The sequence below is a fragment of the Cobetia crustatorum genome, assembly GCF_000591415.1.
Lineage (GTDB): Bacteria > Pseudomonadota > Gammaproteobacteria > Pseudomonadales > Halomonadaceae > Cobetia > Cobetia crustatorum.
In genome coordinates this window covers 1-49,263 of the sequence record NZ_JEMF01000020.1, presented here as the reverse complement: position 1 = coordinate 49,263, position 49,263 = coordinate 1, and the positions used below count along the sequence as shown (strand labels likewise).

The window sequence follows — 49,263 nt, the reverse complement described above, 5'->3', positions numbered from 1 at the left end:
GGGTTTCTGTGTCTATCAGGCTCGCAAGTCTGAGGCCTCTGAATCGCGCTGATGTCTTCTGACACTCTCTGATGCGACAGGTCATGTGGAAGCAGACGCACGTGACAGACAGGCACAAAAAACCCCGCCCAAAGGCGGGGTGGTCCTCCACACGCCCGGCATGGCTGAGGGGAGGGCACTCGGGACGCTCGACAGGGCGCAACGAGATGTCTAGAGCATAGCGTTGTGTGACCGCGATGGCTAACGGCAAAACCCGTATTGCACCGCAACAATCAATGACTTGGATCAATTTCGCGGTGATAAGATCAATTTTTCTCTTATAACGTGTTTGTTGGCTACTGATCAGAGGCTCGGGTCGAGCAATACGCGACCACTGATGGTGCCGTCGAGCATCGCTTCTGCACGTTCCGCCAGCGCATCCAGCCCGACCGTTTCCAGCTGCATCCGTGAATGCAGATTGGCCGGCAATGACGCCAGGCGCTGCCAGACTTGTTGGCGACGTTGGGCATTGATCATCACGCTATCTACTCCCAGCAACGACACACCGCGCAAGATGAACGGCATCACGCTGGTCGGCAGGTCTGCCCCTGCGGCGAGTCCAACGGCGGCGACCTTGCCGTCGTAATGCATCTGCGCCAGCAGATTGGCCAATACCTGACCGCCTGCGGTGTCGACAGCGCCCGCCCAGCGACTCTTCTCCAGTGGGCGACCCTTGGCTTCGAAGTCGCTGCGTAGGTGAACCTCATACGCACCGAGTGACATCAGCCAGTTGCGTTGCTCAGCCTTGCCGCTGACGGCGTGCACTTCAAAGCCTAGCTCGGCCAGCATCTGCACCGCCCAGCTGCCGACACCTCCAGTAGCGCCAGTAACGATCACCGGGCCTTGCTGTGGCGTCAGGCCTGCTTCTTCGAGACGCATCACGCACAGCATGGCGGTCAGGCCGGCAGTCCCGAAGGCCATGGCCTGTTCGGCACTCATGCCCTCAGGGCGTGCTACCAGCCACTCGGGCTTGACGCGCATGCGCTCGGACAGCCCGCCCCAATGGCGCTCACCCACGCCCCAGCCGGTCAAGATGACCTCGTCACCGACCTGATGATCTGGCGACTCGGAGCTCACCACGCGCCCCGTCAGATCAATGCCAGGCACGAAGGGCAGCTCTCGCACGATCTTGCCGCGCCCAGTGATGGCGAGTGCATCCTTGTAGTTGAGGCCGGAGCGCTCGATGTCCACCGTGACCGGCAGGTTGGGCAGCTGGTTATCCTCAAGCTCGACCACTCGGGCGCGGGGGGCGTCTTCGTGCAGCATCAGTGCGCGTGACATGGCGTTCTCCTGTTATTTGGCTGACCGCTTTCTATGGATACGTCTCGCTAGGTGTTTTTCGTAAAACACTGCACTTATTCCATGAGTCCAGGGTGAAAAAACCTCTGGAACAAAGCGCATTGCTTCACCTTGCCTGCAAGACGCAATACGGGGAAGACCTGCGATTCCGACATTGGGATGACATCGACGCAACACTATCGGTGACAAGCCAGCCTGCATCATTCAAATAAAGCTGCGTACCGTCATCAGCCCGACTAACGTCATGAGCACCGTATAGGGCAGTGCCATCCAGACCATGCGGCCATAGGAGAGCCTGACCAGCGGTGCGATGGCGGAGGTCAGCAGAAACAGGAAGGCCGCCTGACCGTTGGGCGTCGCAACACTGGGTAGATTGGTGCCGGTGTTGACCGCGACTGCCAGCGCATGGAAATGCTCACGAGTGATGTTGCCGGCCAGGTACTCATTCTTGACCTGGGTGATGTAGACGGTCGCCACGAAGACATTGTCGGAGATGGCTGACAGCAGACCATTGGCCAGAAAGAGTGCGCCGGCCTGCTCTTCGATTGGCAGGCTCAACACCCACTGAATGAAGGGCTGGAACAGATGCTGCTCGTGAATCACCGCCACGATGGTGAAAAAGACGATCAGCAGAGAGGTGAAGGGCAGCGCCTCCTGGAATGCTCGCCCGATCTGATGTTCATCAGTGATGCCGTTACCGGCGGTCAGCAGAATGATGACCGCCAGCCCGATCAGCCCGACCTCGGCCAGATGCAGCGCCAGCGCGAGTACCAGCAATACGGCGACGACCGCCTGCACGATCAACGCTGCGCGCTCGCGCGATGTGCGGCGGGTATCTTGATAGCGGTCATAATCCTCGAGTATGCGGCGTACGCTGGCCGGTAGACGTTGGCCATAGCCGAACCAGCGGCCGCGCTCGAGCAGGACGCAGAGCGCGAGGCCAGCGAAGAAGGTCGGGACGGTCACCGGTGCCATGGCGAGAAAGAAGTCGATGAAGTCCCAGTCAGCCGCCTTGGCGATGACCAGATTCTGCGGCTCACCGATCATGGTGCTGACACCCCCAAGCGCGGTACCGACCGCGCCGTGCATCAGCAGGGAGCGTAAAAAGCCGCGGAAGTCCTCGAGGTCTTCGTTATGGATAGCCTCGACGCTGACATCGTTGGCGTGATCATGCTGGGTATCGAAGTTCTTGCCCGAAGCGACCTTGTGGTAGACCGAGTAGAAGCCCACCGCGATGCCAATGATGACGGCGGTGACGGTCAATGCATCAAGAAAGGCCGACAGCAGGGCGCTGGCGAGGCAGAACATCAGTGAGAGCCAGATCTTGGAGCGCACGCCAAGAATGATCTTGGTGAAAGCGTAAAGCAGCAGCGGCTTCATGAAGTAAATGCCCGCGACCATGAACATCAGCAGCAGGATGACGGGCAGATTGCGCTCCATCTCCAGCATGATGGCGCCCGGTGATGCCATGCCAATGGCGACGGCTTCGAGGGCCAGCAGCCCGCCTGGCTGCAGGGGGTAGCACTTGAGCGCCATCGCCAACGTGAAGATGAACTCGGCCAGCAATAGCCAACCGACGATCACGCCACCCTGTGGTCCGCTGAACCACAGCAGCAGTGGATTGGTGATCAGAAACAGGCACATCAGTTGCTTGTACCAACGTGGCGACTGTCCGAGGAAGTTGCGGGCCAGTCCATAGCCGAGAGTCTGACGGTCTTCACGAGGCGTGGAATTCATGGGCGATTCCCGTTTCGATACATTGTTATTGTTGGAGTGGCATCGTGAATGATGCGGCGGATACCTTCTCGCGTCCGCTTTGGTATCATCGCCGCCATTATCGAGCGCTGTTCTGCATTAGAGCATGCTCGGCCATTTGGCTCCGGGTAGTCTTTGGTCTTGAAACGAGACCTTGAAAACTGACATCGAAACCGATTTTGAAACCGGCCCTGCGCAGTTTTTTCAGCTGCTTCTGCACGAGATATGAAGATGAAATCACGTCATACCGGCTTAACCCATCTCAGGTATTCCACGCGCTACTCGCTCAAGGGCCTCAAGGCTGCCTGGAGCAATGAAGAGGCTTTCCGGCAAGAAATAGTGCTATGCGCGTTGTTACTGCCGTTTGCCTGGTGGATTGGTGATTCACATGTCGAATGGCTGCTGCTGGTGGGCTCCAGCTTGAGTGTACTGATGGTCGAGTTGCTCAATTCGGCAGTGGAGTCTGCGATTGATCGTATCGGCCCCGAGTTTCATGAGCTGTCGGGACGCGCCAAGGATCTGGGCTCAGCGGCAGTGATGATCAGTCTTATCTTTGCGGGCCTGACGTGGGGCACGCTGCTATACGACAAGCTGTTCGGTTGACCCTTGTTCGACAGGCCCTCATCTGGCCGGAAAGATAACGTCGCACATGGCATGCAGCACATGTCATGTGCCGACGGCCTCCGTTATGCTGAGCACTGGATCGAAGGAGACGACCATGCCCCAGCCCGCCCCCGCGCTATCCGATCAGCTACTTCCTGCCGACTTCTTGCCGCTCTCGGCACTACTGGCTGAGCAGTCTGACGAGAGTCGCGCAACCCTTGAAAGCGCCGCCCATAGCGCGCTTGAACGCCTCAATGACAGTCTGGCGCAAGCGCTCAATCTCAGTGAGATGCGCGGTGATGAGACATCGCCGTTGGCGGCTTTCACGGCGTTGGATGAGGCACAACGCTTGCAGTTGGGGCGGCTGTTGACGCTGTCTGATTTTGCCCTCGATACCCTCTGTCGTCGTCCTGAGCTGCTGGCGGAGTTGATCGCCAGTGGCGAGCTGGAGCGCGCCTTGCCGACGGCTGAACTGGCGACACGGCTGGGTGAGGCATTGGCAGCGGCGGCTGACGAGAAGGCGATGCAGAGTGTACTGCGCCGCTTTCGGCAGCGTCGCATGCTGGGCATCGTATGGCGTGATTTGAATGGCGCCGGGATGTGGGATACCGCCGCCGCCGTCTCCCGACTGGCCGAGGTCACGCTCGAGGGAGCGCTTGGCTGGCTGGAGACCTCGCTGGCACCGCGTTATGGGCAGCCTGCCGTTGATCGTTTCGGTGAGCCACAGCGTCTGGTCGTGTTGGGCATGGGCAAGCTGGGAGCCGGTGAGCTAAATCTCTCCTCCGATATTGATCTCATCTTCGCTTTCCCGGACAAGGGTGAGACGGAAGGGGGGCGCAAGTCGCTGGATCATCAGGAGTACTTCACTCGCCTTGGCCAGAAGTTGATCGCTGCGCTGGATGCGATGACCGCCGACGGCTTCGTGTTTCGTGTCGATATGCGGCTGCGTCCGCTGGGAGATGGTGGCCCACTGGTCGGCAGCTTCTCGATGTTGGCCAGCTACTATCAGGACCAGGGGCGTGAGTGGGAACGCTACGCGATGCTCAAGGCACGTCCGGTCGCTGGCAGTGTGGCGGCAGGCGAGCGACTGATCGCGCATCTGCGGCCCTTCGTCTATCGCAAGTATCTCGATTTCGGCGCCATTGAATCTCTGCGCGAGATGAAGGCGATGATCAATCGTGAGGTCAAGCGTCGCGGGCTCTCTGACAACATCAAGCTCGGTTCTGGCGGCATTCGCGAAGTGGAGTTTGTCGCTCAGGCTTTCCAATTGATTCGGGGCGGTCGTGAGTCGGAGTTGCAGGTCACCTCGCTTAAGCAGGCCTTTGCGCGCCTGCCGGCACTGGGCTTGCTGCCTCAGGCCGTGGTCGATGAGCTGGTGCCGGCTTACGTCTTCCTGCGTGACCTTGAACATGCGCTGCAGGCGCAGGCCGATCGTCAGACTCAGACGCTACCGCTGGACCCTCTCGGACGTGAGCGTCTCGCGCTTGCGATGCATCTCACTGATTGGGACGCGCTGTGTGAGCGTCTCGAGGCTGTTCGCACACGCATTCGTCACCACTTCGATAATGTGATTGCCACACCGGAAGATGAAGAGGGTGAGCCGGCTGACGGTCAGCTGGCGCTGGATGAATGGCGTGCGCTGTGGCGCGGCGAATTGACGACGGAGGAGGGAGAGGCACTGTTGGCTGACAGCAGTTTCGAGGCACCTGCTGAAAGCCTGCGTCGACTCGATACACTGCGTCGCTCCCGCGCCGTGCAAGGCATGCAGCGTATAGGCTTTGATCGTCTGGATGCCTTGATGCCACCACTGCTTCAAGCGCTGGGAGCCGCGGCGGGCGACCCGGAAAAGCCTGGTGAGCATGATGCCAGTCGAGTACTGGAGCGTGTCTTGCCCTTGATCGAGGCCGTGCTGCGCCGTACCGCCTACCTGGCGCTACTGCGTGAGAATCCCGATGCCTTGGCTCAGCTGATGCGGCTGTGCGCCGCCAGCCCGTGGATCGCCGAGCAGTTGGCGCGCTATCCGGTGCTGCTGGATGAACTGCTGCACCCACATAATCTCTATTCGCCTGCCGACAAGGCGCGCCTCGCCGATGAGCTACGTACCGCACTGTCACGCATCCCCGAAGATGACGAAGAGGCGCTGCTGGAGGCATTGCGTGTGTTCCGCCATGCACAGGTCTTGCACGTGGCGGCCTCTGACATCGCGGGTGCACGACCGCTGATGAAGGTCAGCGACTATCTGACCTTCATTGCCGAGGTGGTGTTGGAACAGGTGTTGGCGATGGCGTGGAAGACGCTGACCCGCAAGCACGGCTTCCCGATGGGTCATGATGGTCAACCGATCAGCGGTGATGGTTTGAGTGGCTGCTTCGTGGTCGTCGGCTATGGCAAGCTGGGCGGTATCGAGCTGGGGTATGGGTCAGATCTTGATCTTGTCTTCCTGCATGATGCCGCTGGCAAGGGCCAGACAGATGGGCCGCGTCCGCTCGACAACCCGCTGTTCTTTACGCGTCTCGGCCAGCGCATCATCCATCTACTGACCGCCGTGACACCGGCCGGTGCGCTCTATGAAGTCGACATGCGCCTGCGTCCGTCTGGAAACTCGGGGCTGCTGGTGTCGAGCCTGACGGCCTTTCGCGATTACCAGCTCAACCAGGCGTGGACCTGGGAGCATCAAGCGTTGGTGCGCGCGCGCGCCGTGGCGGGTGATCCAGTGTTGGCGCTGGCCTTTGAGGAGGTGCGCCGCGAAGTGCTGGCGCGCAAGCGCAATGGGGACAGTCTGCGCGAGGAGGTCATCGCCATGCGGCACAAGATGCGCGATCACCTCGGTAGTTCTATCAAGGACCGCGAGGCTGGCCAGTTCCATCTCAAGCAGGATGCGGGGGGCATCGTCGATATCGAATTTCTCGCCCAGTACTGCGTCTTGTCGATGAGCCACCAAGTGACGGGGTTGCTGGAGTGGAGCGACAACATGCGCCTGCTCGAGACGTTGGAAGCCTGTGGGCGCCTGCCCGGCGAGCAGGCCAGTGAGCTGCGTGAGGCCTATCTTGCCTATCGTGATGCGAGTCATCGTTTGGCGTTGGAAAAGCGCAGCAGCCTGGTGCGATTGAATCAATATCCGCTGCTGGCCATGCATCGTGAGCGCGTCGTCGCCATCTGGCAGGCATTACTGTGTGAGTCGACTTCTGTCTGAATTGACTGCCTCTTTCATGGTCGGGCGGCATTGAACGACATATCAATGCTGGCAATTTTCTGCTTCCATCCCCAGTGAATAAGCTATCAGCCAATATCACTGGAGAAGTCAGAATGCTGGAATGGATCGGCAATAACGCGAAGAGCATCTCGGCAGCTGCCAGCATCGGCTCGTTTTTCATCTGGCTGGTCTATGCGCAACTGCTGTATCACAACTTTCGCCGCCAGCGCCGTCCGCGCGTGTTGATAAACCGCGGCAAGAGCAAGGGCATCGATAGTCTGTGCATCATCAGCAACATGAGCGCCGAGTCGATTTTTATCGAGCACATCATCGCGCGTCTTGAGACCAATTGCGGCAGCCTGCTGATGGATGTCACCGAGTTTGAGCGCAATTATCAGGAAGGAGATGAAGGCGGCAATATCGATGGTGATCGAGAGTGGCGCATCGCCGATACCACCCGCCAAGGGCCATTGGAATCCGGCAAGTTCTTGCACATTGGTACCTTCTCTGAGGTGATCGAGCGCATCGCGCGGCGCAGCGGGCTTGATCTTGAAGGCCATTGGCCCTGTCATGAACAGGTTGAGTTTCAGCGCCTGACACTACGCATCATCGGCATTTACGGCAGTGAAGATCACCCCGTTGGGGTTGAGCGCTCCTTCCTGCTCCGTAACGAAGATAACGTCTGTGTACTTGATCCCGAGCACTGGGATTCGCGCCGACTGTCCTCGCATTGGCAGCGTCACAAGCTCAAGCAGCTATTGCTGCGTATCAGTGGCGAGGACATCAGTGCTCAATCCACCTTCGTGTATCCCGAGAAAAGTGATGAGCATGAGCGGGCATGAGTCAGGGACTGTCATTGCCAGTACAAGGCGCAACGCTGTCAGGGCTGCGGGGATGGGGTAGGCTTTAGCAATTCCTGGAAAATGCCTGTATTCGTCGACTCTTCAGACAACGCCTCGGCAGCCCACCCACGGAGAATCACGGATGCAGGAACGCGTCACGCCCTTTCAGCTGTTTATTCTAGTGATATCGCTCTATGTCATTGGTGCGATGGTGGCGGATCTTGTCTTTGATCTCACCCCACAGGTTCAACAGCTGCTGCAGTACATGGATTACGTGGTTTGCCTGTTCTTCTTCATCGATTTCTGCAAGCGTTTCGTTAGCGCTCCCAGCAAGCTCGCGTACATGAAGTGGGGCTGGATTGACTTGCTGGCCTGCATTCCTGCTGGCTTGTTTCAGGGCGCGCGCTTGTTTCGCGTGGTGCAGGTGCTTCGCGTGCTGCGAGCCATCAAATCGATGGAGATGATCTGGCGTTTGCTGTTCCGTAATCGTGCTGAAGGTGTCTTCGCGTCAGCAGCGACGGCCACGGTCTTGTTGGTTGCTTTTGGCGCCATCACCATGCTGATGGTAGAAAGCCCCAACCCTGATAGCCCCATCAATACTGCGGAAGAGGCACTGTGGTGGGCAGTCGTTACCGTGACCACCGTGGGGTATGGCGATTTCTATCCGATTACCACGCTGGGACGAGTCGTTGCAGTATTGTTGATGGTCGGTGGAGTGGGGCTATTCGGTAGCTTCGCGGCTTACATCAGTTCAATATTCATTGCGGATGGCAGTGAGCAGGATGCACGCGCCGCGCGTGCACAGCGTGATATGACGCGCACCCTTTATCATCAGATCAGTGAGCTGACCGTCGAAGTACGTGAGCTGCGAGCACGGCTGGATGAAGTGGCCGAGACACAGGGTGAACCACTCGCGGAGCGAGAATTACGTCGTGAGGCGCTACGTCGTGAAGCGCACCATGAAATGGAACAGCGCTATGAGGAGACTCCTTCATCAGAGAAGGGGATGCCAGACGCCGACAAGTGATTGGCAGGCCGGCCTGTGCCAGCCATGAAAAAGCCCTCGGTACCGTAAAGGTACCGAGGGCTTTTTTGATACGACAGGACTACGAATCAGTCAAAGTTGCGCGAGTAGAAGATCTCGAGCATTTCGCGACGTAGACGACCTTCGATATTGGTGGCTTCCTCGAAGGTCAGCTCGCGACGCGAGGTGCCGAAGAGGTAGTTGTCCAGTTCGAAGTCCTTGAGCAGCATCTTGGTATGGAACATGTTTTCCTGATACACGTTCACATCGACCATCTGGTAGGCACGCTTGGTGTCTTCCGCCAGGTAATCCTGGATGGAGGTGATGTCGTGATCGATGAACAGTTTCTTGCCATCCACGTCCCGCGTGAAGCCACGGACACGATAGTCCATGGTCACGATGTCGGAATCGAAGCTGTGAATCAGGTAGTTCAGCGCCTTCAGCGGGCTGATCATGCCACAGGTCGAGACATCGATATCGAGGCGGAAGGTGCTGATGCCGTTGTCCGGATGAGATTCAGGATAGGTATGCACCGTGACGTGAGACTTGTCCAGGTGGCCGACGACCGTTTCCGGTAGCGGGCCCGGGCCCGGCTCGGTCTGGGTAGCATCCTGTTCTTCCAACTCGTGCTCAGCGATCAGAATGGTGACGCTGGCGCCGTGTGGCTCATAGTCCTGACGTGCGATGTTCAGCACGTGAGCACCAATGATGTTGGTCACGTCCTTGAGAATCTGGGTCAGGCGTTCGGCATTGTAGAGTTCATCGATATAATCGATATATGCCTTACGCTGTTCTTCGGTCTGCGCGTAGCAGATGTCGTAAATATTGAAGCTCAACGAACTGGTGAGGTTGTTGAACCCGTGAAGGCGGAGTTGATCGCTCACGTCCAAGCCTCCTTGAGATGGGAGGGTGGTATGACATCCGGTGCGTCTCTCAAAATGAAATAAGTGACGAGCATCGGGCCGAAGAGGTGGTTTTATCGCGCTCACAATGGGGTCACTGACCTGTGAACTGCCGAGAAGACTACCGGTTTGAGGGGCGTATTATGCACAGGCAGGGCTGACACGCCAGCGTCAATTCCTGCTGTTGGTCATCAGTGGCTCTTGCTATCCATGATGACAACCCGCTACCAGCACTGTCATGCGGTAGCGGGAGAGTACTCACTTATCAGGATGCGATGTCCACAACCTCGTAGGAGTGACTGATCTCGACACCACCCGCCGTCAGCATCAGTGAAGCACTGCAATATTTCTCGGCGGAGAGTTCAACGGCACGCTTGACCTGTGCATCCTTGAGATTACGACCGCTGACCACGAAGTTGACGTGGATCTTGGTAAATACGCTGGGCACGGTATCCGCACGTTCTGCGGTCAATTCAGCGTGGCAATCGGTGACTTGCTGGCGCGCCTTCTCGAGAATCTGGATGACATCAAAGCTGGTGCAACCGCCCAGCCCCATCAGCATCATCTCCATCGGACGTGGGCCGGTATTGCGACCGCCATTCTCTGGGTTGCCGTCCATCACAACGCTATGGCCACTGCCGGATTCGGCGAGGAACTGGCGACCGTCGGTCCATTTGATGCTGACGTTCATTGCCATTGCGCAATATCTCCTATTGATAGTCTCGTGACGTGGGCCGTCAGCGCACGGCCCACATGATCGCGGTACACAATAGCATCGTCATCGCTGCGCTCGGAGGAACGTCCGGCGATGAGCTTATGCTCTCGTGGCCTGCTTACATCCCGCTATTGAGCAGCGTATCCAGTTCTGCCAGTCGCTCAGGAGTGCCGACATCAATCCATTTTCCACGATGATGATAGCCCCTCACTTCACCGCGATGCATGGCGTCGCGCAGTAGTGGTGCCAGCTTGAAGACGGCATTGGTGTCGCACCATTCGTCGTTGTCAGCGATAGCGTGTCGAATCAGTGTCGGTGATAACCAGGAAAGGCCGGAGAACGTCAGGCGATTGCCTTCCTGATCCCTTGCCTCATCGCGCACCATTCCTGATGGCGTGAGCAGGAAGTCGCCTTTGGGATGATGAGGTGGGTTATCCACAAGTACTATCCCGGCAAGCGGTAGTGGATTGAGCTGTCGGCTCGCTATGGCCTCACTCATTAACTGGGGCAGGTCAGCATCACACCACACATCACCATTGATGAGCAGGAAGGGGGTGTCATCAGCATCATCGACTGTCAGCGCGTTGGGTAGTGACAGCGCGCGTGCAATGCCCCCGCCGGTTTCCAGCGGAACCTCTTCACGGGAAAAGGCCAGCGTCAGTGTGTGCTGATGGCCTTGCCAGCTGGCCTGCAAGAGTCCTTGTGGGCCTGACGTAGCGCCGAAGTGATTGAGAATCCGTTCGGCGAGATGGCCAACATTGATGACCACCTTTTCCACACCTGCTGCCTCAAGGCGTAGCAGGTGATGCTCCAGCAGTGGTAGTCCGGCGACCTCAAGCAGCGGCTTGGGTGTGTGATCGGTCAGCGGACGCATGCGTGTCCCGAAACCGGCAGCCAGAATCATTGCGCGCATCAGGTAAGCCCTTGCTCGGAGGCGGAGGTCTGGGGGGCTGCATCACGCATCAGGCGCGCAGCGCGGTCGGCGAGTGCCGCCAGCTCATCATAGTCATCGAGATTGATCTCGGGACGCTCACCATTGGCCAGACGTAGATCACGGACTTCACTTTCGTGCGCGAGGCGCAGGGAAAGTGCGGGTGTCAGTACTTCGTCCAGCCAATGTGTAAAGGGCGTCAGTTCCGGGCAGAAAGCCAGTCCTTCACGCAGGTGACCAAGGAAGCGCGGCATCAGTGTCAGGTAGCGCGGCTTGGCATCGCGTAGGGTCAGGCGGGCAAAGATGCCGAGAATCTTGAGGTTGCGCTGCACCCCCATGCGCTCGACGCTCTGGCGATATTCCAGCGGTGATGGTGCGGGCAAGCCAGTCACAGCATAGCGCGGCAGGGCAGCGAGGCGGGCCTGCTCGATCCAGCGTGCCATGGCGGATTCTGGCCAGCGCCAGTGACGATCTCGCAGTAATGAGACGAGATCGTAGTTTTCAGGGCCGGTAACGGCATCCTGAAAATCAATTATCCACAGGTGGTCCTGGGACTGACTGGCATCGGCATGCAGAAACAGATTTTGCGCATGGAAGTCACGGTGTACGGTCACGACCGGCTGAGCACGCGCGGCCTCTAGCAGTTGGCGGGAAAGTGACTCCCAGGCGGCGTAGCGACGGTCATGCGGCATGTCGAGTAGCTGACCGAGGCACCATTCCGGGAAGAGGTCCAGCTCAGTCTTAAGGTTCGCATCATCATAGGCAGGAAGGTCAGCGAGCGGCAGTTCATGCAGGCCCTCCAGCAGACCGATGGCTTCACCATAATAGTGATCAGCGGCATCGACGCTTGTCAGTGCGGTCATCAGCGGCGTGTCGCCAAGGTCTTCTAGCTCCAGAAAGCCCAGCGTTTCATCAAAAGCATGTACGGTCGGTAGCGGAAGGCCAGCTTCGCGCCATTGGCGAGCGATAGCGACGAAACCGTGGCTGTCCTCTTTTTCGGGCGGCGCATCCATCAAAATACGCGCGGGTATCGAAAGAGCGGTATCCTCGAGATGCAGGCGAAAATAGCGTCGGAAGCTGGCGTCGTCGGCCACTGCGCTCATGCGGACTACCTCGGGAGTGAGGTCGTGTCGGGCGGCGGCCCAGGCGTGAAGAGCCTGGCGGCGGGCGTCGGATGTCATGGGGCGGGGCTCCTGTCGTCGTATACGGGGGCCGGCTGTCAGTTGACGCCTGTGCCGCGGCCCCGCATGCTATCGGGTGGTGACCCACAAGGCAGGCGGAACCGGCAAGCAGGAAGGCCGGTTGCTGGGCCTGTATAATACCGATTCCCTCAGCCAAGGACACAGAGCAGCCATGGCCCAGCGCAGCCATTCATCACATCCGGGCAAGCCGGTGTCCGACCTCGGACGGCAGTCTCGTCGTCTCGTGAGCCCTTCGATGTCGACAGTTATGTTGAACGGCGAGCGGCCAACATGGCGGCTAAAGCCGCTGGTGTTTCGTCTGCTATGGACGCTAGCCCCCTTGGCTGCTGGCGCACCGTTGATGGCACAGGCGGCCCCGCCGGAGCCTCTGTCGGCCAGTCAGCTGGACTGGCAGCCGTACGATGACGCGCCTCGCGGGCAGCTATGTAGTGGCCGCTATGTGACGCCAGCCTATCGGATTGATGCCGGTGATACGCCTGAGCAGGTCACTACCTCCGCTGACAAGGCCAATTACGGTAATGATGGTGCGGCGACCCTGATGGGTGAAGTTGTGCTGCGTCGAGGCGATGCTCAGCTGGAATCGCCGGAAGTCAGCGTCAATGAGGCGCGTGATACCGCCACCGCCAAGGGGCCGACCACATATCGTCAGCCTGGTGTGCTGCTGCGCGGTGATGATGCCCGCGTATCGCTCAATAGCGATGCCGCCAGTGTTGATAATGGCCACTATGTCTTTCACAAGCAGCGTATCCGAGGGGATGCGGTGCAGTTGGCGCGTCTGGAAGATGGCCGCTATCGCCTGAAAGATGCCAGCTTCACCTCCTGCGAGCCGGGCAACAGCCTGTGGCGTCTGGTCGGTAGCGACATCACCATCGATCGCGAGTCCGGTTGGGGCGAGGCAACTCACGCGCGCATGGAAATGGGCGGCGTGCCGGTCTTTTACTGGCCCTATGTCCGCTTCCCGGTCGATGACCGCCGCCACACAGGTCTGCTGTGGCCGCAGATCGGTTACACCAGCTCCAGCGGCTTTGACTATGCCCAGCCGATCTATCTGAATCTGGCGCCCAACTACGATGCCACCATCACACCTCGCTACATCTCTGAGCGTGGAGAGATGCTGGAAGGCGAATTCCGTTACCTGCTGCCGAATGGCGACGAAGGTTCCCTTGAGGGTGCCTGGCTTGCCGATGATGACGGCGGCAGTGATCCTGACGATGACGAAGAAGATCTCATCGGGGAAAATCGCTGGTATATCAACTATCAGCAAAGCGGTCGCGTCAATGCGAATACCGGCTATCGTCTCAAGTATGGCGCCGCATCTGACGGTAACTACTTCGATGACTTCGGGCGTAATTTCGGTGAGACCGAAACGGATAGCCTGGAGCGTCTGGCAGAGATCAACTATCGCGACGATACCTGGAATCTCGAGTTCAAGGCGCAGGGTTACCAGCGCATGGACTATCCGCTGGATAATGACGACAAGCCATTCTATCGCCTTCCCAGCTTGACGGCCGATGGACGTTGGAACCAATCAAACGGTTTCTATGAAGAGTGGAATTCCAATGTCACCTACTTCTGGCGCGATGTGGATGAGACGGATAGCGATATTCCGGTAGACGAGGCCGCCAATGGGACACGCTTGCGTCTGGCGCCGGCGCTTGGCTGGCGTAGTGATCAGAGCTGGAGCTTCATTGAGCCACGCGCCCAGTTGGTGAGCCTTACCTACGGCCTCGACTATGGCGACCGTGAAACCGACCGTGATGCCAGTACCTCTGCCACCATCCCGGTGCTGTCGCTGGATAGTGGTCTGATCTTTGATCGTGAAACAGAGCTCTTTGGCGAAGGTTATAAGCAGACGCTGGAACCGCGCCTCTACTATGCCTATGTGCCGGAAGTCGACCAATCTGATTTCCCGGACTTCGATACTTCTGAGGATGCCTTCAGCTGGAATCAGCTATGGTCGCCGTATCGCTTCAGCGGCGGGGATCGTGTCGGGGATACCAACAAGGTGTCCTACGGTGTGTCGTCGCGCTTCATCAACGATGAGAGCGGCCGTGAGCGCCTCAAGTTGGGCGTGGGTCAGTCGAGCTATCTGTCGGATCGCAATATCGACATGGATGGAGATCCGGACAAGACGTCCCGCTCCGATTTCGATAGCTATTCCGATTACTACCGCGCGACGCGCGATCGCTCGCCGGTCGTCTTCCAGGCGGATCTGGTGCTCAATGATCAGTGGACGGCCACGCAGGCTGTATTCCAGGACTTTGATCGTGGCGTGACCGAAAGCGCTCAGACTTCACTGCGTTATCGGGGAAAGAAAGGCACGGTACTGAACTTTGGCTTCAATCGTGAGATCGAAGGCTTCGTGCCTTACGATGATGAGGATGAGGATGACGTGCTGGGTTACACCCGCAACGAATGGGACTTCTCCTTTGCGACGCCGGTAAGTGAGAGCTGGTCGTTACTGGGACGCTATCAGTACGACAGCACCAACTCTCGTGCGTTGGAGAAGGTGCTGGGCGTCCAGTACAACGACTGTTGCTACGGTGTGCAGGTGACTTGGCGCGAATGGCAGGATGATAACGACACTGCCAGCACTGTCTCTGATGATGAAGAGAAGAACGGTATCTTCCTGACCTTTGAGTTCAAGGGGTTGGGAGGCGTTGGCCGCGGAGCTGACAGCTATCTGGAGCAGGCTGTGCCGGGCTACCGTAACGCTGGTTTCTAATTCGCTGCGACGGTTCGTGCATGATTACGTCAGGGCGCTGCCGACAGGCGGCGCCATCAACACGCTTTTACGCCGAGAGATCAAGTGATGCGCAAGACCCTGATTGCCCCGCTGGGGCTGGCATTTGTGCTGGCAAGTCTGCCAGTCAGCGCCGCTGAGTTGCTTGACCGTGTGGTTGCCGTGGTCAACAAGGACGCCATCATGCACAGCGACATGGAGGAGCGCGTCACCCAGGCTAGCCAGCAGCTGAAAGGCCGCGGCATTAATCTGCCGCCACGTAATGTATTGGAGCGGCAGGTGCTCGACCGTATGGTCAATGAGCAGATTCAGCTGCAGATGGCTGAGCAGGCCAATCTGAGCATTGATGACACTCAGCTCAACACCACCTTGCGCGGTATCGCCAAGGATAATGGTATGAGCCTGGAAGCTTTCGCCGACAAGCTGGACAAAGAAGGCATGTCGTTGGCAGAAGTGCGCCAACAGGTGCGTCGTGAGCTGCTGGTTCAACAGGTTCAGCAGCGTCTTGTGGCCAGCAAGGTGCGTATCTCTGATCGCGAGATAGACCGTTATCTCAGTCAGCAGGACGTTGCCAGCGATGTCCAATATCATCTGGCACATCTGTTGATTGCCTTGCCGCAGGAACCGACACCCGAGCAGGTCAAGACGGCGCGGGCCAAGGCGGAAGCGCTGCGTCAGCAGATCGAGCAGGGGACTGATTTTGCCCAGATGGCCGCCGCCGAATCCGCGGGTAGCCAGGCACTGAGTGGCGGTGATCTTGGCTGGCGTGCCGGTGGAGAGCTACCGAGCGTCTTTGCTGATGTGGTACCGGACATGCAGGTCGGTCAGATCTCGGAGCCGCTGCGCAGTGCCAGTGGTTATCACCTGGTCAAGCTGATCGAGAAGCGGGGCGCTGGCAAGGCGCTGATCGCGCAAACGCGCGCACGCCATATCCTGATTCAGCCGAATCCGAACATGAGTGATGACCAGGCGCGCGCACGTGCCGAGTCTCTACGCAAGCGTCTGACCAATGGTGAGAGTTTTGCCGCATTGGCGCAGGAATTCAGTGATGACAAGGGGAGTTCGCTGAAAGGCGGAGAGCTGGGATGGGTCAGCCCGGGCCAGACGGTATCTTCCTTCGAGACTGCAATGAATGCTCTGAAAGCAGGTGAGATCAGTCAGCCGATCAAGACGCGCTTCGGTTATCACATCATCGAGGTCGAAGAGCGTCGCCAGCAGGACGTAACCAATTCCAGTCAGCGTGACAAGGTCAGAAAGACCCTGTTCCAGCGCAAGCTGAACGACGAGCTGGAAGCTTGGCAGCAGCAAATTCGTGCTGAGGCGTACGTCGATAATCGTCTCGACGAGAAGAGCTGATGTATCAAGGCTGGCTCATCATGGCTAACGCATCACAAGGTAGAGCTAACGCATGAATAGTCAGGTGATTGCGCTGACCGCCGGAGAGCCGGCAGGTATAGGGCCCGAGCTGCTAGTGATGCTGGCGGCGCAGGCAGAAACCTTTCCGGCACAGCTGGTGGCGGTGGCTGATCCTGAGCTGTTGGTGAGTCGTGCGCAGTTGTTGGGCCTGCCTCTCACGCTGCATGAGGTATCACCGGGTGATCCGTTGCCGCCAGTCCGAAATGGCCACCTGGCCGTCTGGCCGGTGGCCTCGGTAGTGCCAAGCGAGCCGGGCGTTATCGATGCGCGCAATGGTGATCATGTATTGGCCATGCTCGATGTGGCCATCGCTGCCTGCCAAGCAGGACATGCGAGTGCCATGGTCACGGCCCCATTGTCCAAGGCGGCGGTAATTGAGGCGGGGCACGTCGCTTTACGGGCCATACCGAATACTTGCGTGATGTGTGTGGCGTCGAGGAAGTGGTCATGATGCTGGCTTGTCCTGGCTTGCGTGTGGCGCTGGCGACAACGCACCTGCCACTGCGCGAGGTTGCTGATGCGATCACGCCTGAAGGACTCACGCGAGTGCTGGGTATTCTTGCGCACGATCTCACGCGCTATTTCGGGCGCGAGGCACCGCGTATTGCAGTGTGTGGACTCAATCCTCACGCGGGTGAGGGTGGGCATCTCGGGCATGAAGAGATCGACGTGATCATCCCGACGCTTGAAGCGTTACGTGCGAAAGGCATGCAGCTCGAGGGTCCACTTCCAGCGGATACTCTGTTCACGCCGCGTCATCTCGATGGTATTGATGCGGTGCTGGCCATGTATCACGATCAGGGGCTGCCGGTGCTCAAATATGCAGGCTTCGGTCAGGCGGCCAATATCACATTGGGCTTGCCCATCGTGCGCACCTCGGTTGATCACGGTACCGCGCTAGACCTTGCTGGCACCGGACGTGCCGATGTTGGCAGCCTTGTGCAAGCCGTGCATGTGGCCATCGAGATGGCAGCCGCCGCGCGAGACTGAGATAATCTCCCCATTCGGGCGCGACCGTTTCACGGTCCGTCAGGCGTCCGCCCGTTCGTGGCGATGATGCTACCCCAGTCATTCGACCATCACTGATGGTCTCATCGCCCTGTGCTGTCTATCGATAGGCCATGGGCGGTGTCTTGTTGTCGGGAATCTTCAAGGATTCCCCGGAGGAAAGTCAGTCCCATGTCCCAACATTTCCCGGCGCACCGCGCACGCAAGCGCTTTGGTCAGAATTTCCTGCAGGACCTCGGTGTCATCTCTCGCATCGTGAATGCCATTCGTCCGGACGAAGGTGAGCGTCTGGTCGAGATCGGTCCGGGGCAGGGCGCACTGACAGGCCCGCTGCTGGAGGCCGCCGGCAAGCTTGAAGTGATCGAGCTGGATCGTGATCTGATCCCGGGTCTACGCGTGCAGTTCTTCAACTATCCGGATTTCGTGATTCACGAAGGCGATGCCCTGCGCTTCGATTTCCACGACTTGGTGGGTGATGGCCCTGCCCTGCGCGTCGTCGGCAACCTTCCGTACAACATCTCTACGCCGTTGATCTTCCACCTGCTCGAAGCGCGCGGCGCCATCGCCGACATGCACTTCATGCTGCAAAAGGAAGTGGTCGAACGTCTGGCTGCTGAACCCGGTGGCACTGATTGGGGCCGTCTGTCGGTCATGACCCAGTACTACTGCGCGGTAGAAAATCTCTTCCTCGTACCGCCGACGGCCTTCTTTCCGGCACCCAAGGTTGAGTCCGCCATCGTCCGTCTGGTGCCACATCTGACATTGCCGCATCCGGCGACTGACGAGAAGCTGCTGGCCGTTATCGTGCGTGAAGCGTTCTCCCAGCGTCGCAAGACGCTACGCAACAACTTCAAGGGCCGTATTGATGCGGATCAGCTCACGGCGCTGGGTATTGACCCCTCGCGTCGCCCGCAGACCCTGTCGGTAGCGGAGCTGGTCATGATCAGCAATCACTTGAGCGATCAGGGTATGACAGTCGCCAAGACGGATTCTGCGCCGAAGAAGCGTCCGCGCAGTAATGTCGGTCATGGCGAGACTGTTGCCGATGACGACGGCAGCGACGCATGAGCGACGTGACGGCTATTCGCGTGGATACAGTGCCGGAGTACTGTGCCGACGATAGCCGCCCGGAAGAAAATCGCTTTGTGTTCCGCTATACCATCACAGTGCATAACGGCACGGGCGAGACGGTGCAGTTGCTGGCTCGCTATTGGAAGATCACCCAAGGCAGCGGCAATGAGCAGGAAGTGCGCGGTAAGGGGGTCATCGGCAAGCAGCCGCTGATCGCGCCCGGTGAGAGTTTCAGCTACACCTCACATGCCGTACTCGATATGCCAGTGGGCGTGATGCAGGGGGCTTATACCTTCTGCGACGCGACGCATACACGCACCTTCGACATAGCCATTGCGCCATTTCGTCTTGCTGGTCCGCATCAGGTCCACTAGGTCGTCATTACACGATTTCGCGCAAGCATTCACCAGAGTCAGGCCGTCATGACGGTCAGGGAGCAGGCATGACACAGTGGGCCATTGGCGATTTGCAGGGCTGTCATGAAGAATTCGTGCGGCTGCTGGAGCGGCTTGATTTCAAGCCGGAATGCGATGAGTTGTGGCTTGCGGGGGATTTGGTCAATCGTGGGCCAGGCTCGCTCGAGTGCTTGCGTCATGTGAAAGCGCTCGGCGATAGCGTTCGAGTGGTGCTGGGTAATCATGATCTGCATCTGCTCGCCGTGGCAGAAGGCTATGGCCGCCTCAAACGCTCCGATACGCTCATGCCCATTCTTGACGCGCCAGACCGCGATGAGTTGCTCGACTGGCTGCGCCGTCAGCCACTGATGGTGACAGCCATGATTGGGGCTCGTCGCACGGTGATGAGCCATGCCGGCGTGTTGCCGAGCTGGACGCTGGATCAGTCTGTCGCCTTTGCTCGTGAGGCCGAGACGGTATTGAGTGGTGATCATTATCGTGATTTTCTGGGCGATATGTACGGCAATACGCCGGACCTTTGGCAGGAAGATCTCAGCGGGATGGATCGCCTGCGCTGCATCGTCAATGTCTTCACGCGTATGCGTTTCATTGACCAGGATGGTCGGATGGACTTCGCGGCCAAGGAGGGCCTCGGTTCGGCGCCCGAAGGTTATCGTCCCTGGTTCCAATATCCGCGCCCGGAAGGTGCTTGGGATGACTCCCCGCGCCTGCTGTTCGGGCACTGGGCTGCGCTGGAGGGAAAGACGCCGGCTGCGCGGCAGGATGCCGAAGCGCTCGATACCGGGTGCGTGTGGGGCGGAGGGCTAACGGCCCTGAATCTTGAGACGGGCGAGCGCGTCTTTGAACCTGCCGTTAATGCCTGATTCGTTAGCCGTATCTTCTTCGTATTCAAGTTGCCCCTCATCTCCTTCTCGCACCTCTCCCCATTCCCTCTTTTGTTACCGGAGTTCGCATGAGTTTCGAACATCTCGATCTTGCTACCCTTAGCGACTGGCGTGAACGTGACCAGCCGCTCGCCTTGCTCGATATTCGCGATCCGCTGAGCTTCACTCAGGGACGTATCCCGGGTAGTCGTCATCTGGATAATGCTAGCGCAGGCGCTATTTTCGAAGACACGCCTCGAGACCGGCCACTAGTCGTGGTCTGCTATCACGGCCACTCAAGTCAGCAGGCTGCTGCTTGGTTGGCAGGTCAGGGCTTCGAGAACGTCTACTCCCTCGATGGCGGTTTTACCCAGTATCAGCTAACGCATGGCGATGACGTCGAGAGCGGTAGCTAGGCATTTTTCTTCATCCCGTCCCGCCATCATTCGTCACGCGAAAAGGAGAGCAGCATGACCCGTATAGCCACTCATCGGCTCACCACGTCGTCGGACCGTCTGTTGACCGGTCTTGAGGTCTATCGAGTTGGCGGCGCCGTGCGCGACGCCCGCCTTGGCTGGCCGTGGCATGAATGCGATTTCGTCGTGGTTGGCGCGACGGTTGAAGACATGCAGTCGCGTGGCTTCCGTCCCGTGGGGCGTGACTTTCCCGTCTTTCTGCATCCGAAGACACAGGAAGAGTATGCATTGGCGCGCACCGAGCGTAAGTCGGGGCACGGCTATGTCGGCTTCAGTGTGCATGCCAGCCCCGAAGTGACGCTGGAAGAAGACCTGATTCGCCGCGACCTGACCATCAATGCGATGGCGGAGCCGCTGGATAGTCAGCCTGGGCAGGGTGAGCTGGTTGACCCTTATGGAGGCCTCGCTGATCTCGAAGCACGGGTGTTGCGTCATGTCTCTGCTGCTTTCAGTGAGGACCCGCTACGCGTTTTGCGTGTCGCGCGTTTCCTGGCGCGTTATCAAGGCCTGGGGTTTACCGTGGCCGATGAGACGCGTCGGTTGATGGTGAGCATGGTCGAGAGTGGTGAAGTCTCACACCTGGTGGCTGAGCGTGTCTGGAAGGAAACCGAGAAAGCGCTTGGCGAAGCTAGCCCTGAAGCGTATTTCCAGCTGTTGGATGAGCTGGGGGCACTGGCGGTGCTGATGCCGGCGTTGGCACGTGATGCAGAAATGTTGCGTCAGGCCCTGGTTAAACTGGATCATTTGCCGCGTCGGTTGGCAGACGAGGCCGAGATGGTTTGCTGGCGTATGGCCCGGTTGGTGGAGCATCTGGATCGCGATGAGATTGAAGTGCTGGCGCAAGACCTACGCTTGCCCAGTGCTGTACGTGACGCCGCGCAACAGGCACGCCTGTGTCGTGAGTTGCGCGAGGCTGCGCAGCGTAAGGGAGGAGTGACCGCGACAGATCTCAAGGCATGGCTGGATGGCGTCGATGCGTGGCGACGTGGCGAGCGTCAGCAGGTGCTGGTCGCGCTGCTGGCGGTTGATGACACAGGGCTCGCGCGCCTCGGCAATGCGGTCTGGAAGGCGGCCACTGCGGTGTCTCCGCAATCGCTGGTGGCACAAGGGCTCAAGGGCGCTGAGATCGGCCGCGCGCTGAGCGAGCAGCGTGAGCAGGCCATCGATACGGCACTGAGTGAGTGGCATCTCATGCCGGAGGTCCATGCGCCGCAGTGTGGCTGTGGTCACGGCCACTGATGCTGTCGGGCTTACAGGCGCGGCTCGCTGCCGTCGCTCAGGCGGCGCAAGTTGAGGGCATGCCGGATCACGATTAGACTGGAAAAGACCAGGATCACGCCGCTCATCTCAGGCGCAAGCCATAGGCTGAACAGCGGTGCGGCCAGGCCTGCCACCAAAGAGGCGATGGCTGCCGTGCGCAGTCGCCACGCCAGTCCTATCCATAATGCTGCACAGCTCAGTGCTACACCGGGCGCCAGTATCAGCAGAACGCCAAACGCGGCAGCGACGGCCTTGCCGCCACGATGACCGCGATGCCACAGCGGCAGACTATGTCCCACCAGCACGGCCAGTCCGACCAATCCCAGTGCCCAGGGTGGCAGTGACAACTGAAGCGCGAGCCACAATGCCGGCATGCCCTTGGCGGCATCGAAGGCCAGCACCAACATGGCAGGAAGAGTGCCGTGCAGCCTGAGTACGTTGGAGAACCCCGGGTTGAATGATCCCGCAAGGCGTGGGTCTGACAGGCGCAATATCTGACATAACCACACGGCGCCGAGGATTGAGCCACAAGCATAGGCGGCGGCCAGCAGCAGGCTCAGCTGCTGCCAGCTCGTAAGCTCTGTCCCCCAATGGATCAAGGCATTCAGCATGTGTCACCTCGTCGTGATGTTCTGCATGACGCTTTAGGGCATGCAGGAGGTCGAGGGCAGCTTGGCCAAGCGGGGGCAGGGTGCAGTAGAATCTCTCGCATGATGGCGGGGCCCTGGGCGTCGTTTTTATTTGTACATCCGACAAGCATAGAGGTAACGCCGTGGATCGTGTGCTGATCGAGCTCTGGCCGTAGAGACCGTCATTGGAGTCTATGACTGGGAGCGTACCATTCGCCAGCGTCTGGTAATTGATCTGGAGATGGCCACTGATATTCGCGCAGCGGCAGCGGGGGATGACCTGGCGCATACATTGGACTACGCCGCCATCAGTGCACGTATACAGGCGTATGCTGATGAGAGTCGCTTCGAGCTGGTAGAGACCTTTGCTGAGCGGCTGGCGGTATTGTTGCGTACAGAATTCAGTATCCCCTGGCTGCGCATGACGCTGCGCAAACCGGGCGCCGTGCCTGAAGCGGCGGCGGTGGGCGTGCGCATTGAACGTGGCACGTTGGCACCGGCAATGGGCCAGCTCGCATGAGTCTGGTGCTGATGTCCATCGGTAGTAATATCGAGCGTGATCACCACGTCAGTCTCTGTCTGGATGCGCTCGAAGAGACTTTCGGTACGCTGACGCTGTCGTCGGTCTATGAGAGTGAGCCGGTTGGCTTCATCGATGGACGCAACTTCTACAATTTGGTGGCGGGATTTGACTGCGACTGGGAAGTGGGTGAATTGCAGGCGTGGTGCAAGCAATTGGAGTTTGCCAACGGTCGGCTCAAGGGTAGCCCCAAGTTCAGTCCGCGCACGCTGGATATTGATCTGCTCACTGTCGGCTCACTGACGGGTGAGGTCGATGGCGTGATGCTGCCGCGCGATGAAGTGGACTGTAATGCATTCGTGCTATTGCCGTTGGCTGAGGCGTTCGGTGACGAGCGGCATCCGCTCAGTGGTCGTGATTACGCCAGTTTATGGCATGATTTCATGGCCGAAGGGCATGCAGCGCAGCAGCGCTTGTGGACCGTCGATTTCAGTTGGCGTTGCCGCAGAATCTCTCAGGCCAGTGCTACAGCCTAGATGGGCAGTGTGGGGAAGAGGCTGATGGCAGTCTCTATCGATAGCCCTGTTGATCACACCCAGCGAAAAATGCCCTGCCGAGATCCGGCAGGGCATTTTTCTGTGTGTTTTACGGTATCTGGCGAGGGATCAAATGCCTGATGATTTTGGGGGGACGAGGCTATCGAGAGGCCAGCGCGGTACGGCGCGCATCGGGCCGGTGTCCTGTTCGCCAGCATTCAGGCGTTGAGCGCCGACATAAGCAATCATGGCGCCGTTATCGGTGCAGAAGCAGCCACGTGGATAGTAAGCGCGCGCATTGCGCTTGGTGAGCTCAAGGCTCAAGCGTTCACGCAGCCGAGTGTTGGCACTGACGCCACCGGCCACGACCAGACGCTTGAGGCCGGTTTTATCCAGTGCACGGCGGCATTTGATCACTAACGTATCGACGACGGCTTCCTCGAAGGCGCGCGCGATATCGGCACGATGCTGCTCATCCATTTCGCCGCTGGCCTTGGCCTTCTTGAGCGTAACCATGGTATGCGTCTTGAGACCAGAGAAGCTGAAGTCGAGGCCCGGTCGGTCGGTCATTGGGCGTGGGAAGCGATAGCGCTTCGGGTCACCTTCCTCGGCCAGTTTGGCGATCTGCGGGCCACCAGGGTAGGGCAGCTCCAGCATCTTGGCGGCCTTGTCGAAGGCTTCGCCGGCAGCGTCATCAACGGACTCGCCCAGCAACTCGTATTCGCCCAATCCGCGCACGGCGACCAGCTGCGTGTGTCCGCCAGACACCAGTAATGCGACGAAGGGGAATTCCGGTGCATCATCTTCCAGCATGGGTGCCAACAGATGGCCTTCCATGTGATGTACACCGAGTACAGGCACGCGCCATGCGCGTGCGAGGCCATGCGCGGTAGAGGCGCCGACCATCAGCGCACCGACCAGTCCCGGGCCTGCCGTATAGGTGATGGCATCGATGTCGCTGGCCGTCACGTTGGCGTCATCCATGACCTGCTGGATCAATGGCAGCAGCTTGCGAGTGTGATCGCGGGAGGCCAGTTCCGGTACCACGCCACCGAACTCGGCATGCATGGCAATCTGGCTGTAGAGGGCGTCCGCAAGCAGGCCCTCATCGGTGTCATAAAGGGCGACGCCGGTCTCGTCGCAGGAAGTCTCGATGCCGAGCACGCGCATGGCTGACTCTCAGAAAATATCAGAATAAGAGGACGACACATTCTGGGGCATGCAGTAATGCAAATGCCTGCACGTCAGTTGCGTCGTGGATGATCGCCATTCTACTGACTGCAGGGCCGAGTGTCGCGTGAGGCAGTCTTGGTCTAGTGCTCGTGGCAGTAGAAAAGAGCATCCCGGGAAACGGCCATGTGCGGTCTGTGAAGACAGGATTGCTCAGGCTGAGTTTGCAAAGACAGTGCCAGATGTCTAGAATATGGCACTCTGCAAGACTGGGTCGTACATCCGACCACCCCGCAAAAGCTCCCTAATTCATGAAATCTGCCCGTAATGGCTACCCTCACCGGTGGTGTTGCAGGTGAATGATTGATGCCGGATTAGCCTGCAGGTGGCGGTTTACCGTTGCTTGAAGGTAGCTCCTGGGGAGTGGCTGCAGCGGATGTGCGTTCAAACCGAACTCATGATCTCAAGGTAGGTGAGTGTTTAATGCCTTCAGTTAAAGTACGTGACAACGAGCCGTTCGACGTCGCCCTGCGCCGTTTCAAGCGCTCCTGCGAAAAAGCCGGTGTTCTATCCGAAGTGCGTCGTCGTGAGCACTACGAGAAGCCGACAGCTGTTCGCAAGCGTCAGCAGGCGGCCGCTGTAAAGCGCCACGCCAAGAAGGTTCAGCGTGAGCGCAAGCGTTTCGAGCGTCTCTACTGATCCGTACTTTTGGGGAGTGATAGTTGCTCTCTGGAAGGACACCAAGCGGCTGCCTCACGGTGGCCGCTTGTTTTTGTCTCTAGCGGTCCGTTTATTCTCGAGCCGTGTGCTTGCGCTTCTGCACACGTCGTTTTCTCGAGGAATGGCCTGACCCGAAGGTAGCGTCGATTGTGTTATGTCGACCAGGTGCTATCTTGCGGTCAGTCCGTTTTTCCACGACTTCTGGCGAACCATGGCTGGTCTCATCCCGCAAGGCTTCATCGATGATCTGCTAGCCCGTACCGATGTGGTCGAGGTGGTGGGTGAGCGCGTCCAGCTGAAAAAGGCCGGCAAAAGCTATGTTGGCCTGTGCCCTTTCCATCAGGAAAATTCACCGTCGTTCAATGTCATCCCTGACAAGCAGTTCTATCATTGCTTTGGATGTGGCGCGAGCGGCAGTGCACTCAAGTTTCTGATGGAGTTTGACCGTCTGCCTTTCCCTGATGCTGTCGAGCAGCTGGCTTCACGGTTGGCGTTGGAAGTGCCGCGTGAAGGAGGGAGTCAAAGCCCTCATGAACGCCGTGAGCGTCAGCGCCGCGAGCAGGCTCGAGAAGAAGGCGTCAACCTGCTTGAATCGGCAGCCGACTTCTATCGCCAGCGCCTTACTGAGCCGCTGGCGCAGCCCGCTCGTGATTATCTTGAAGGCCGCGGGCTGTCGCGTGAGGTCATGCGTGATTTCGGCATCGGCTTTGCCCCGGAAGGATGGGAGCACCTCAAGCATCACCTGACCAAGTTAGGGGTCAGCGAGGATGTACAGATCGAATATGGCCTGCTGATCCATCATGAGGAAAGCGGGCGGCGCTACGATCGCTTCCGTGATCGCGTGATGTTCCCGATTCGGGATTGGAAGGGGCGGACCATCGCTTTTGGCGGTCGTGTGATGGGCGATGCCAAGCCCAAGTACCTGAACTCGCCCGAGACACCGGTGTTTCATAAGGGGCGCGAGCTCTACGGCCTCTATGAAGCGCGTGAGGCGAATCGCAAGCTTGAGCGCATGCTGATCGTCGAAGGCTATATGGACGTGGTAGCGCTGGCGCAGTATGGCATTCGCAATGCCTGCGCGACGCTAGGCACTGCCACCAGCGAAGACCACTTGAAGCGCCTCTATCGTTTGGTGGATGAGGTGGTGTTCTGCTTCGATGGTGACAAGGCCGGGCGCCAAGCAGCACGGCGTGCGCTGGAGACGGTGCTGGACGTCATGATCGATGGTCGGCAGGCGCGCTTCCTGTTTCTGCCTGATGGCGAAGATCCAGATTCATTGGTACGTCAGGAGGGGCAGGAGGCGTTCGAGAAACGCGTGACCTGTGCCTCGGGGCTATCCGAGTTCCTCTTCGAGCAGGCGGCAGAAGGTCGCGACCTGAAGCGCATGGAGCAGCTGGAACGCTTTGTTACCCAGGCATTGGAATGGATTTCCCGCGTACCAGAAGGCGTGTTGCGTTCGTTGCTGCTCAAGGAGCTTGAGCGCCGTAGTGGTCTTGAGCGTGAGCGTCTGGATGCCATGCTCGTGGAGCGCGCCGCCGTACGGGAAGCTCAGCAGGCACGTCTGCAGCAGCATCAACAGTTACGGCAGTCAGCCAGCGTCGCTTCGACAGGCAACCCACTGGAAGGTGGCACGCTAGCCGAGGCAGTAGAAGACTGGTCGTCGCTGGATGAAATGGCGGATGCCGGTTTCGGTGATGGCGAATCTGGCGGTTGGCAGCCTGATGACTGGCATCAAGACCCGAGTAGTGAGCCGCAAGGTGGGACTCCACAGGACGGGATTGCACAATTCGGAGCGGCGCAAGGCCAGCAGGCACGACGCACTGCGTCTAAAGCAACCAGCAAGCGTACCTCAGTCAGTATGCTGACACGCTTGTTGCATATGTTGGTGCATGAACCGCTGTTGGCCGCTGAGCTTCCAGAGTCTGATGATTGGATTGAAGGGGCGGGTGAATCGCTCGACAGTGAAGATGCTCAACTGCTGGGCGAGGTGATTCGCTTGCTCAAGGCAGGACAGTATCGTTCGCCTCAAGTGCTGTTGGCGCACTTTCTTGGTACGGCGCAGGGACCGCGTCTGGAGCAATTGGCAGCGCATGAGTTGCTGATTCCACGCGAAGTACGCAGTGCGGAGCTCAAAGGTCTGGTGGAGCACTGCCAGCATCAGCGAGCACGCAGCACGCCGGAAGCGGAGTATCAGGCACTGTTGACCAAGGAAAAGTGTGGCGAGAAGTTAACTGCAGAAGAGAAGCAGCGGCTGATGGCACTGCTGATGCAGTTGGCAACGCGGCGCTAATGTGTAGTGGCTCGAGGATTTAGCGGATGAAAAAGCGTTAACTGACCTTGAAAGACGCCACTACACACACTATTTAAAGAGGTAGTTCCCGATGCGGACTGCCGCAACGTAACCAATTACGCTAACACACCTGGATGACCCGGCAAATACGCCGCTGGCAGCATCTCCTGATGGCACGCTATACTGGTGCGCTTGATGCTCCCTTCGTTCCTATACCGGCGCCATGCTTACTCGCTGAGCCGCGTCGCGTCCAGGTGCTTCATTCTTCTTCGTCGAGATAGGGGTTCTATGGCTGGTAATGCGCAGCAGCAGTCGCGTCTCAAGGAGTTGATCGCGCGCGGCAAGGAACAGGGTTACCTGACCTATGCCGAGGTCAACGATCACCTACCTGAGGATATCGCTGATCCCGAACAGGTAGAAGATATCATCAGCATGATCAATGATATGGGGATCAAGGTTTCTGAAGTAGCGCCTGATGCCGATACCTTGATGATGTCTGACTCCTCCACCGACGAGTCTGCCGCCGAAGAGGCCGTTGCCGCTCTCGCTGCGGTAGAAAGCGACGTGGGCCGCACCACCGATCCTGTGCGCATGTACATGCGCGAAATGGGTACCGTGGAGCTTCTGACCCGTGAAGGCGAGATTAAAATTGCCAAACGGATCGAAGAGGGCACGCGTGAGGTGATGTCGGCACTGGCATTCTTGCCAGGAGCCGTCGACTCTATCCTGGAAGCCTACGACGGTACACTCGGAGAAGATGGCGGGCGTCTGTCTGACCTTTTCTCCGGCTTCATCGATCCTGATGAAGGCGTGCCTGGTGTTGCTGAAGTTGAAGTCGAAGAAGTCGAAGAGACTCCTGAAGGCGAAGAAACCGAAGGCGACGAAGAAGACGAAGATGATACTGCGTCTGAAGGTGGCCCTGATCCGGAGCTTGCGCGCGTCCGCTTTGAGCAGATTCGTGAGCAGAACGAACGGACCAAGGCAGCTCTCGAGACATACGGTCTTCGTTCTCCCGAGGCGTTGGCCGAGCAGGATCGTCTGGCCGAGTTGTTCTCGCCAATCAAGCTGGTGCCTAAGCACTTTGAGCGCTTGGTAGGTCAGATTCGCGTCTCTGTCGAGCAGGTGCGTCAGCAGGAAAAAGTCATCCTGCAGATCTTCGTCAAGCGCGGCAAGGTGCCCCGCAAGAGCTTCATCAAAGCCTTCCCGGGTAACGAGTCTGATATGGGCTGGTTCGATGGCTTCATCGGCGGAAGCAAGAAGTATTCCGACAAGCTTGAGCCGTTCCGTGCCGATGTGCTTCGCGCTCAGCGCAAGATCGCCTTCGAGCAGGACATGGTCCAGCTGCCGGTCAGTAGTCTCAAGGAAGTGAACCGTCGTCTGTCGATTGGTGAGGCCAAGGCACGCCGTGCCAAGAAAGAAATGGTCGAAGCCAACCTGCGCCTGGTTATCTCCATTGCCAAGAAGTACACCAATCGTGGCCTGCAGTTCCTGGATTTGATTCAGGAAGGCAACATTGGTTTGATGAAGGCAGTCGACAAGTTCGAGTATCGTCGCGGTTACAAGTTCTCCACCTATGCAACTTGGTGGATTCGTCAGGCGATCACTCGCTCCATCGCGGATCAGGCGCGCACCATTCGTATTCCGGTGCACATGATTGAGACAATCAACAAGCTCAATCGTGTTTCGCGTCAGATGCTGCAGGAGATGGGGCGCGAGCCGACGCCAGAAGAGCTCGGCGAGCGTCTTGAAATGCCGGAAGACAAGGTGCGTCGTGTGCTCAAGATTGCCAAGGAGCCGATCTCCATGGAGACGCCCATTGGTGATGATGACGATTCGCACCTGGGTGACTTTATCGAGGACGGCACCATGGTGTCTCCGATCGACTCTGCCACCGGCGAAGGCTTGATCGAAGCGACTCGTGGCATTCTGTCTGGCCTGACCGCACGTGAAGCCAAGGTGCTGCGCATGCGTTTCGGTATTGACATGAATACCGACCATACGCTCGAGGAAGTCGGCAAGCAGTTCGATGTCACCCGTGAGCGTATCCGTCAGATCGAGGCGAAAGCGCTGCGCAAGCTGCGTCATCCCTCGCGCTCCGAGTCACTGCGTTCCTTCATGGAAGAGTGATTACATGAAGCGGTTATTCTGCGTCGTGTGAACGCCAGTGTGCTATAGACAACGCCGCCCTCCTGATGGAGAGGCGGGCGTTGTCGTATTTGGCCAGGCTAACTGCTGAGGAGAGAAGTCGACGTGACTGGCATTCAGCGGGGGTAAGAATTAGCCATGCTTATTACGCGCCATGGCGGAGTGAATGACGTGCAGGAGTGGCCGCTACGCTGAAGATGACTCTGCCCTTGATACAGTGGCGAGACACCGGCCCCATCTGTTCGCTGCTCAATCCGTCAGGATGCTCGCCGCGAAGCCATAAACGTCCATTTTCATCGATGCGATGCAGGCGTTTGACCAACTGCCCCAGTTGCGGGTGCTCCACGACGACGGTGGAGCCTAGCGGCAGTCGCCAATGATTGAGCCAGCGCATGCTGATGACCAGACTGTGCTGAGGGAGGTGAGGGGCGAGACTGTGACCGTGCAAGCGGTAGCTTTTGAACCAGCGCATGAGAGGCTCCTGAGGATGAGGGCATGGCACGGTCGGTGTCTTGTTTCGTCTATCGGCGATCAGTGGTGATAGTTGAATTGTATCCACTTCTTAGTAAAATATAATCATTCTCATTTGAAGTCCAGACAAATCATGATATTTCAAGTGCATAGAGGTGCGAGTCTCGGTGTCAGTCATGGTGATAGCCACAAAAAAACCGCTGCCCTAAGGGCAGCGGTTTTTTTGTGGAGTATCTGGGAGGTGTGATCAGACATTGTGTCTAGCTAGATCCTAGCGCAGCGCTCCTAGTTCACGCAGTTTGGCGCGACGTTGGCGGCCCATGCGGATCGCCAACAGAATGATTTCGATGGCTGCGATTGCCATCAAGGTGTAGCCAAACAGCTCAGTGACTTCCTCAGCAGCATTCTTTACCGAGCGAAGGTAGGCGCTTCCCATCAGGGTTTCCCAGAACTCCGTGCGGCCATAGAGACGCGAGAACACATAGGTCGCCAGAAACCCGGCGCCGAACAGGCCGAAGGCAAAGCTGCGACCGAAATGTTCGAATTCCGCCACGAAGCGCGCTCTATTGCGCCAGACGCTGATCAGCACCGGTATCGCGACAAGGCTCACCAGAATCTGCCAGCTGCCGTCACCGATTCTTTCATCGAGCAGGGCATCTTGTTCGCGAATCAGCGATGCGGCAAACAGACCGAACAGCAGCAGGCTGACGGTACGCAGGTCAGGCAGGCGTGAATGGACTGCCCACATGGCAGCAGCGCTCAGGGCGAGCAGCGTGCTTTGCATATGCTCGGTCCAGCTGGATTCACCGAAGCCGATATCACCGAAGTGATGTGCATCATGCATGACCAGCGCCATCATCGCCGCGACAAGCGGCGCATAGATCGCGAGGCGCAAGCAGGCCTGGATGAAAAGAGAGGTCGGCTGGCGGCCATAGAGTGGCTGCTCGGCACTGATGGGTAGCGGAACAGAGTTATGGCTGTTGGGGTGCGATGTCAGGCGAGACAAGAGGCGCTCCGGACAGTCGGAAGACTGCCTGTCAGGTAATAGTATGGTTTGCCTGCTTATTATAACGCCGCCAATGAGCTGAGTTAATATTATCTTAAGAAAACTGTGAGGTGCCATCAGAGCACCGCTGCCCGCATTGCTAATGTCGGACAGTATCAGCAGGTGTCTTCAGCATTTCCTTGGTTATCAGGACTGTCGCAATCGATCGCGTTCGGCTTCTTCGACAATCCAGTCATGCACCGCCTGAATTCGCCCGTCATCCAGCGTGCCATGAGGATGCACGATGACGTAGCGCTTGCCGGTCAAGACTCGTTCAGCAAAGGGAGCGATCAGCGTGCCACTCGTCAACTCGCTCGTGATGAGAGTACGGCGTGCCATGGAGACACCCATTCCTGCAATGGCGGCTTCCATCGACAGATGGTTGCGATTGAAGGTATAGCCACGCTGCACGTTGACCCCCGGCGCACCGATGCTGGCCAGATAGAACTCCCATTCGGCGTGATCATGGCTGCCACGCCAGGCAGTCACATCATGCAGGAGTGGATACCAGGCGAGGTCCGCTGCGTTGCGCAATGGCGGGCGACCACGCATCAGGCCGGGGTGGCAGACAGGGAAGATTTCCTCTTCCATCAGCTCTGTGACTTGCATGCCGGGGTAATGGCCATCATTCAGGTCGACTGCTAGCTCGAAATCCCCCTCCCGTAGTGGTGAATCACTGTCCTCGGCACGTACGTGCAGCTCAATGTCGGGAAAGCGTGCCTGCAGGCGTGGCAAGCGCGGCGCCAGCCACTTGGACAAGAAGGACGGTACTGAGCGTAGACGAAGCACGCCGCTCATCAGACCACTACGCAATCGCTTCACCTCAAGGCCCACTGCGCCATAGGATTGCTCAACGACACGTGCCAGGCGCGCCCCTTCTCCCGTCAGCTCCAGTCCGCGTGAACGACGCAGGAAGAGTTTGAAACCGAGGCGTTCTTCGAGCTGTTTTATCTGCTGGCTGACGGCGCCAGTGGTGACGTGAAGTTCTTCTGCGGCCCGCGTGAAAGAGGCATGGCGAGCAGCACAGGCGAATACCTGCAACCAGGAATGCGTCTGGCCATTCAGATGGCGAGGATTGGGTGTCGTGGGGCCAGAAGGAGTGCCAGGAGGGGTGAGCATGAGAGAGTCTCAATCTGTCTGAAAATACTAAAGTCGAGTGTGACTGAAGGTAGATGACGCTAAGCGCATAGTCTACGCCGCTTTTATCGCAGATGGTTTAGTCAAACTAAACCCATGGCCAATTTTTATGGTTTGTCGCTTTAGGCTCATCTCCATCATCATTACCTCATCCACTCGCAGGCGCTGAGACGCGGCGAGCTTTCGAGACGAGGTGTTGTCATGTCCATCAGCGTATTTGATCTCTTCAAGGTCGGTGTCGGTCCCTCCAGTTCGCATACTGTCGGACCGATGCGTGCGGCGGCGGAATTTGTCGAGACGCTGAGGGCGCGTGATCTACTCCCACGTGTCGCTCGCATCGAGGTGCAGTTGCATGGCTCGCTGTCCGCGACCGGAGTTGGCCACAATACCGACAAGGCGATCATTCTTGGCCTGATGGGCGAGCTGCCGGAGACGATTGATCCAGCCATCATCGATCCTTGCGTCGAGGAGTTACTGGAATCTCAGACCCTGATGCTCGACAACCGCATCGCGGTGCCCTTCGTCTGGGTGCGTGACATGCAGTGGAACGATGCGCCGCTCCCCTATCATCCGAACGCCATGCGATTGATCGCTCATGGCCATCGCGATGAGCTGTATCGCAATGTCTACTACTCGGTTGGCGGTGGCTTTGTCGTTGATGAAGTGGCGGCCGCACGTGACCCGCTGCTGGAAGATGAAAGCATTCGTCTGCCGTATGAATTCAATACGGCCAATGAGCTGCTGGCACTGTGTCGTATGCACAAGATGCGTATCAGTGAGCTGATGATGGCCAACGAATGTTCGCTGCGTAGTGAAACGCAGGTACGCCGTGGCTTGTGGCGTATCTGGGAAGTGATGAACGAGTGCATCGACAATGGCCTGACCCATGATGGAATCTTGCCCGGCGGTCTCAACGTCAAGCGACGCGCCAAGCGTCTGCATGCGCGATTGCTTGATGTTGAGACTAGTAAGTCGATCATTTCCTCGACGTTCTCGGCAATGGACTGGGTCAACCTGTTTGCGCTTGCGGTCAATGAAGAGAATGCCGCGGGTGGTCGTATGGTCACAGCCCCGACCAATGGTGCCGCTGGCATCATCCCGGCGGTGCTCAGTTATTATATGAAATTCCAGGAAGATGCCCGCGAAGAGGATGTGGTCGACTTCCTGCTTGCGGCGGCGTCCGTTGGCATCCTGTGCAAGAAGAACGCCTCCATCTCCGGCGCTGAGGTTGGCTGTCAGGGCGAGGTTGGTTCGGCTTGTGCCATGGCGGCGGCTGGGCTGGCCGAGCTGATGGGCGCTACGCCCGAGCAGGTCGAGAATGCCGCTGAAATCGGTCTTGAGCATAACCTCGGCCTGACGTGTGACCCCATCGGCGGACTGGTGCAGATTCCGTGTATCGAGCGTAATGCCATCGCCTCAGTCAAGGCGATCAATGCCGCGCAAATGTCGATGTGTGGTGACGGTGATCACTTCGTCTCGCTGGACAAGGCCATTCGCACCATGCGGGACACGGGGCGCGACATGCAGGACAAATACAAGGAGACCTCCAAGGGAGGCCTCGCTGTCAATGCCATCGAGTGTTGAGGGCATTCGGTAAGCGCTAGACGCTTTTATTTCGATTTCATCCCCCGGAGGCTTGCCACCCTCGGGGGCTAACGTATGGCCTCTGGCCAGAGGTCATATGCTCGGCAACCCTCTTTGACGCCTTTCAGTTCGGATCTCCGTGACTGAACAGGCGTCTTTTTTTGCCTGTCGAATACTCATCGAGGCAATCCGAAAGAGTGGTCTTGGCCTTTGAACTGGACTGTGGTCCCCGGGTGATAAAGAAATAACTGATATATCGGCTATTGGTCGAGTAATTCCTGTCTGTGCTGGCAGCTAGGGATCAGCTGTTCTAGTTTACGTTAACGTAAATTGTGTTAAGCGCAACGCCTACCGTAATCCAATAGGTGGTCAAGCAGGTGCTGCGCTGCGTTTTTTTGCCTTTGTCGCCACAGACACTACCGGCTTGCCGGTCAGGGACGGAGTACTGACATGCCATCACCGCCCATCCAGGGGCCGCGCGCCAGCGGAGGCGCGTCCACTACGGCCCCGATTTTAGAGACGCGTGGTCTTAGCAAGGATTTTCGCGGCTTCACAGCCGTCGATGACGTCAATCTGCAGATTCAGGAGGGGCATATTCACGCCCTTATTGGCCCGAATGGTGCCGGAAAAACGACGGTCTTCAACCTGCTGACCCGCTTCTTGCCTGCCACCCGCGGTGAGATTCTCTATCGTGGAAAATCGATTACCCGTATGCGCTCGCATGAAATTGCCCGCTTGGGGCTGGTGCGCTCGTTCCAGATCTCGGCCGTCTTCGGTCAGATGACAGTGCTTGAAAATGTACTGGTCGCACTACAGCGACCGCTGGGAACGTCGTTTCATTTCTGGAAGCCGAAAAGTAGCCTCGACAGCTTGAACGAGCGCGCACTGCAGCTGTTGGAGCAGGTCGGGCTGCGAGAGGATGCGCACCGCGTGACAGCCGGTTTGCCTTATGGCCGCAAGCGCGCGCTGGAACTGGCAACCACCTTGGCACTGGAACCGACAGTGATGTTGCTCGATGAGCCGACTCAGGGAATGGGAGCGGAAGACGTTGATCGTGTCGTGGAGCTGATTCGCGTTGCTGCCCAAGGACGTACCGTGTTGATGGTGGAGCACAATCTGAGCGTGGTCAGCCGCTTGTGTGATCGCATCAGTGTGCTGGCCCGCGGACGCGTGTTGGCGGAAGGCGACTATGCCAGCGTATCGGCCAATGCTGAGGTGCGCGAGGCCTATCTAGGCAGCGAAGTATCCGAGTCTGCCACTGCCCAGCACGAGGAGGTCTGATGGCCACTGCTCTCGAAAAGACCACGACAACAGACGGGGCCGCCGTGTCGCCAGCGAGTGAGGAGCAGCTCTGTCTACGAGACTTGAATGCCTGGTATGGCGAGTCGCACGTACTGCATGGCGTCAACATGACCGTGCGGCGCGGCGAACTGGTCACATTGCTCGGGCGCAATGGTGCCGGCCGTAGCAGCACGCTGCGCGCGATCATGAACATGGTTGGGCGGCGCAGTGGCGAGATTCTGATCAAGGGTCAGGACAGCATGGGATTGGCGCCGCATCGTATTGCCCATCTTGGGGTCGGCTTCTGTCCCGAAGAGCGTGGGATTTTTTCAAGCCTGACCGTCGAGGAGAATCTGCTGTTGCCCCCGATGGTAAAGGGGAAGGGGAGGCAGAAAGAAGACGGGGCAAGGAGTGGAGATGAGACGTGCGGGATGTCTCTTGATGAGATCTACGCACTGTTTCCCAATCTGCACGAACGCCGCAACAGCCAAGGCACGCGATTATCCGGTGGCGAGCAGCAGATGCTGGCACTAGCGCGCATTCTGCGCACCGGGGCTGATCTATTGTTGCTCGATGAAATCACTGAAGGGTTGGCGCCGGTCATCAATCAAAAGTTGGGCGAGGTGCTGATGATGCTCAAGGCGCGCGGCATGACCATCGTGCTGGTGGAGCAGAATTTCCGTTTTGCCGCACCACTAGCCGACCGGCACTACTTGATGGAGCACGGCAGCATTCAAGAGGAAATCACCGCGGCTGAACTGCCAGCGCGCCACGCTTATCTGCATCGGGTGCTGGGTGTCTGATCACCTGATGCTCATAGATGCTGTCGTTATCTGAACCCGCACGTCTCACAACAACAATCACAATATTACCGGGTCAACCGGTCTGGAGATGTCATGCACGCTACTGCTAACGCTTCACGTAAGGTTTCTTGCAAACCCTCACGGCTGTCACGGCACATCAGCTCCGCCTTGCGCGTACGTCGCCGCGCATTACCACTGAGTGCTGCACTGCTGGGGACGCTGCTATCGGCAGGTGTCGCGCAGGCAGATATCAGTGACGATACCGTCAAGATTGGCTATCTGGCTGACATGTCGGGCACCTACCGAGACCTGGCCGGCCCCGGCGGGCTGGATGCGCTGAAGATGGCGGTCGAGGACTTCGGCGGTAGCGTCAATGGCAAGCCCATCGAAGTGTTGAGCGCTGATGACCGCAACAGTGCCGATGTTGGAGCCAATACCGTACGTGGTTGGATCGATCAGCAGAACATCGACATGGTGGGCGGTCTGGTAGCGTCCTCGGTGAGCATTGCGGTGACACGAATTCTGGCCGAGCAGGACACGCTGGGTATCGTCTCGGGATCAGCAGCCTCAAGCATTACTAACGAGCACTGCACGCCCAATCACATCCATTGGGTCTACGACACCTATCCGCTGGCCAACGGCACTGCCAAGGCGATCGTCGATGAAGGGGGCGATAGCTGGTTCTTGCTGACGGCTGATTATGCCTTTGGCCATGCGCTGGAAGGTGATGTGGAAAAGGTCGTGACCGAGAATGGCGGCACTATCGTCGGCAAGATACGCCATCCATTCCCGACCAGCGATTTCTCCTCTTATATCCTGCAGGCGCAAGGCTCTGGCGCCAAGATCGTCGGGCTGGCCAATGCCGGCTCTGACACCGTCAATGCTCTGACGACTGCCAGTCAATTCGGTCTGGTGCAGTCAGGGCAATCATTGGCAGGCCTGCTGATATTCCTCAACGACGTTCATGCACTGGGGCTCAATGTGGCGCAGGGGCTGCAGCTTACGACTGGCTGGTACTGGGATCTCAACGAGGAAACACGCGCCTGGTCGCAGCGTTATTACGAACGTAATGAGCGCATGCCCACCATGGTGCAAGCCGGCATCTACTCCAGCACGCTGCATTACCTGAATGCCGTTGCTGCCACCGATAGTGATGACACCGCGACGGTACGCGCGAAGATGGGCGAGACGCCGGTCAACGACATGTTTGCCAAGAATGGCATCATCCGCGCCGATGGCCGCATGGTGCACGACATGTATCTGGTCAAAGTGAAGTCGCCGTCCGAGTCGACAGGTGAGTGGGATGTCTATGACGTGATTCGCACCATTCCTGGTCAAGAGGCTTACCGACCGCTGGCTGATAGTCAGTGTGCGCTGGTCAAGGGCCAAGGCTGATCAGGGGAGCTGATGGCCAGTGGGCCTCTCGTCGTCTTTCACGCGAGAGGCTCATATTGGCTGCGCTGACACTGGCAAGGCCTGCTGAAAAGGAATGTGCGTATGACCATGATTTTTGGAATACCCCTGATGGTGTTGTTCGGCCAGTTGATGCTGGGGCTGATCAACGGCGCCTTTTATGCACTGCTGAGTCTAGGGCTGGCGGTGATCTTTGGCCTACTGCGCATTATCAACTTCGCCCACGGGGCTCAATACATGCTGGGTGCCTTCGCGGCACTGTTGGGCGCGCAATATCTTGGCCTCAACTACTGGGCGGCATTAATCCTCGTGCCGCTAGTTGTTGGCGCGCTAGGTATCGTAGTGGAGCGCCTGCTACTGAGGCGTATCCAGCATCTTGATCACCTCTATGGTTTGCTGCTGACCTTTGGGCTGGCACTGATCTTTGAGGGCACGTTGGTCAATCTATTCGGCGTCTCGGGTTCGAGTTATCCGATCCCCGAGGCGCTGAGCGGTGGCTTCAAGCTCGGCTTCATGTTCCTGCCGACCTACCGTGCCTGGGTGCTGGTTGCAGCCTTGGTGGTGTGCTTCGCCGTATGGTTCTTGATTGAGCGTACTCGACTCGGTGCCTATCTGCGTGCCGGCACCGAAAATCCAGAACTAGTACAGGCATTCGGCATCAACGTGCCACTGATGGTGTCGTTGACCTATGGACTCGGTGTGGCACTGGCGGCTTTTGCTGGTGTACTGGCCGCACCCCTGTATCCAGTGTCACCGACCATGGGTTCGAACCTGTTGATCGTGGTGTTCGCGGTGGTTGTCATCGGCGGCATGGGCTCGATTCTGGGCGCCATCCTCACAGGGTTGGCAATGGGAGTGATCGAGGGGCTGACCAAGGTATTTTATCCCGAGGCCGCCAACACCGTGATCTTCGTGGTGATGGTGATGGTGCTGATGCTTCGCCCCGCGGGGCTGTTCGGAAAGGAGGCCTGACATGGCGGTACTTGAACAAGAGCAAGAACGAGGTGCTGCGTCTGCCGGCAAGGCATCTCGCCGCATCACACCGCTCGGCGCGCTGTATCTCGGGTTGTTCGTGCTTGGCTTGCTGGCACCGTGGGTGGCCTACCCGGTCTTCCTGATGAAGATTCTGTGCTTTGCGCTATTTGCCAGTGCCTTCAACCTGCTGCTCGGCTTCGTCGGGCTACTGTCTTTCGGGCATGCCGCCTTTCTGGCGACTGGCGCCTATATCACCGGCTTTCTACTTGCGGAATATCCGGGCCTGAGTCCCGTGCTGGGTATCATGGCAGGTACGTTGGGCGCGGTGGTATTAGGCACGCTGTTTGGTGCGCTGGCTATTCGTCGGCAGGGTATCTATTTCGCGATGGTGACATTGGCTCTGGCGCAGATGATGTTCTTCTTCTTCGTTCAGGCACCCTTTACTCATGGTGAAGATGGCCTGCACGGTGTGCCACGAGGCGAACTGTTCGGGCTGTTTGACCTCAAGAACAACCACACTCTCTACTACTTTGTGTTCGCGATCTTCGTGGCGGCCTTCGTACTGATTCGGCGCGTGGTGCATTCACCGTTCGGGCAGGTACTCAAGGCTATCCGCGAGAATGAACCGCGTGCTATCTCGTTGGGCTATCACACCGATGCCTACAAGTTGGTGGCCTTCGTGCTTTCGGCAGGCCTGGCGGGGCTGGCGGGCGCGACCAAGACGCTAGTCTTCCAGCTTGCATCCTTGGGGGACGCCAGTTGGCACATGTCAGGCGAAGTAATTCTTATGACGCTGCTCGGGGGTGTCGGCACCTTGCTGGGGCCATTGGTGGGCTCGGGGTTGGTGATCGGTCTGCAGCACCAGCTAGCTCAGTCAGCGCTGGGCGACTGGGTGAGTGTGATTCTGGGCGCCATCTTCGTGATCTGTGTGCTGAGCTTCCGCAGCGGCATCGTCGGTGAGTGCCAACGCTGGCTTGAAAAGCGCAAGGAGCGTGATGAAGTGTGAAGGGGAAGCAGAGAGCAGATAAAGAGACGGCTGCGATCTGCTGGCGAGTGACTCAAGATTCGCGCATAAAAAAAGCCCACTCCATGAAGGGGTGGGCTTAAATGCCATTGTATATCGAGGGGGATACGCCGGTCCCTAATCCTCGACTCAGCAATGAGCACGCCATGCGAGATAGCCGCCATTAGCCACCTCGATCAATATATTGCACGCCCAGTGCCATGATATATATTTTTCAATAAAATCAGAATGTTGAAAGAATTTATGCTCTGTGCCAATCACCAGCACTGCCATAGCTCCTGCTGTCTGGTGCCGTATCAGGAAGCGTCATGGTGCGCTGCAGCACGTTCTTGCACCATTATCGTACTGTTTGTTCGACATATCAGGCCGTCCGCGCTGATGCTGGATGATCAAAACCGACCTGGATGTCCTCTCCCTCAATGCGTACCGGCCATACCTTGAGTCGCAGGGCTGCATCTTCCATGCATTGCCCATCCTTCAATCGATAGCGCTGCTTATAGAGCGGTGAGATCACCAGCGGTTCACCAGCCTGATCGCCCAGCAAGCCGCGCGCCATCACATTGGCTCCTGATACGGGATCATGATGATCAATGGCGAAAACCTGCATCGCGTCGCTACCAGTGGCTGGCAGGGTGAAAAGTGCTATCTGATAAGACCGATTCTGCTGTGCTTCTGTCGTCTCATGCCAAGCGGCGACGCCTGAACCTTCGACGAGATCTTTGCGCTGGCACAGAGTGACCCAGTGCGAGCTATCCACAGAAGTGTCATTCGTTGCGGTGAGTGTAGAAGTCGTCATTAGCGTATCTCCGTGACCAGCTGGCTAGTGGTTTTGGTAGAAGACGCCTCGGCGGTAGGGGCATCGCTGGCAATCAGTGCGGTGGGTGCCGGACGAATCTGCTCACGCTCGACGATATTGACCACGCCGGGGTCCGGGCGCTGATCATTCACGTAGCTGCGGAAACGCTTGAGCTTTTCAGGATGCTTGAGCGCATTGGCCCATTCACACTCGTAGCGCTCCACCAGCAGCTGCATCTGGGTCTCAAGCACGTCGCCAAGCCCGAGGCTGTCGTCGATGATGACGTCTTTCAAATAGTCGAGGCCGCCTTCGAGACCCTCACGCCATACCGACGTACGCTGCAGGCGGTCGGCCGTGCGGATATAGAACATCAAGAAGCGATCAATCGTGCTGATGAGAGTCTCGTCGTCGAGGTCAGTCGCGAATAGCTCCGCATGGCGCGGGCGCATGCCGCCGTTACCGCAGACATACAAATTCCAGCCATTCTCGGTCGCAATGACACCGACATCCTTGCTCTGGGCTTCGGCACATTCACGTGTACAGCCGGATACGGCGAACTTGAGCTTGTGTGGTGAACGCAGGCCCTTGTAGCGATCTTCCAATCTCAAGGCCATCGCCATGCTGTCCTGTACGCCATAGCGGCACCAGGTGGTACCGATGCAGGACTTTACTGTCCGTGTCGATTTTCCGTAGGCATGCCCCGTCTCGAAGCCGGCCGCGATCAGCTCGCCCCAGATTTCCGGCAGCTCGTGTAACTGGGCGCCGAATAGATCGATGCGTTGGCCGCCAGTGATCTTGGTATAGAGGTTGTAGCGTTTGGCAACGTCGCCAATAGCGATCAGCTTGTCAGGCGTTATCTCACCACCGGGAATGCGTGGCACGACTGAGTAGGTGCCGTTTTTCTGCATATTGGCCATGAAGGTATCGTTGGTATCTTGTTGCGGGATATGCGAGGGGTCGGTAATGGGCGCATTCCAGCACGAAGCGAGAATGGAGCCCACTGCCGGCTTGCAGATCTCGCAGCCCAGCGCACCAGCATGGCGACCATGGCGGGCCATCAGCTCGCTAAAGGTCTCGATACTCTCGACGCGCACGAGTGAGTAGAGTTCCTGTCGCGTGTGGGCGAAGTGCTCGCACAGTGAGTGATCAACCTCGACGCCGCGGCTCTCGAGTTCTGCATCGACGACCTTCTTGAGCAATGCCGCACAACCACCGCAGCCGGTGCTGGCTTTGGTGCTGGCCTTGATGGCGCCAAGGTCGTTGTGGCCAGCATCAATGGCACCACAGACGTCGCCTTTGGAGACGTTGTGACATGAGCACAGCGTCGCCGTTGCTGGCAGTGCATCAGCGCCTAGCGTAATCGCCTCACCGCTGCTGTCGGGAAGGATGAGTGCTGCCGGGTCCTTGGGTGCCGCGATAGCATTGCTGACATATTGCAACAGTGTGTCGTAGCGGGAGTTATCGCCCACCAGGACTGCGCCGAGCACCTGCTTGCGGTCTTTCGAGACGACGAGACGACGGTAGACGCCTTCTGCTTCATCGCAGTAGCGATAACTGATGGCACCTTCCGTCTGGCCATGAGCATCGCCGATGGAGCCAACATCGACACCAAGCAGTTTGAGCTTGGTCGACATGTCGGCACCCTGGAAGCAGAAGCTGTCTCCCGCCTCGTCAGATTCGCCATGGGTACTGGCCGCCAGTAAGGAGGCCACGCCCCGTGCCATTTGATAGCCGGGTGCTACCAGGCCAAAGATGCGCGATTGCCATAGTGCGCACTCGCCAATGGCGAAGATTTCGGGGTCGGAGGTGCGGCACTCGTCATCGATGATGATGCCGCCACGCTCACCTATTTCGAGGCTGGCGGTACGCGCCAGAGCATCCTGTGGGCGAATACCGGCAGAGAACACGATCAGATCGGTCTCCAGGTGTTCGCCATCGGCGAAATTCATGCGCCACTTGTAGTCATCACCGGGCACGATACTGGTAGTGGCACGGTTGAGATGTACCCCGACACCCAGTGCAGTGATGTGTTGCTTCAGCGTCTGGCCACCGTCTTCATCCAGCTGAACCGGCATCAGCCGTGGAGCGAACTCGACCACATGCGCTTCCAGCCCGAGAGATTTAAGCGCATTGGCCGCCTCAAGCCCTAGCAGGCCACCACCGACCACGACACCCCGTGTCTTCCCTTTGGCTGCAGCGCGAATCTGGTCGAGATCTTCCAGCGTGCGATAGACCAGTCGATTGCTGGCAGCCTCGGCGCTGCCCACTGCGCCAAGCCCTTCGATGGGCGGTACAAAAGGCGTCGAACCCGTGGCCATTACCAGGCTGTCATAGGGGTGGCGCCCGCGCGAGGTGACGATTTCACCGTTATCGCGGTCGATCGAGATGACGACTTCATCAAGGTGTAGCGTGATACCGCCTGCGATGTAGTCTTCGGCACTCCCCAGTGCCAGCGATTCGGCATCTCGTCCCGTGAAGTATTCCGAGAGATGGACACGGTCGTAGGCGATGTGACGCTCTTCGCCGAAGACATGAATCTGATAGTGAGCGGTGGCGCCCTGTTCGATCAGCTGCTCGACGCAGTGATGACCGACCATGCCGTTACCAATGATGATCAGGTTTTTCATGCGGCTTCCTCAAGAGAGTCAGGTGGAGTGTGTGCGGTATCGCGTAGGGCAGTGTTGGGATCGTCGGACGGTGGAGGTGCTGTAGCCTCAAGGCGTTCGAGTGCTTCTTCGGGTGAGAACAGCAGGTCTTCGCGAATCTCTGCCAGTGGCGTCCCCGACTTGAGTGCCTCGAATAACGCATTGCCAGCACTGACGTCGCCGTAGAGCACGGCACCGATCAGACGGTTGTCGCGCAGCAGCAGGCGGCGATAGTCGTTGAGGGTGAAGTCTTGATAGACCAGCACTTCATCGCCACTGGCTGGGACAAGTTCGCCACAGCTATAGAGGTCGATACCGCTGACCTTGAGGCGGGTCGCGAGTGGGGCATTGCGATAGGGCGCTGTCGGTAATTCGAGAAGTTGGCGGGCCAGTACCTCTATTTGCGCCCAGATGGGTTCGATCAGCCCGAAGGTTTCGCCGTCCACTTCGCAACACTCACCCAGTGCGTGAATATGGGGATCGCTGGTGCGCAGATGGTCATCGACACAGATCGCGCGCTGGCATCTCAGGCCAGCGGCCTGCGCCAGCGACATCTCGGGGCGAATGCCAGTGGCGGCGACGGTCAGATCGGCCTTCAGCTCGCGGCCATCGGTGAGGCGTACGCCAGTGATGCGACCATCCGATGCCTGGAGCCACTGATCTAGATGGGCATTGGTGATGATGTGAAGTCCACGGCTTTCAAGCGCCTGTGCGAGTAGCCCGGCGGCCGTATCATCCAGTTGGCGATTCATCAGTCGTTCGCTGCGCTGGAGTAGCGTGACGTCGAGGCCGCGCTTGCGGAGTCCCTCGGCCGCTTCGAGGCCCAGCAGTCCGCCGCCGATCACGAGCGCGTGGCCGCCCTTGCTGCACGCGACGCGCATCTGCTCGACATCCTTCAGCTCTCGAAAGCCCATCAGGCCCTCAGGCCATGCCTGACGGGAGGCCGGAAGAGAGAGAGGTAACGCAGGGCGCGATCCGGTCGCGATGATCAGGCGCTGATAGGCCAGACGCCGACCGCTGAGCATGATCAGCTGGCGGGTATCGCGCTTGATTTTCACGACCGGATCACCACTGAGTCGCGTGATGCCATGACGCTTGAACCAATCATCGGTCTGACTGGTCAGGCTGCTGACGTTGACTTCACCGGCTAGCAGGGGCGAGAGCTGAATGCGGTTGTATGGCAAACATGGCTCTTCGCCTATCACCAGTACCGGCCACGCGAGCCTGCGGTTCGACACGAGGGTGACCAGCTGCTCCAGAATCTTCTGGGCCGCCATGCCGTGGCCGATGATCACGAGCTCCGCGGAGAGGGGCTCGGGCGAGAGTGTGGCAATGGCCGCTGAGTCGCCGAGGGAAGATGGCTGCTGCATGCTGCCTCCTTGCGATGATGCGTCTTGCGCATAAAAAAAAGGCGCCTGCACGGCGCCGTGATGAACACGACGTCGAGCAGGCGCCTTTGCCTGAAAATGATGGCTAAGCATTGGATATGCGAGGTGCAGTCCCGAGGGGCTAGGCGCTGCATCAGGTATGGCGAATCGACAGCCTCTCGAGCGCAGGTGTGCACCGTAGGGCATTCGATCCGGAGTCGTCATTGACTCAACCTGGCGATAACAGAGCGAATTTGATGCCGTCATGATAAAAGTTGCGGTTTATCATGAGGTTGTATCGTTATTGATTCGATGGCCTCTGCGTCAGGGCATGTCATCAGGCCGAGGCCGTGGGTTACTGGTGCAGGGGATGCCTGTGGCGCGCTTTACTGGTGCGCTCTGCCGGTAGCGAAGGGCGCCTGAGCTACTTTTTACGGGACTGAATACATATAAGGCATTGTTATTGTGAGCTAATATGGTTGGGTGGCCTGTTATCTGCGTCTGTACAGTATTCGCATACTGAGTTTGCTGGTGGGTCAACAAGGGATAGGGACTTGCTTGATCTGGCCAACGGCGGTCATGTCAGCCAATATTCCGTATGCAGTAATGATTCAGCTCAATCTTTTCGTGAGCGACAGGCAAAGGCGCCTGATGACCGCACATTTTACGTGCTCGGTCATCAGGCGCCTTTTTTGTGGCGCAATGCCAGGGGAGTGATGTTGATGCAGGCCAGCAATCGTCCAGTAGCGCAGGAAATGCGTGCGACTACTGAGAGCGCGACACCGTCAGTGAAAGCCACGCATTGCACCGCCACGACATGCCCTTATTGTGGTGTGGGCTGTGGAGTCACGCTTGAGTGGGAGGATAGTGAGAGCGGGCCGCGTATCGTGTCACTGGCTGGCGATACTCGACATCCTGCCAATTATGGTCGGCTGTGTGTCAAGGGGTCGGCTCTTGCCGAGACACTGTCACCACAGGGGCGGCTGACGCATCCACAGGTTCGCGATGCGGCAGGCGTTCTGCGTGAGGTGAGTTGGGATACTGCGCTGGACTTGATCGCGACACGCTTTAGTGCGCTCCGCGAGACGCATGGCGCGGAGTGCATCGCGGCCTATCTCTCGGGGCAGTTGCTGACAGAGGACTACTATCTGGCCAACAAGCTGTTCAAGGGCTTTGTAGGTACGCCACATCTGGATACCAATTCACGTCTGTGTATGGCCTCCGCAGTGGTTGCACATAAGCGCGCCTTCGGGGCTGATGCCGTGCCGTGCAGCTACGAAGATCTCGAGAGTGCTGAGCTGGTGGTATTGGTTGGCAGCAATCTGGCCTGGAATCACCCGGTGCTGTTTCAGCGCCTCAAGCAGGCCCGAATCGACAATCCTCTACTGCGCATCGTGGTGATCGATCCGCGTGTGACTGATAGCTGTGAAATCGCCGACCTCTATCTTGGGGTTCGCCCCGGCAGTGATGCGCGGCTGTTCAACGGCTTGCTGGCGTATATGGCGGAGCGCGGACGGATGGATCGCCTCTATCTTGAGGCACATACCCAAGGCTTCGATGCGGCACTCAAGGCAGCCAAGGTGGACGACTGTTCGCTGGCAGCCATCGCGCGCGACTGCGATGTGGACGTCGAGCGTCTCGAGACCTTCTATTACTGGTTCACGACTCAGCTGCATGTGGTGACGCTTTTCTCCCAAGGAATCAATCAGTCGACCAGTGGTACCGACAAGGGCAACGCGATCATCAATTGCCATCTGGCGGGCGGCAAGCTTGGGCTGCCGGGAGCGGGCCCATTCTCGATTACGGGTCAGCCCAATGCCATGGGCGGGCGCGAGGTTGGAGGGCTGGCCAATCAGCTGGCAGCCCATATGGATTACGACACTCCCGGTGCGCGGACGCTGGTCAGCGAATTCTGGCAGGCACCGAATCTTCCCGAAGGGCCGGGCCATAAAGCGGTGGAGATGTTCGCGGCATTGGGGCGCGGTGAGATTCAGGCACTGTGGGTGATGGCGACCAACCCTGCTGTCAGCCTGCCAGACTCAGAGGCGGTACGTTCGGCATTGGCACGTTGTCCGCTGGTGATCGTCTCCGACTGTGTGAGCGATAGCGACACTCTGGCGTATGCCGATGTGATACTGCCGGCGAGTAGCTGGAGTGAGAAGGATGGCACCGTCACCAACTCCGAACGGCGCATCTCGAGACAGCGCGGTTTGCTTGTGCCACCAGGTGAAGCGCGTCACGACTGGTGGCAGCTGGCGGAAGTTGGCAAGCGTATGGGCTATGAGCAGGCCTTCAGCTATGCAGGACCGCACGCCATCTTTCGTGAGCATGCTCGGCTTTCCGGCTACCGGAATGCCACGCCGCGTGCAAAGGCAGGCAAGCGCATGAGTGATGAGCTTCCCTGTGTGAAGCGGCTATTCAATATCTCGCCGCTGGCGGAGTTAGGCTGTCAAGGCTATGACGACCTGATCCCGATCCAGTGGCCTGTATACCGTAATGCGCAGGGTGATCTCGTCGGTACGCGACGCTTATTTGAAGATGCCACTTTCAATACACCTAACGGCCGCGCACGTCTGGTGCCGGTGACGCCTCAACAACCTCATCAACAGCTGAGTGATGCAGCGCCATTGCGACTCAATACCGGTCGGATACGCGATCAGTGGCACACCATGACGCGTACAGCACGCAGTGCACGACTGATGAATCATCGTGCTGAACCCTATATCGAGTTGCACGCACGTGATGCTCAGGCGCGAAAGCTGGAAGACGGTATGTTGGCGCGCCTGCTCAGTCGTGATGCGCGGGGTGCCATACGCGGTGACTATCGAGCACGGGTGCATATTTCCAGTGGGCAGCGCGCAGGCGAGGTCTTTATTCCAATGCATTGGAATGACCACTTCGCGAGCCATGGTCGTGCCGGCGCGCTGCTGGCAGGGTTGACGGATCCGTTCTCTGGTCAGCCAGAGTCCAAACATGGCGCAGTGGAAGTGATTGCGTTGGAAAGTGAGTGGCAGGCGACATTACTGTTGGCACCCGAACTGCTGGGTAGTCGCAGTGCCTTTGCGGCGGCGATTGAAGCATTGGACGGTTGCTACTGGGCGCGCATTCCGCAGGACACTCTGGTGCGCTACCAACTGGCAGGAGGTGGCCAGCCCGATTGGCAGCGCTGGTGCGATGAGCAGCTAGGCATATCCGCTGATCTATGGGGAGAAGACACAACACACAAGGAGTTGCGTGCGGCAGGTCTCGTGGAAGGGCGGCTGAAATGGTGGCTGAGAGTCGCGCCGTCATCCTCACGCGAATTCCGTCAGCCCAACGTTGCCTGGCTGGGGGAGTGCTTCGCCACCGATCAGCTCGCACCACGTGAGCGACGCAGTCTATTGGCGGGTCGCCTTCGGGTCAGGCTGATGCGGGAGCGATGATTTGCGCCTGTCATCAGGTAGGGGAAGCCACTATTCGCAATGCCATCCAAGCTGGCGATACCACGGTTGAATCACTCGGTGCACGCCTGGCGTGTGGCACCCGTTGTGGCTCGTGCCTCCCTGAACTCAAACGTATTGTTGAAGAGGAGCGTTCTCATGAGCGTACTGATACGTCGCTGGAATTGGCGTGAAGCCATGTCACCGATCATTGTGTCATCGGTCACACTGTCGTTGCTCACCACGTTACGTGAGGCGTTGACGGTACGTCTTGGGTTCGCGGCACAGGTGGGGGCGCGAGGCCTGCGTAGTGATACCAATGCGATCTCGCCGGTATGGGAGGGCTTTCTGCCGGGGCAGGTCGCATTGGTAGGGGCTGGGCCGGGTGATCCTGATCTTATGACGATGAAAGCCTGGCGAATGCTGAACGCTGCTGATGCTGTTGTTTACGATCGCCTGGTCGGTGATGAAATTCTCGCGCAGCTGCCGGCACATTGTGAGCGCTATTACGTCGGTAAGGCGTGTGGCAATCACAGTGTGGCTCAATCCGAAATAGGTGCTCTGATGGTACGCCTGGCGGGGGAGGGCATGCGTGTCGTCCGGCTCAAGGGAGGAGACCCCGGTGTCTTTGGGCGGATGGGAGAAGAGCTGTCGGCTCTCGATGCTGCTGGGGTAACACGGCATGTCGTGCCGGGAATCACGGCGGCCTCCGGTGCGGCCGCCGCGTTGGGTATGCCCTTGACGGATCGCGCTCATGCCCAGCGACTACGCTTCGTGACCGCGCAGCTATGCCACCAGGATGAGCAGCCAGAGTGGGCGCAGCTGGCACGTTGCGATGAAACACTCGTCTTCTATATGGGGCTCAATCGACTCGACGTGATCTGCGAGGAACTAAAGCGACATGGTCTACCGGCAGACTGGCCGATGATGCTGATTGCCAATGCCAGCCTCTCCGCACAACAGACGCTACATGGCACTCTGGATAACATGGTAGAACGCTGGCTGGGCACCCACTGCCGACGCCGTGTCTGATTGTGGTGGGTAGTGTCTGTGAGATGGCCGTCGGCCGAGCGGTAGCATCCACTCTCTATAAGAGTGGATCGGTACAGGCTCTAGAGAAAGCAGCGACGCTAAAGGAGGCCTCGATGCACGTCTAGCAATAGCCATGTTGAGAGGTATGGTGGCCATGTGCGGTTTTTGCGACATTTCTTCCCAAAAGGCCTTGCGCTGAACCGGCCCGGTGCGTAAAGTACGCATCCGCTGCCGGGGACGCATGGCGTTACCAGCGGTGAAAGAGGTGTGCAGGTGATTGTTTCGATTGATGTTTTTCAAGTCTCTTCGAAATGCATCGCTTGACAATCCCGGCAGATTCGCTAGAATACGCCGCACACCTTACGGAACACGTGAACGGGCATCGCCCCCTCACTGCTTGATGATGCTTAGAGGCAGTCGACTGACTCATCACCAAGTGCTTGACTTCTCAAGCGTTCCTGGTAGAATATGCCTCCTCGCTTAATAGCGACGCTCTTTAAAAA

The 49,263-nt window shown here is 58.3% G+C and carries 39 protein-coding genes and 1 pseudogene; 26 read left to right on the top strand and 14 right to left on the bottom strand.

Annotation, left to right across the window (positions count from 1 at the left end; all coding sequences use genetic code 11):
- Nucleotides 1-342: 342 nt before the first annotated feature.
- Together BF12_RS0105795 and nhaB are read right to left on the bottom strand one after the other, a co-directional pair.
- Nucleotides 343-1,320, bottom strand: coding sequence for an MDR family oxidoreductase (locus BF12_RS0105795; protein ID WP_024951454.1), 978 nt, complete (start codon nucleotides 1,318-1,320; stop codon nucleotides 343-345).
- 222 nt (nucleotides 1,321-1,542) lie between these two features.
- A complete protein-coding gene (nhaB, locus tag BF12_RS0105790) occupies nucleotides 1,543-3,075 on the bottom strand; it encodes a sodium/proton antiporter NhaB (RefSeq protein WP_024951453.1) in 1,533 nt (510 codons plus the stop codon).
- A 249-nt stretch (nucleotides 3,076-3,324) separates the two neighbouring features.
- On the opposite strand from nhaB, the gene BF12_RS0105785 reads away from it, so the two are divergent.
- The 4 genes from BF12_RS0105785 (at nucleotide 3,325) to BF12_RS0105770 (ending at nucleotide 8,758) form a co-directional block, all read left to right on the top strand.
- On the top strand, nucleotides 3,325-3,696 hold the full coding sequence (locus BF12_RS0105785; RefSeq protein ID WP_024951452.1) for a diacylglycerol kinase: 372 nt from the start codon (nucleotides 3,325-3,327) through the stop codon (nucleotides 3,694-3,696).
- A 115-nt stretch (nucleotides 3,697-3,811) separates the two neighbouring features.
- Nucleotides 3,812-6,889 (top strand): bifunctional [glutamate--ammonia ligase]-adenylyl-L-tyrosine phosphorylase/[glutamate--ammonia-ligase] adenylyltransferase, encoded by a 3,078-nt coding sequence (gene glnE / locus BF12_RS0105780; RefSeq protein WP_024951451.1) that lies wholly within the window; start codon nucleotides 3,812-3,814, stop codon nucleotides 6,887-6,889.
- A gap of 113 nt (nucleotides 6,890-7,002) precedes the next feature.
- Nucleotides 7,003-7,731, top strand: coding sequence for a hypothetical protein (locus BF12_RS0105775; protein WP_024951450.1), 729 nt, complete (start codon nucleotides 7,003-7,005; stop codon nucleotides 7,729-7,731).
- Nucleotides 7,732-7,873: 142 nt separating this feature from the next.
- Entirely contained in the window at nucleotides 7,874-8,758 is an 885-nt protein-coding gene (locus BF12_RS0105770) for an ion transporter (protein WP_024951449.1), read from the top strand.
- An 86-nt stretch (nucleotides 8,759-8,844) separates the two neighbouring features.
- Here BF12_RS0105770 and speD read toward each other — a convergent pair whose 3' ends face one another.
- From speD to BF12_RS0105750, 4 genes are all read right to left on the bottom strand, one after another.
- Entirely contained in the window at nucleotides 8,845-9,639 is a 795-nt protein-coding gene (gene speD, locus BF12_RS0105765; protein ID WP_024951448.1) for an adenosylmethionine decarboxylase, read from the bottom strand.
- Between the two features lie 283 nt (nucleotides 9,640-9,922).
- Nucleotides 9,923-10,348, bottom strand: coding sequence for an OsmC family protein (locus BF12_RS0105760; protein WP_024951447.1), 426 nt, complete (start codon nucleotides 10,346-10,348; stop codon nucleotides 9,923-9,925).
- Nucleotides 10,349-10,490: 142 nt separating this feature from the next.
- Nucleotides 10,491-11,285, bottom strand: a complete 795-nt coding sequence (locus BF12_RS0105755; RefSeq protein WP_024951446.1) for a nucleotidyltransferase family protein — start codon at nucleotides 11,283-11,285, stop codon at nucleotides 10,491-10,493.
- Nucleotides 11,285-12,484: an aminoglycoside phosphotransferase family protein gene (locus tag BF12_RS0105750; protein ID WP_024951445.1), complete on the bottom strand. Its 1,200-nt coding sequence runs from the start codon at nucleotides 12,482-12,484 to the stop codon at nucleotides 11,285-11,287. Before BF12_RS0105750 ends, BF12_RS0105755 begins: the two co-directional genes overlap by 1 nt.
- A gap of 256 nt (nucleotides 12,485-12,740) precedes the next feature.
- Between BF12_RS0105750 and BF12_RS0105745 the strand changes: the two genes are divergently transcribed.
- The 8 genes and pseudogenes from BF12_RS0105745 (at nucleotide 12,741) to BF12_RS0105710 (ending at nucleotide 21,737) form a co-directional block, all read left to right on the top strand.
- Nucleotides 12,741-15,230 (top strand): LPS-assembly protein LptD, encoded by a 2,490-nt coding sequence (locus BF12_RS0105745; protein WP_248623626.1) that lies wholly within the window; start codon nucleotides 12,741-12,743, stop codon nucleotides 15,228-15,230.
- Nucleotides 15,231-15,317: 87 nt separating this feature from the next.
- Nucleotides 15,318-16,604 (top strand): peptidylprolyl isomerase, encoded by a 1,287-nt coding sequence (locus BF12_RS0105740; RefSeq protein ID WP_024951443.1) that lies wholly within the window; start codon nucleotides 15,318-15,320, stop codon nucleotides 16,602-16,604.
- 52 nt (nucleotides 16,605-16,656) lie between these two features.
- Nucleotides 16,657-17,654 (top strand): annotated as a pseudogene (gene pdxA / locus BF12_RS18870) (4-hydroxythreonine-4-phosphate dehydrogenase PdxA).
- A 189-nt stretch (nucleotides 17,655-17,843) separates the two neighbouring features.
- On the top strand, nucleotides 17,844-18,740 hold the full coding sequence (gene rsmA, locus BF12_RS0105730; RefSeq protein WP_024951442.1) for a 16S rRNA (adenine(1518)-N(6)/adenine(1519)-N(6))-dimethyltransferase RsmA: 897 nt from the start codon (nucleotides 17,844-17,846) through the stop codon (nucleotides 18,738-18,740).
- Nucleotides 18,737-19,117, top strand: coding sequence for a Co2+/Mg2+ efflux facilitator ApaG/CorD (apaG, locus tag BF12_RS0105725; protein WP_024951441.1), 381 nt, complete (start codon nucleotides 18,737-18,739; stop codon nucleotides 19,115-19,117). Before rsmA ends, apaG begins: the two co-directional genes overlap by 4 nt.
- 68 nt (nucleotides 19,118-19,185) lie before the next feature.
- Nucleotides 19,186-20,022, top strand: a complete 837-nt coding sequence (locus BF12_RS0105720) for a symmetrical bis(5'-nucleosyl)-tetraphosphatase (RefSeq protein WP_024951440.1) — start codon at nucleotides 19,186-19,188, stop codon at nucleotides 20,020-20,022.
- Nucleotides 20,023-20,111: 89 nt separating this feature from the next.
- Entirely contained in the window at nucleotides 20,112-20,438 is a 327-nt protein-coding gene (gene glpE, locus BF12_RS0105715) for a thiosulfate sulfurtransferase GlpE (protein ID WP_024951439.1), read from the top strand.
- Between the two features lie 54 nt (nucleotides 20,439-20,492).
- The gene (locus tag BF12_RS0105710) at nucleotides 20,493-21,737 is read left to right on the top strand and encodes a tRNA nucleotidyltransferase/poly(A) polymerase-related protein (RefSeq protein WP_024951438.1); all 1,245 of its coding nucleotides are present in this window, start codon (nucleotides 20,493-20,495) and stop codon (nucleotides 21,735-21,737) included.
- Between the two features lie 11 nt (nucleotides 21,738-21,748).
- Here the strand turns inward: BF12_RS0105710 and plsY are convergent, their stop codons facing one another.
- On the bottom strand, nucleotides 21,749-22,369 hold the full coding sequence (gene plsY, locus BF12_RS0105705; RefSeq protein WP_084487984.1) for a glycerol-3-phosphate 1-O-acyltransferase PlsY: 621 nt from the start codon (nucleotides 22,367-22,369) through the stop codon (nucleotides 21,749-21,751).
- A 184-nt stretch (nucleotides 22,370-22,553) separates the two neighbouring features.
- On the opposite strand from plsY, the gene folB reads away from it, so the two are divergent.
- Together folB and folK are read left to right on the top strand one after the other, a co-directional pair.
- Nucleotides 22,554-22,907, top strand: a complete 354-nt coding sequence (gene folB / locus BF12_RS18865; RefSeq protein WP_035159231.1) for a dihydroneopterin aldolase — start codon at nucleotides 22,554-22,556, stop codon at nucleotides 22,905-22,907.
- Nucleotides 22,904-23,443 (top strand): 2-amino-4-hydroxy-6-hydroxymethyldihydropteridine diphosphokinase, encoded by a 540-nt coding sequence (gene folK, locus BF12_RS0105695; protein ID WP_024951435.1) that lies wholly within the window; start codon nucleotides 22,904-22,906, stop codon nucleotides 23,441-23,443. The genes folB and folK overlap by 4 nt, the downstream gene beginning before the upstream one ends.
- A 129-nt stretch (nucleotides 23,444-23,572) precedes the next feature.
- Here folK and tsaD read toward each other — a convergent pair whose 3' ends face one another.
- Complete coding sequence (tsaD, locus tag BF12_RS0105690) at nucleotides 23,573-24,613, bottom strand: tRNA (adenosine(37)-N6)-threonylcarbamoyltransferase complex transferase subunit TsaD (RefSeq protein ID WP_024951434.1); 1,041 nt, start codon at nucleotides 24,611-24,613, stop codon at nucleotides 23,573-23,575.
- Nucleotides 24,614-25,096: 483 nt separating this feature from the next.
- Here tsaD and rpsU point away from each other — a divergent pair, with 483 nt between their 5' ends.
- The 3 genes from rpsU (at nucleotide 25,097) to rpoD (ending at nucleotide 29,750) form a co-directional block, all read left to right on the top strand.
- Complete coding sequence (gene rpsU / locus BF12_RS0105685; RefSeq protein WP_024951433.1) at nucleotides 25,097-25,312, top strand: 30S ribosomal protein S21; 216 nt, start codon at nucleotides 25,097-25,099, stop codon at nucleotides 25,310-25,312.
- A 232-nt stretch (nucleotides 25,313-25,544) separates the two neighbouring features.
- Nucleotides 25,545-27,623, top strand: a complete 2,079-nt coding sequence (gene dnaG / locus BF12_RS0105680; protein WP_024951432.1) for a DNA primase — start codon at nucleotides 25,545-25,547, stop codon at nucleotides 27,621-27,623.
- Nucleotides 27,624-27,911: 288 nt separating this feature from the next.
- Nucleotides 27,912-29,750: an RNA polymerase sigma factor RpoD gene (gene rpoD, locus BF12_RS0105675; protein WP_024951431.1), complete on the top strand. Its 1,839-nt coding sequence runs from the start codon at nucleotides 27,912-27,914 to the stop codon at nucleotides 29,748-29,750.
- A 163-nt stretch (nucleotides 29,751-29,913) separates the two neighbouring features.
- Here rpoD and BF12_RS0105670 read toward each other — a convergent pair whose 3' ends face one another.
- The 3 genes from BF12_RS0105670 to BF12_RS0105660 all read right to left on the bottom strand — a co-directional run bounded on the left by BF12_RS0105670 (nucleotide 29,914) and on the right by BF12_RS0105660 (nucleotide 32,403).
- A complete protein-coding gene (locus BF12_RS0105670) occupies nucleotides 29,914-30,240 on the bottom strand; it encodes a S24/S26 family peptidase (RefSeq protein WP_024951430.1) in 327 nt (108 codons plus the stop codon).
- Nucleotides 30,241-30,510: 270 nt separating this feature from the next.
- Nucleotides 30,511-31,245, bottom strand: a complete 735-nt coding sequence (locus BF12_RS0105665) for a hypothetical protein (protein WP_024951429.1) — start codon at nucleotides 31,243-31,245, stop codon at nucleotides 30,511-30,513.
- Between the two features lie 186 nt (nucleotides 31,246-31,431).
- The gene (locus BF12_RS0105660; protein WP_024951428.1) at nucleotides 31,432-32,403 is read right to left on the bottom strand and encodes a LysR substrate-binding domain-containing protein; all 972 of its coding nucleotides are present in this window, start codon (nucleotides 32,401-32,403) and stop codon (nucleotides 31,432-31,434) included.
- A gap of 219 nt (nucleotides 32,404-32,622) precedes the next feature.
- On the opposite strand from BF12_RS0105660, the gene BF12_RS0105655 reads away from it, so the two are divergent.
- From BF12_RS0105655 to BF12_RS0105630, 6 genes are all read left to right on the top strand, one after another.
- On the top strand, nucleotides 32,623-34,005 hold the full coding sequence (locus tag BF12_RS0105655) for an L-serine ammonia-lyase (RefSeq protein WP_024951427.1): 1,383 nt from the start codon (nucleotides 32,623-32,625) through the stop codon (nucleotides 34,003-34,005).
- Between the two features lie 450 nt (nucleotides 34,006-34,455).
- Nucleotides 34,456-35,286 carry an ABC transporter ATP-binding protein gene (locus BF12_RS0105650; RefSeq protein WP_024951426.1) on the top strand — a complete coding sequence of 277 codons (831 nt, stop codon included), beginning with the start codon at nucleotides 34,456-34,458 and terminating at the stop codon, nucleotides 35,284-35,286.
- Entirely contained in the window at nucleotides 35,286-36,089 is an 804-nt protein-coding gene (locus BF12_RS0105645; RefSeq protein WP_035159228.1) for an ABC transporter ATP-binding protein, read from the top strand. The genes BF12_RS0105650 and BF12_RS0105645 overlap by 1 nt, the downstream gene beginning before the upstream one ends.
- Nucleotides 36,090-36,182: 93 nt before the next feature.
- Complete coding sequence (locus BF12_RS0105640; RefSeq protein WP_084487983.1) at nucleotides 36,183-37,484, top strand: ABC transporter substrate-binding protein; 1,302 nt, start codon at nucleotides 36,183-36,185, stop codon at nucleotides 37,482-37,484.
- 102 nt (nucleotides 37,485-37,586) lie between these two features.
- A complete protein-coding gene (locus BF12_RS0105635; RefSeq protein ID WP_024951423.1) occupies nucleotides 37,587-38,474 on the top strand; it encodes a branched-chain amino acid ABC transporter permease in 888 nt (295 codons plus the stop codon).
- 1 nt (nucleotide 38,475) lies between these two features.
- Nucleotides 38,476-39,483, top strand: coding sequence for a branched-chain amino acid ABC transporter permease (locus BF12_RS0105630; protein ID WP_024951422.1), 1,008 nt, complete (start codon nucleotides 38,476-38,478; stop codon nucleotides 39,481-39,483).
- A gap of 379 nt (nucleotides 39,484-39,862) precedes the next feature.
- Here BF12_RS0105630 and nirD read toward each other — a convergent pair whose 3' ends face one another.
- Genes nirD through BF12_RS0105610 form a run of 3 tightly spaced genes read right to left on the bottom strand, consistent with a single transcriptional unit; the run spans nucleotide 39,863 to nucleotide 44,312 of the window.
- On the bottom strand, nucleotides 39,863-40,297 hold the full coding sequence (gene nirD / locus BF12_RS0105620) for a nitrite reductase small subunit NirD (RefSeq protein WP_024951421.1): 435 nt from the start codon (nucleotides 40,295-40,297) through the stop codon (nucleotides 39,863-39,865).
- A complete protein-coding gene (gene nirB / locus BF12_RS0105615) occupies nucleotides 40,297-42,924 on the bottom strand; it encodes a nitrite reductase large subunit NirB (RefSeq protein ID WP_024951420.1) in 2,628 nt (875 codons plus the stop codon). Before nirB ends, nirD begins: the two co-directional genes overlap by 1 nt.
- Nucleotides 42,921-44,312, bottom strand: a complete 1,392-nt coding sequence (locus tag BF12_RS0105610) for an NAD(P)/FAD-dependent oxidoreductase (RefSeq protein ID WP_084487982.1) — start codon at nucleotides 44,310-44,312, stop codon at nucleotides 42,921-42,923. The genes nirB and BF12_RS0105610 overlap by 4 nt, the downstream gene beginning before the upstream one ends.
- 719 nt (nucleotides 44,313-45,031) lie before the next feature.
- Here BF12_RS0105610 and BF12_RS18860 point away from each other — a divergent pair.
- The 3 genes from BF12_RS18860 to cobA are packed head-to-tail and all read left to right on the top strand — an operon-like array spanning nucleotide 45,032 to nucleotide 48,760.
- Nucleotides 45,032-47,731 carry a molybdopterin oxidoreductase family protein gene (locus tag BF12_RS18860; RefSeq protein WP_345917367.1) on the top strand — a complete coding sequence of 900 codons (2,700 nt, stop codon included), beginning with the start codon at nucleotides 45,032-45,034 and terminating at the stop codon, nucleotides 47,729-47,731.
- Nucleotides 47,728-47,922: a (2Fe-2S)-binding protein gene (locus tag BF12_RS23360; protein ID WP_345917366.1), complete on the top strand. Its 195-nt coding sequence runs from the start codon at nucleotides 47,728-47,730 to the stop codon at nucleotides 47,920-47,922. Before BF12_RS18860 ends, BF12_RS23360 begins: the two co-directional genes overlap by 4 nt.
- Entirely contained in the window at nucleotides 47,888-48,760 is an 873-nt protein-coding gene (cobA, locus tag BF12_RS18855; RefSeq protein ID WP_051510767.1) for a uroporphyrinogen-III C-methyltransferase, read from the top strand. The genes BF12_RS23360 and cobA overlap by 35 nt, the downstream gene beginning before the upstream one ends.
- Nucleotides 48,761-49,263: the final 503 nt, after the last annotated feature.

What these genes read in the sequence shown, in the direction of transcription:
- nirD (WP_024951421.1), bottom strand. Translation starts at nt 40,297, where the DNA reads ATGACGACTTCTACACTCACCGCAACGAATGACACTTCTGTGGATAGC.
- BF12_RS0105775 (WP_024951450.1), top strand. Translation starts at nt 7,003, where the DNA reads ATGCTGGAATGGATCGGCAATAACGCGAAGAGCATCTCGGCAGCTGCC.
- BF12_RS0105645 (WP_035159228.1), top strand. Translation starts at nt 35,286, where the DNA reads ATGGCCACTGCTCTCGAAAAGACCACGACAACAGACGGGGCCGCCGTG.
- BF12_RS0105770 (WP_024951449.1), top strand. Translation starts at nt 7,874, where the DNA reads ATGCAGGAACGCGTCACGCCCTTTCAGCTGTTTATTCTAGTGATATCG.
- BF12_RS0105745 (WP_248623626.1), top strand. Translation starts at nt 12,741, where the DNA reads ATGTCGACAGTTATGTTGAACGGCGAGCGGCCAACATGGCGGCTAAAG.
- dnaG (WP_024951432.1), top strand. Translation starts at nt 25,545, where the DNA reads ATGGCTGGTCTCATCCCGCAAGGCTTCATCGATGATCTGCTAGCCCGT.
- nirB (WP_024951420.1), bottom strand. Translation starts at nt 42,924, where the DNA reads ATGAAAAACCTGATCATCATTGGTAACGGCATGGTCGGTCATCACTGC.
- rpoD (WP_024951431.1), top strand. Translation starts at nt 27,912, where the DNA reads ATGGCTGGTAATGCGCAGCAGCAGTCGCGTCTCAAGGAGTTGATCGCG.
- BF12_RS0105755 (WP_024951446.1), bottom strand. Translation starts at nt 11,285, where the DNA reads ATGCGCGCAATGATTCTGGCTGCCGGTTTCGGGACACGCATGCGTCCG.
- cobA (WP_051510767.1), top strand. Translation starts at nt 47,888, where the DNA reads ATGAGCGTACTGATACGTCGCTGGAATTGGCGTGAAGCCATGTCACCG.
- glpE (WP_024951439.1), top strand. Translation starts at nt 20,112, where the DNA reads ATGAGTTTCGAACATCTCGATCTTGCTACCCTTAGCGACTGGCGTGAA.
- BF12_RS0105635 (WP_024951423.1), top strand. Translation starts at nt 37,587, where the DNA reads ATGACCATGATTTTTGGAATACCCCTGATGGTGTTGTTCGGCCAGTTG.
- glnE (WP_024951451.1), top strand. Translation starts at nt 3,812, where the DNA reads ATGCCCCAGCCCGCCCCCGCGCTATCCGATCAGCTACTTCCTGCCGAC.
- BF12_RS23360 (WP_345917366.1), top strand. Translation starts at nt 47,728, where the DNA reads ATGATTTGCGCCTGTCATCAGGTAGGGGAAGCCACTATTCGCAATGCC.
- apaG (WP_024951441.1), top strand. Translation starts at nt 18,737, where the DNA reads ATGAGCGACGTGACGGCTATTCGCGTGGATACAGTGCCGGAGTACTGT.
- BF12_RS0105650 (WP_024951426.1), top strand. Translation starts at nt 34,456, where the DNA reads ATGCCATCACCGCCCATCCAGGGGCCGCGCGCCAGCGGAGGCGCGTCC.
- BF12_RS0105640 (WP_084487983.1), top strand. Translation starts at nt 36,183, where the DNA reads ATGCACGCTACTGCTAACGCTTCACGTAAGGTTTCTTGCAAACCCTCA.
- BF12_RS0105660 (WP_024951428.1), bottom strand. Translation starts at nt 32,403, where the DNA reads ATGCTCACCCCTCCTGGCACTCCTTCTGGCCCCACGACACCCAATCCT.
- rpsU (WP_024951433.1), top strand. Translation starts at nt 25,097, where the DNA reads ATGCCTTCAGTTAAAGTACGTGACAACGAGCCGTTCGACGTCGCCCTG.
- BF12_RS0105750 (WP_024951445.1), bottom strand. Translation starts at nt 12,484, where the DNA reads ATGACATCCGACGCCCGCCGCCAGGCTCTTCACGCCTGGGCCGCCGCC.
- BF12_RS0105720 (WP_024951440.1), top strand. Translation starts at nt 19,186, where the DNA reads ATGACACAGTGGGCCATTGGCGATTTGCAGGGCTGTCATGAAGAATTC.
- tsaD (WP_024951434.1), bottom strand. Translation starts at nt 24,613, where the DNA reads ATGCGCGTGCTCGGCATCGAGACTTCCTGCGACGAGACCGGCGTCGCC.
- BF12_RS0105795 (WP_024951454.1), bottom strand. Translation starts at nt 1,320, where the DNA reads ATGTCACGCGCACTGATGCTGCACGAAGACGCCCCCCGCGCCCGAGTG.
- plsY (WP_084487984.1), bottom strand. Translation starts at nt 22,369, where the DNA reads ATGCTGAATGCCTTGATCCATTGGGGGACAGAGCTTACGAGCTGGCAG.
- BF12_RS0105710 (WP_024951438.1), top strand. Translation starts at nt 20,493, where the DNA reads ATGACCCGTATAGCCACTCATCGGCTCACCACGTCGTCGGACCGTCTG.
- nhaB (WP_024951453.1), bottom strand. Translation starts at nt 3,075, where the DNA reads ATGAATTCCACGCCTCGTGAAGACCGTCAGACTCTCGGCTATGGACTG.
- BF12_RS0105670 (WP_024951430.1), bottom strand. Translation starts at nt 30,240, where the DNA reads ATGCGCTGGTTCAAAAGCTACCGCTTGCACGGTCACAGTCTCGCCCCT.
- BF12_RS0105630 (WP_024951422.1), top strand. Translation starts at nt 38,476, where the DNA reads ATGGCGGTACTTGAACAAGAGCAAGAACGAGGTGCTGCGTCTGCCGGC.
- folK (WP_024951435.1), top strand. Translation starts at nt 22,904, where the DNA reads ATGAGTCTGGTGCTGATGTCCATCGGTAGTAATATCGAGCGTGATCAC.
- BF12_RS0105655 (WP_024951427.1), top strand. Translation starts at nt 32,623, where the DNA reads ATGTCCATCAGCGTATTTGATCTCTTCAAGGTCGGTGTCGGTCCCTCC.
- BF12_RS0105610 (WP_084487982.1), bottom strand. Translation starts at nt 44,312, where the DNA reads ATGCAGCAGCCATCTTCCCTCGGCGACTCAGCGGCCATTGCCACACTC.
- rsmA (WP_024951442.1), top strand. Translation starts at nt 17,844, where the DNA reads ATGTCCCAACATTTCCCGGCGCACCGCGCACGCAAGCGCTTTGGTCAG.
- BF12_RS0105760 (WP_024951447.1), bottom strand. Translation starts at nt 10,348, where the DNA reads ATGAACGTCAGCATCAAATGGACCGACGGTCGCCAGTTCCTCGCCGAA.
- BF12_RS18860 (WP_345917367.1), top strand. Translation starts at nt 45,032, where the DNA reads ATGCAGGCCAGCAATCGTCCAGTAGCGCAGGAAATGCGTGCGACTACT.
- BF12_RS0105740 (WP_024951443.1), top strand. Translation starts at nt 15,318, where the DNA reads ATGCGCAAGACCCTGATTGCCCCGCTGGGGCTGGCATTTGTGCTGGCA.
- BF12_RS0105785 (WP_024951452.1), top strand. Translation starts at nt 3,325, where the DNA reads ATGAAATCACGTCATACCGGCTTAACCCATCTCAGGTATTCCACGCGC.